This is a genomic window from Streptomyces sp. NPDC060000, from assembly GCF_042737375.1.
In the GTDB taxonomy this organism is placed as follows: domain Bacteria; phylum Actinomycetota; class Actinomycetes; order Streptomycetales; family Streptomycetaceae; genus Streptomyces.
The window spans coordinates 1-56,376 of sequence record NZ_JBHWUU010000048.1; the positions used below are offsets into that span (position 1 = coordinate 1).

Here is a 56,376-nt window from a genome sequence, read left to right on the forward strand (position 1 = left end):
GAGAAGAGCCGGGCGTCCTCGTCGTCGTGGCGCTCAGGCGTGCGGGCCCGCCGCGATGACCTCCGCCGCCGCGCGGCCGCACACCCGGGCCGCACCGTGGGTGGCGATGTGCAGGGCGCCCCGGGGCGGGGCCTGGGGGACGCCCATCTCGACGACGACCGTGTCCGGGCGGGCCGCCAGGAGGGTGTCCAGGGCCGCCGCCATCCAGGGGTGCCGGTGCTCGTCGCGGACCACGGCGACGATCCGCCGCTCCCCCGCCGCGGCCAGTGCCGCGTGCCCCGCGCCGGCGCCCGAGAAGCTGCCCGTCTCCGTCCCCGGCAGCAGCCGGACCAGCTCCGCCGCCACGCCCCAGGGGGTCTCGTCACCGACGGCGAAGTTCGCGACCGGAGTGAGCGCCGCGACGTACGGGGGGTCGGTGAGCGGGGTGAAGACGTCCTCGCCGGTGAGGCGCAGCGCCCGGCGGGCGGCGATCAGCCCGATGTCGGCTCGTACGGCACTCCGGCCGGCCTGTCCCGGCCCCTCGCCGCCGCCGGCCGCGGCCGTGCGCCCCGGAGCCGTCCAGCGGGCGAGTTCCCGTACCCGTTCCGCCGCGTCCGCGAGGCGCTGCTCGCGGAGTTCGCCCGTACGGACGGCGGTGATCAGGGCGTCGCGCAGGCGCCGTACCGTCTCGTCGTCGGACAGGCCGCCGCCCACGCAGATGGCGTCGGCTCCGGCCGCGATGGCGAGGACGCTGCCGCGCTCGATGCCGTAGGTCGCGGCGACGGCCTGCATCTCCATGCCGTCGGTGACGATCAGGCCGTCGTAGCCGAGCTCCTCCCGGAGGAGGGCGGTGAGGATGCGGGGGGACAACGTCGCCGGGCGGGTGGGGTCCAGGGCGGGCACCAGGATGTGCGCGCTCATCACCGCGCGGGTGCCGGCGGCGATGGCGGCGCGGAACGGGGCCAGCTCGCGTTCCGTCAGGACCGCCGGGTCGGCGTCGATGCGCGGGAGCGCGTGGTGGGAGTCGACGGCTGTGTCGCCGTGGCCGGGGAAGTGCTTGGTGCAGGCCGCGACACCCGCCGACTGGAGGCCGGTGACATAGGCGGCGGTGTGCCGGGCGACCAGGGCGGGGTCGGCGCCGAAGGAGCGGACCCCGATGACCGGGTTGGCGGGGTTGGAGTTCACGTCGGCGGAGGGCGCCCAGTTGAGGTTGACGCCGCATTCCGCGAGGCGGCGGCCCAGCTCCGCGGCGACCTCCTGGGTGAGCGAGACGTCGTCCACCGCGCCCAGCGCGTGGTTGCCGGGGAAGCTGGAGCCGGTGCGCACCTCCAGGCGCGTGACGTCTCCGCCCTCCTCGTCGATCGCGACCAGGACGTCGTCCCGCTCCGTGCGCAACTGCGCGGTGAGTGCGGCGAGCTGCTCGGGCGAGGCGATGTTGCGGCCGAACAGGCCCACCGACGCCAGGCCCTCGCCCAGGCGGCGCAGCAGCCAGTCGGGGGCGGTGGTGCCGGTGAATCCGGGTTGCAGGACCGTCAGGGCGTCACGGGTGAGAGTGTCGGTGCCGCTGGCGATTGTCGTCATCGGGGGCGTTATCCCTTCACGGCGCCCGCGGTCAGCCCCGCGGCCATCTTGCGCTGGACGAGGAGGAAGAGGGCGACGATCGGCAGGGCCATCATCGTGGCGCCGGCCATCATCGGGGCGTACTCGGTGCCGTGCTTGGTGGAGAAGTTGCTGAGCCACACGGTCGCCGTCTGGTTCTTCTGGCTGAGCAGCATCAGGGCGTACAGGTACTCGTTCCAGGCCTGGATGAAGCCGTAGACCGAGGTGGCGACCATGCCGGGGGCCAGCAGCGGGAAGACCACGCGGACGAAGGCCCCGGTGCGGGAGCAGCCGTCGACCATCGCGGCCTCCTCCAGCTCCTTCGGGATGTTGACGATGAAGCCGCGCAGCGTCCACACCGTGAAGGGGAGGATGAAGGTCAGGTACGTGAGAATCAGGCCGGACAGCTTGTCGTACTGACCCAGGTCGTTCAGGAGCAGGAAGACCGGGATGATCATGGCGACGAGCGGGACCATCTGGACGGCCAGGATGCCCACGATCACGATCTTGCGGCCGCGGAAGGCGAACCGGGAGATGGCCAGGGCGGCCAGCATGCCGACGACCACGCCGATCGCGACGACCGCCAGGGAGACGAGCAGGCTGCGGCCCACCGGGCCCCAGAAGTCGGCGATGTGCAGCGCGCGGCTGAAGTTGTCGAGGGTGAGACCGGTCGGCAGCAGGCTCGGGTCCGGGTCGATCGCGTCCTTCGCCGGCTTGAACGCGGTGTTGAGCATCCAGTAGACGGGGAAGCCCATGACGGCGAAGACGAGCAGGCCGACGAGGTTCCAGCCGAGCTTCGGCCTGCGGCGCCCGGAGCGGCTTCCCGTCCGGCCCGCCCCGGAGGCGATGGCGCTCATTCGACCTCTCCGATCTTCAGCATCTGGCGCATGTAGACGGCGACCACCCCGAGCAGCAGCAGCACGGTGATGAGGGCGATCGCCGAGCCCTGTCCGTAGTCGTTGACGACGAAGGCGCGGTCGTAGGAGTACGTCGTCAGGATCTGGAACTCGGCTTCCGGGTGTCCGTTGCGCATGACGAAGACCTGGGGGAAGACGCCCATGTCCCAGATGACCGACAGGGTCGTGAGCATCACGATGATCGGCTTGAGGATGGGCAGGGTGACGTACCGGAAGACGCCCCAGGCGCCCGCGCCGTCGAGGCGGGCGGCCTCCTCCAGTTCGGCCGGGACCTGGGTGAGGCCGGCGCTGAAGGTGATGACCACGAAGGGCACGGCTCCCCAGACGACGAGGAGCATGATGACGGCCAGTCCCTGCGGGCCGCTGGCGAACCAGTTGTGGCCGATCAGCTCGACGCCCGGCAGCCTGCTGAGGACCGCGTTGAGGATGCCGTAGTCGGCGTCGAACAGCCACTTGAAGACGGTGGTCGCGACGATCACCGGCATGCCCCAGCTCGCCACGAGCGCGATGTTGACGAGGGTCTTCACCCAGCCGGAGACCCGCTGGAGGAGCAGCGCGATCAGCATGCCGATGACCATCGTGAAGATCACGCAGCCGGCCGCGAAGACGACCGTGCGGCCGACGACCTGCCAGAACTCGCCGTCGTCCAGGACGCCCGTGAAGTTGTCGAACCCGACGGACTCGGCGGGCTGGAAGCCCCACAGCTGGGACTGACCGAACTTCTGGAAGGAGAGGGTGACCAGCCGGACCAGCGGATAGCCCATGACCAGGGCGAGGACCAGCAGGCAGGGGGCGAGGAGCAGCCAGGGGGTCGCGGCCCCGCCGGAACTCCGGCCGCCGCGTGGTCTCTTCGCGCCGGATTCGCCCGCGGGCGGTGGTGGTGGCGACTGCCGCGCCGGCGGCACTTTTGCGGTGGTCGTATCTGCGGCACTCATCCGCGCGCTCCTCAGCGGTCCCTCGGGTCGTACGAAGGCGAAGCCCCGTACGGGTCGTACGGGAGGCAGGGCCCCGCCCCGATGAAGCCCTCCGGGGTCCGCGGGGCCCTGCCCTCAGGTCACTTGTTGTTGATGACCTTGTCGATCGCGGCGTCCGCGTCCTTCGCGGCGGCCTCGACCGTCTTCTTGCCGGTGCCGATGCTCTGGAGCATGGTCTGGAGCACCTGGGCCTTCTCGACCTGGCCCCAGCCGGGCGCCATCGGGACGAACCAGTTGGACTCGGCGGCGGTGGCCGGCACGGCGGTCGCCGGATCGTTCTTGAGGGTCGCGAGGTCGGTCTTGTTGTTGGGCAGGTTGCCCTTGGCGATCAGGCCCTTCTGGCCGGACGGGCCGGTGAACGCGTTGATCCACTCGGCGGCGAGCGCCTGCGCGTCCGACTTCACCGGGACGGCGAGGTCGGAGCCGCCCAGGAAGACGGGGAGGTTCTTGCCGGACGGGCCGGGCATCACGAAGTTCTCGACGTTGTTCGCGAGCTTGCCGGTCTTGTCGTTCTCCTTCGCCGCGGCGGTCGCGCCCTCCCAGGCGGGGGCGAAGATCATGCCGGACTTGCCCTGGCCGTAGACGATGTAACGGTCGGACTCGTCCTTGGTCTTGTCACCGTGCATGTACTTGTCGACGACGCTCTTGAACTCGTTGAGGCCCTTGAGGGACTCGGGCGAGGAGAGGTCGGCCTTCCACTGGCCGCCGTCCTCCTTGGCGATCGAGCCGCCGGCGTCGTAGACGAAGGACATGGCCGCGTACCAGTCGCGGGTGGGCTGGTACCAGGCGGAGAACTTGTCGCCCTCCTTCTTCTGGACCTTGTCCAGGGCGGCGGTCAGTTCGGCGTACGTCTTCGGCGTGGACTTGACGCCCGCCGACGCGAAGAGGTCCTTGCGCCAGTTGGCGACACGGCCGCCGGCGTAGTACGGGACGCCGTAGGTCTTGCCGTCGTAGGTCACCGAGGCCTTGAGGCCGTCGAGCCAGGCGGAGGAGTTGTCGAACTTGGAGGTGTCGAGGGAGGCGAAGGCGCCCTTCACCATGTAGCCGAGCATCTCGGTGTTGCCCATCTCGACCACGTCGGGGGCCTTGTCGGTGGCGAGGACCGCGTCGAGCTTGGCGTTCTTGTCGGGCCAGCCGTAGTACTCGTGGTTGATCTTGACGCCCGGGTGCGCCTTCTGCACCGCCGCGTCGGCGGCCTTCACCAGCTCCGGCCAGTTGTTCTGCGCGTCGACGGTGAGCCAGACGGTCAGCTCCTTGGCGTCGGTGCCCTTCGAGTCCCCACTCCCGCTGTCGTCCCCGCACGCCGCGATGGAGACCATCATGCCCGCGATACCGATCGCGGCTATCAGCTTGCGCTTCACGCCATCCTCCTCAGGGATGCCACACCCCCCGCCCACGGGCCGGGACCTCGATCTGGACCAATGGTGTAGACCAGTGCGCAGAGCTTGGCTCAGACCAATAAGCCTGTCAAGGGTGGCCGAACCCCCTCCGAACAGCCGTTATGGGACCTACATATGCAGGAACCTTTAAGTAAGAAGCCGTCGAAAACATCGACTCCGGAGGTCGCCTCTCCGGTAGACCATTTGCCCTGGTGGACTAGACCAGCAAAGGTTGCGACGGTATACAGAGGGATCACGGAACGGTGGCGCAGCATCCCCCGTGTCCGTGCCACGATATGAGCCGCGGCCGACGGCGTGTCGGCCATTTCGGCACCCGCAGCCGGGAAGGCAGGCCATGAGCACCGATGTCAGCAGTGCGGAGAACGAGGGTGGGGCGACCGTCCGTACCGCGCGCGTGCCCAAGTACTACCGCCTGAAGAAGCACCTGCTCGACATCACGGAGACACAGTCCCCGGGCACCCCGGTCCCGCCGGAGCGCACCCTGGCGGCCGAGTTCGACACCTCGCGCACCACCGTCCGCCAGGCCCTCCAGGAACTCGTCGTCGAGGGCCGCCTCGAGCGCATCCAGGGCAAGGGCACCTTCGTCGCCAAGCCGAAGGTGTCCCAGGCGCTCCAGCTCACCTCGTACACCGAGGACATGCGCGCCCAGGGACTCGAACCGACCTCGCAGCTCCTGGACATCGGCTACATCACCGCCGACGACCGTCTCGCCGAGCTGCTCGACATAACGGCCGGCGGACGCGTGCTGCGCATCGAGCGCCTGCGCATGGCCAACGGCGAACCGATGGCCATCGAGACGACCCATCTGTCGGCGAAGCGCTTCCCGGCCCTGCGCAGGTCGCTGGCCAAGTACACCTCGCTGTACACCGCCCTCGCCGAGGTCTACGACATCCGGCTCGCCGAGGCCGAGGAGACCATCGAGACCTCCCTGGCCACCCCGCGCGAGGCGGGCCAGCTCGGCACCGACGTGGGCCTGCCGATGCTGATGCTCTCCCGTCACTCGCGGGACCAGGAAGGCCGGCCGGTGGAGTGGGTGCGATCGGTCTACCGGGGCGACAGGTACAAGTTTGTGGCGCGACTGAAGCGGCCCGCGGAGTAGACCGGGTAGAGGCTCTGTGGAGGGTCTTCCGCTGGGCTTATCCGTCCCATACATTGCCTGCGCATTACATCTGTGATCAAGGCGATCAGGTGAGGGGACGGAGCCGCCGATGTCAGAGACCCCGGAAGTGACCAGAGGGCCGGTGGTGACGCCTTTGCGCGTCGCCATCGCCCTCTGTCTGTTCGCGCCCTTCGTGGCGATGCTGTGGGTGGGTTCGTACGCGAAGGTGGATCCCGCGTTCATCGGGATCCCCTTCTTCTACTGGTACCAGATGCTGTGGGTGCCCCTTTCCGCCGCGCTCACCGTGACCGCGTACAAGCTGTGGCAGCGTGACCAGCGCGGCCGCGCCGGCACCTCCCCGGCTTCCTCCGGTTCTTCCCCGAAGGGCGGTGCGTCGGAGTGAAGGACGGCGTGAACGGCGTGGCACTCGCCGTCTTCATCTTCTTCTTCCTGGCCGTCACGGTCATGGGCTTCCTGGCCGCGCGCTGGCGCAGGGCCGAGACCGACAGCCTCGACGAATGGGGCCTCGGCGGCCGGTCGTTCGGCACCTGGGTCACCTGGTTCCTGCTCGGCGGCGACCTGTACACCGCGTACACCTTCGTCGCCGTACCCGCGGCGATCTACGCGGCGGGCGCGGCCGGCTTCTTCGCGGTGCCGTACACGATCCTCGTCTACCCGCTGATCTTCACGTTCCTGCCCCGCCTGTGGTCGGTGTCGCACAAGCACGGCTATGTGACGACCTCGGACTTCGTACGCGGCCGGTTCGGCTCGAAGGGCCTGTCGCTGGCGGTCGCCGTCACCGGCATCCTGGCGACGATGCCGTACATCGCGCTCCAGCTGGTCGGCATCCAGGCCGTGCTGGACGTGATGGGCGTCGGCGGCGGCGAGAACACCAACTGGTTCGTGAAGGACCTGCCGCTGCTGATCGCGTTCGGCGTGCTGGCGGCCTACACCTACTCCTCGGGTCTGCGGGCCCCCGCGCTGATCGCGTTCGTGAAGGACACGCTGATCTACATCGTCATCGCGGTGGCGATCATCTACATCCCGATCAAGCTGGGCGGGTTCGACGACGTCTTCGCCAAGGCGGCTGACGCGTTCAGCCAGACCAACCCGGCGACGGGCAAGCCGCGCGGCGCGCTGGCGCCGGGGGAACCGGGCCAGTGGACGTACGCGACGCTGGCGCTGGGCTCGGCGCTGGCGCTGTTCATGTACCCGCACTCCGTCACGGCGACCCTGTCGTCCCGCAGCCGTGAGGTGATCCGCCGCAACACCACGATCCTGCCGCTGTACTCCCTGATGCTCGGCCTGCTCGCTCTGCTGGGCTTCATGGCGATCGCCGCCGGGGTCAAGGTCACCAACGGACAGCTGGCGATCCCGCAGCTGTTCGAGGACATGTTCCCGTCCTGGTTCGCGGGGGTGGCGTTCGCGGCGATCGGCATCGGCGCGCTCGTGCCCGCGGCCATCATGTCGATCGCGGCCGCAAACCTCTTCACCCGCAACATCTACAAGGACTTCATCAAACCGGACGCGACGCCCGCGCAGGAGATGAAGGTCTCCAAGCTGGTCTCGCTCCTGGTGAAGGTGGGCGCCCTGGTCTTCGTCCTCACCATGGACAAGACGGTCGCCATCAACTTCCAGCTGCTGGGCGGCATCTGGATCCTGCAGACCTTCCCGGCCCTGGTCGGCGGCCTCTTCACCCGCTGGTTCCACCGCTGGGCCCTGCTCGCCGGCTGGGCGGTAGGCATGGTCTACGGCACCTTCGCCGCGTACGGCGTCGCGTCCCCGGCCCAGAAGCACTTCGGCGGCTCGTCGAAGGAGATCCCGGGCATCGGCGAGATCGGCTACATCGGTCTCACGGCGTTCGTGCTCAACGTCGTCGTCGCGGTGGTGCTGACCTTCGTCCTGAAGGCGGCCAAGGCCCCCGACGGCATCGACGAGACCAGGCCGCAGGACTACACGGCGGACGCGGGCGAACCGGGCGTGGCGGTGGAGCTGCCACCGGCGACTGCGGGCACGTCCCACTAGGGCGGAGGGCCACCGGCTAGTCGCGTGTCCGTCGGGCCATCGCGTCCCAGAAACGGTCCAGTTCGCGGACCCGCATGCCGACCCAGTGCGGGGTCTTTCTGCGCAGCCCCCGGGGCAGCCAGCGCCGGATGCTGCCGGGCAGCAGGGCCTGTTGCTGGCGGCAGAACGGCTCGCGGATCTCTCCCCGGGGCACACCGCCCCGGGGAGGGTACGGGCACAGCTGGAACTTGCAGTCGGGCAGACAGGTCGTGCCCGGTGCGGGCGGGGTGGACGTGCCGATGCGCAGGCCTGGCCGCAGCGGCTCCCGGTCCGTACGGATGCACGGCGGCAACGACATTCCGGGCTGCTCCATGCGGGCCAGGCGTTCCTCGACCTCGTCCGGGTGCCCGTCCCGTTCGACGAGGTTCAGCATCACCAGTACGTCGGCGACGAGACGTTGGGCGCGCGGGTCGAGGGTGCTCCAGCCGACCGAGGGAGGAATCCACAGGCTGTGCTTGCGGTATCCCCCGGTGTTGCCCGCGCGGGCGCCGATGTTGTCGGCGACGCCCTTCTCGTCGATCCACAGGAACCGCTCGGGCTGTCCGGTCTCCAGGGCGAGGGCGGCCAGGTCGCCGGCCTCGGCGACGAACGGATGCAGACACCGCCGGGCCGGTTCGCCGGGCCGGCCCGGGTGACCCGGCGCCGAGTTCACCGTGCCCGCCATCGACAGCCAGCGCTCCACCGTCTGTACGGCGGTGGCCCCGCCGAGCAGCTGGAACGGCTGGTGCCCGTCGGGGTGGCCGCCGGCCATGTCCGGGAGCTCCCACAGGCACAGCGCCTGGAGCAGGCTGAGTTGCGCGTACCAGCAGCGTGACTGCTGCAGCACGGTCTCCGCCTGGCGGATCAGATCGTCCCGGCTGCCCAGATAGGTGTGCGGGTGCCGTTGGCGCCGGTTGGCCGCGTACTTGAAGCCCTGGGCCAGCGCGGCCTCCAGGGCGAGCGGCAGATCGGGGGCACCGCCGGTGAACTTCGGGTCGAGGTGGCGCAGCCATTTGGTGAGGCGTTCCCGGGCCTCGTCGCGATGGGCCTCGTCGACGGAGCCCAGGAGCATCGGGAGCATCCAGGCCCGCATCACGAACTCCCGGAAGAGGTGGACCCGTTGCGCCCGGTAGTGTCGGTTCAGCTCCTTGCGCTCCTCCTGCAGCCGCCCGATGCCCTCGTCCGACGCGCCCCCCGGGGACGTACGGGCCGCCCGCGCCCTCCCCATACGCGCGGCCCATGCCTCGTACTCCCGTCTCTTCCAGGCCTTCAGCTTGTCGAGCCGGTCGTTGTACTCCTGCACGGGGTCGCTGTTCAGGCCGACCCGCTCGCGGATCACGGCGAACGCCGCGTTGCCCCCGGCGCCGAACTCCTGGGCGACGATCAGGCGGATGGAGTAGGAGGGTTCCTGGATGGCCAGTTTGAAGAGCTCCCAGTACAGCGGGGTGGTGTCGATCCGGTCGGAGACCATCCGCAGCGCGGCTCCCAGCTGTTTGAGCACTCTGCGCTTGGCGTCCCTCAGGGTGCGCCGGTCCCCCTTGATGCCGGGCCAGTGTGCGCGCACCGCGGTGACGATCTCGCTCAGATGTCTCGGGTCGTCCTCGGCGCTCTCGATCTCCAGGGCGGCCGCATAGAGGTCCAGGGCCTTGGGGTCGTCGGTGCGGCGGCCCGCGGCGGCGCACAGACGGCGCGCGAGCGGGCGGCCCCGCACGGGCGTCTGCCCCACCAGTTCCGAGAGCTCCCTCCGCATCTCGGCCCGCACACCGCGCCCCCGGGCCGGAGGGTTCGCCGTCTGCCCACGGGACAGCAGGACGAGGGCGATGAGCAGTTCACGGCTGGGACCGGGTGGCTGAAGCGCCTGCTCGGCCAGGTCTCCGGCACCCCGCTCCCCCAGGTGGTTCAGCAGGCGGCAGCCGAAGTAGGCCTGGATGATGCTGTGCGGGAAACGAACCCTGTGCTCGAAGCCCTCCACCAGTCTGAGCTTGCTCGCGTGAGCCGCGAAGCGGGCGAGGACGGCATGACACTGGTCCATGTTGCCCTCGCGCAACCGCCTGCGCTCCCCGTCGCCGAGCCGCTCGCACAGCGCGTCCCAGATCTGCTGCCGGTGCCAGTCGGAGGAGGTGTTACGGCTCTTGCCGTACTGGTCGAAGCCGCGGCCGGCCCACAGGTGCTCGGCCCGTGCCCGTGCGCGCCGCACCGGGCCGGGGTGCAGGACGTCCGGGTCGAGCAGCTCCGCGAAGCCGACCTCCAGCTTGTCCTGGAGCAGTCCGATACAGGCCAGGGCCGAGACCACTTCGAGCGTGTCGCGGCGCTCCCGCGGGGCCAGGGCGACGTCCTCGCGCAGCTTTCCCTCGCACAGCGCCTCGGCCCAGGTGTCCAGCAGCCAGAGCCGCAGGGTGGCGCGGTCGGGGCGGCGGATGCCGATGTGCTGCGGATCGTCATCCGGACGGTCGAGTTCCAGCATCTCCCGCCGGTGGAGTTCACGGGCGATCTGCAGGTAGATCGGTGACTCGGTCACCTCCGCCGTCTCCACGATCCAGTCGACCCGGCGCTCGTCGGTCTCCGGTACGTCCGCCTCGACGAAGCGCAGCGCCTCTTCCTCGCTGAGCGGTTCCAGCACCACGATCGCGGCGGAGGTGGTCTCCAGCGGGCTGTGCGGCCGGGAGGCGATGACCAGGGGCAGCTTCTCCTCGTGGGCGCGCTCGATGGCCCGGCGGATGACGTTGTCCCGGTTCTGCTGCCGGCCGTCGTCGAGAAGGGCTTCCTCGAGGCCGTCGGCGAGGACGACCGGCTTGTCGTCGGCGAGGAGTTGCTGCCACACCCGGTCGGTCTTGCTGCGCGCCAGAATGCCCTTGGGTGCCTCCTGGGCGAAGCGCTGCTTGGCCAGACGTTCGAAGTTCAGGTCGGCGCCGTCGGCCGCGTCCCGCAGTCTGACCGGCACCGGTACGGCGTTCTGGCGGGCCAGGAGTTCGGTGAGCCGTACGAGGACGGCGGTCTTCCCCACCCCGACGCCGCCGACGAGCAGATACGGCCGCCGGGTGTCGCGCTCCCGCAGCCGCTCGGCGATGACCTGGGCGATGTCCTCGCGGCCCACGATCTCGCGGGTGTCGTATCCGGCGGTGGGCACCAGCCCGCGCGGATCCCGCAGTGCCTTGGTGAGATAACGCCGTTTGGTCCAGCGGTACCACCAGAACAGGAAGAGCGCGGCGGCGATCGAGGCGGCGAGGACCGGACCGACGAACTTGAGGACGACGTCGAACCCCTGATTGTCCTTCCGCCACTTCTCGAAGCCGGTCGTGTCCCGCGTGATGACGATGAACAGGCCCTCCCCGACCCAGGCGAGCACCGCCAGTACGGCGACCAGCCAGATCACCCGGCTGACGTTGGCGTAGGAGACGCATCGGCGCCACTTCCTGGGGCGGGTGGCGCCGCGGCGCGCCTCCAGACGGATCGTCAGGGAGTGCCAGCGGCCGACGAGCCCGTGTCCGACCCGAGTTCCCGCCCGCCGGAAAGCCAGCGTGGCCATCGGCGCGTCGCGTGGTCGCTCCTTGCCGGGCGGATGGCGGACGACCCTCGTCATGGCGTTCTCCTTCCGGACTCCGGGAGCGGTTCCCGGGACGGAGGACTCGCGGAACAGAGGATTCGCGCGGCGCCGACGGCTACTTCCATGGAATCACTCCCGGCACGCTCCGCAACCCGGGCGTCCGGCACACTCGGGGCCATGGACATCGTCATACGGCAGGTCGCGCCCGCCGAGCACGAGGCCCTCGGCGACATCACCGCCCGCGCCTACCTGTACGACGGCCTCCTCGACTTCGGAGAGAGCGACTCGTATCTGGACGAACTGAGGGACGTCGCGAAGCGGGCGGCCGCCGCCGAGGTTCTGGTGGCCGTGGACGGCGAGCGGCTGCTCGGCGGGGTCACCTTTGTCCCGGGCCCCGGCCCCATGGCCGATCTCGCCCGCCCCGGCGAGACGGAGATCAGGATGCTGGCTGTCGCGCGCCGGGCTCGCGGCCGAGGGGTCGGCGGGGCGCTGGTGCGGGCCTGCGTCGAACGGGCGCGAGCCGTGGAAGGCTGCACGACCGTCGTCCTGTCGACCCAGCGGACCATGAACGCGGCCCACCGCGTCTACGAACGCCTCGGCTTCGTCCGTACACCGGAGCGGGACTGGAGGCCCCTGCCGGACCTGTACGACATCACTCTGCTCACCTACCAGTTGACGCTCTGAAACCACCCCGACACAACATCTGGGGGTGACATGGCGGGCGAGCACAAGATGTATGCTCATGCTCGCTGTCGCCGCAGGGGAATCCGGTGCGAATCCGGAACTGTCCCGCAACGGTGTACTCGCGTGCATCCATACCCTTATGCGCACGCCTGTTCAGTCCGAGGTCCTGCCGACAGCGCGCCCGGCCGTCCGGTCCGGGTGCCCTGACGTCCGGGTCTCGTGGAGTGGGCCGGTGGACGCGACGCCCCCGCGCGCTCGTGTGCTGCCCCCTGCCCTGCGCAAGGCCCACCGCCGAGCGAGGGAGAGCCCCACGTGACCATCGCGCCAGCCGATCCGGTTTCAGTCACCGAGCTGGAGACCGACGGTCCCGGTACCGCGTTGCTGCGGACCCTGACCGAGCTGACCGCCGACCTGCCCGACGCCGACCCCGGCCGGGTAGCCGCCGCCGCCCTGCGCGGCCGGTCTGCACGGGCTGCCTCCGAAATCACCGCGGAGCTGCGCGAGCTGGCCACGGAGGGGGCCGCGGGCCTGATCTCCGAGGACCCCGCCTACTCGAAGCTGGCGGCCAGGCTGCTGACCGTCAGCATCGCCGCGGAGGCCGCCTCCCAGGGCGTCACGTCGTTCACCGGATCGATCGCCGTGGGCCACCGCGAGGGTCTGATCGCCGACCGCACCGCCGAGTTCGTGCGGGTCCACGGGGTCCGCCTCGACGCCCTGATCGACGAGGGGGCCGACGACCGCTTCGGCTACTTCGGGCTCCGCACCCTGCACAGCCGCTACCTCCTGCGGCACCCGATCACCCGCAAGGTCGTCGAGACACCGCAGCACTTCCTGCTGCGCGTCGCCTCCGGCCTCGCCGAGGACGACACCGCCCGTTCCCTGGACGAGGTCGCCGCGCTCTACCGGCTGATGAGCCGTCTGGACTACCTCCCGTCCTCCCCCACGCTCTTCAACTCCGGTACCCGGCACCCCCAGATGTCGTCCTGCTACCTCCTCGACTCCCCGCTGGACGAGCTGGACTCCATCTACGACCGCTACCACCAGGTGGCCCGGCTGTCGAAGCACGCGGGCGGCATCGGCCTGTCGTACTCCCGGATCCGCAGCCGCGGTTCGCTGATCCGCGGCACCAACGGCCACTCCAACGGCATCGTCCCGTTCCTGAAGACGCTGGACGCCTCGGTCGCCGCGGTGAACCAGGGCGGCCGGCGCAAGGGCGCGGCCGCGGTCTACCTGGAGACCTGGCACTCCGACATCGAGGAGTTCCTGGAGCTGCGGGACAACACCGGTGAGGACGCCCGCCGCACGCACAACCTGAACCTCGCGCACTGGATCCCGGACGAGTTCATGCGCCGGGTCAACGCCGACGAGCAGTGGTCGCTGTTCTCCCCGGCCGACGTGCCCGAGCTGGTCGACCTGTGGGGCGACGAGTTCGACGCGGCCTACCGGTCGGCCGAGGCGAAGGGGCTGGCGAAGAAGACCATCCCCGCCCGTGACCTCTACGGCCGCATGATGCGCACCCTCGCGCAGACCGGCAACGGCTGGATGACCTTCAAGGACGCGGCCAACCGCACCGCCAACCAGACGGCCGAGCCGGGTCATGTCGTCCACTCCTCCAACCTCTGCACGGAGATCCTGGAGGTCACGGACGACGGCGAGACGGCCGTGTGCAACCTGGGTTCGGTGAACCTCGGCGCGTTCGTCGACACGACGGCCGGCACGATCGACTGGGAGCGGCTGGACGAGACCGTCCGCACGGCCGTCACCTTCCTCGACCGGGTCGTCGACATCAACTTCTACCCGACCGAGCAGGCGGGCCGTTCCAACGCCCGCTGGCGCCCGGTCGGCCTGGGCGCGATGGGTCTCCAGGACGTCTTCTTCAAGCTGCGGCTGCCCTTCGACTCCCCCGAGGCGAAGGCACTCTCCACCCGTATCGCCGAGCGCGTCATGCTCGCCGCGTACGAGGCCTCCGCCGAGCTGGCCGAGCGCAACGGCCCGCTGCCGGCCTGGGAGAAGACCCGTACGGCCAGGGGTGTGCTGCACCCGGACCACTACGGCGTCGAGTTCACCTGGCCCGAGCGCTGGGCGGCGCTGCGCGAGCGGATCGCGCGGACCGGCATGCGCAACTCCCTGCTGCTCGCCATCGCGCCCACCGCCACCATCGCGTCCATCGCGGGCGTGTACGAGTGCATCGAGCCGCAGGTGTCCAACCTGTTCAAGCGCGAGACGCTGTCCGGCGAGTTCCTCCAGGTCAACTCCTACCTGGTGCAGGACCTGAAGGCGCTCGGCGTCTGGGACGCCCGCACCCGTGAGGCGCTGCGCGACTCCAGCGGCTCGGTGCAGGACTTCGCCTGGATCCCGGCGGAGGTCCGAGCCCTGTACCGCACGGCGTGGGAGATCCCGCAGCGCGGCCTGATCGACATGGCCGCCGCCCGTACCCCGTACCTGGACCAGGCCCAGTCCCTGAACCTGTTCCTGGAGACGCCGACCATCGGCAAGCTCTCCTCGATGTACGCGTACGCCTGGAAGTCGGGTCTGAAGACGACGTACTACCTGCGCTCGCGCCCGGCGACGCGCATCGCCCGCGCCGCCCAGGCCCAGGCACAGCCCGAGAAGACCATCCCCGTGCAGCAGGCGGCCGACCCCGACGCCGTCGCCTGCTCCCTTGAGAACCCCGAGTCCTGCGAGGCCTGCCAGTAATGACCACCGCACCTGAGAAGACCGAGAAGAACCTTCTCGACCCGGGCTTCGAGCTGACCCTCCGCCCGATGCGCTACCCGGACTTCTACGAGCGGTACCGGGACGCCATCAAGAACACCTGGACCGTCGAGGAGGTCGACCTCCACTCGGACGTCGCCGACCTGGCGAAGCTGTCCGAGGGTGAGCAGCACATGATCGGCCGGCTGGTCGCGTTCTTCGCGACGGGCGACTCGATCGTGGCGAACAACCTCGTGCTGACGCTGTACAAGCACATCAACTCCCCCGAGGCGCGTCTCTATCTGTCGAGGCAGCTCTTCGAGGAGGCCGTCCACGTCCAGTTCTATCTGACGCTCCTGGACACCTACCTCCCCGACCCGGAGGACCGCACCGCGGCCTTCGCCGCCGTCGAGAACATCCCGTCGATCCGCGAGAAGGCCGAGTTCTGCTTCAAGTGGATCAACGAGGTCGAGAAGCTGGACCGGCTGGAGACCAAGGCCGACCGCCGCCGCTTCCTGCTCAACCTGATCTGCTTCGCCGCGTGCATCGAGGGCCTGTTCTTCTACGGCGCCTTCGCGTACGTCTACTGGTTCCGCAGCCGGGGCCTGCTGCACGGTCTCGCCACGGGCACCAACTGGGTGTTCCGTGACGAGACGATGCACATGAGCTTCGCCTTCGAGGTCGTCGACACCGTCCGCAAGGAGGAGCCGGACCTCTTCGACGAGCAGCTCCAGGAGCAGGTGACCGCCATGCTGCGGGAGGCCGTCGAGGCCGAGCTCCAGTTCGGGCGCGACCTGTGCGGCGAGGGGCTGCCGGGCATGAACACCGACTCGATGCGGCAGTACCTCGAGTGCGTCGCCGACCAGCGTCTTTCGCGGCTCGGGTTCGCCCCGGTGTACGGCTCGGAGAACCCCTTCTCCTTCATGGAGCTCCAGGGCGTTCAGGAGCTGACCAACTTCTTCGAGCGCCGTCCGTCGGCGTACCAGGTGGCGGTGGAGGGCACCGTCGACCTGGACGAGGACTTCTGAGGCACCGCCTTCGAAGTCTCGCTCGAAGCCTTCAGCTGACGGTCGATCCGGCGCTCGTGGAGCAGTCCCACGAGCGCCGGAGCCGTGAGGAGGAGGAAGAGGGCCAGGACGGTCAGGTATCCGGTGAGTGCGTTCATGGGGGTAAGCCTCGTACGCCTGGGATGCTCCTGACAGTGGCAGAACTGCCGCACACCTTCAAATTACTGCCACTGTCGGGGCACACTGGCGGCATGCTGAACAACGTGGCCGCGATCCTCCTGGACGGTGTGCACCCCTTCGAACTGGGCGTCGTCTGCGAGGTCTTCGGGATCGACCGCAGCGACGAGGGGCTGCCGGTGTACGACTTCGCCGTCGCCTCGGCGGAGGGCCCGACGCTGAGCACCCACGCGGGCTTCACCCTGGGCACGGAGCACGGTCTGGAGCGGCTGGAGAGCGCCGACCTGATCGCCGTACCGGCCGGGGACACCTACGGGAAGCGGGACTTCCCGCCGGAGCTGCTCGACGCGCTGCGCCGGGCCGTGGACCGCGGGACCCGGGTGCTCAGCGTCTGTTCCGGGGTGTTCGTGCTGGCCGCGGCGGGGCTGCTGGACGGGCGGCGCTGCGCGGTGCACTGGCGGCACGCCGAGCAGTTGGCCCGGCAGTACCCGCGCACGACCGTGGAGCCGGACGTGCTCTACGTCGACGAGGACCCGGTGATCACCTCGGCCGGCACGGCCGCGGGTATCGACGCCTGTCTGCACCTGGTCCGCAAGGAGCAGGGGCCCGAGGTCGCCAACCGGATCGCCCGGCGGATGGTGGTGCCGCCGCACCGGGACGGCGGCCAGGCCCAGTACATCGAGCGGCCGCTGCCCCGGTCGCGGTGCGACACCGTCGGCGAAGTGCTCGCGTGGATGGAGCAGCACCTCGACCAGGAGGTCACGGTCGAGCGGCTCGCGGAACGCGCCCACATGTCACCGCGCACCTTCGCCCGCCGGTTCCAGCAGGAGACGGGCACCACCCCGTACCGCTGGCTGCTGCGCCAGCGGGTGCTGCTGGCCCAGCACCTGCTGGAGGCGACGGACGAGACGGTGGACGCGATCGCCTGGCGCGCCGGCTTCGGCACGGCAGGCGCCCTGCGCCACCAATTCGTGCAGGCGCTGGGGACGACCCCCAACGCCTACCGGCGCACGTTCCGCGGCCCGCGGGCCGTCGCCTGAGCCGCGGCTCTCACCCGGGTATCGCCCGCAGCCGCAGCCGGCGCGGCCGGAGTGTGATGCCGATGTGCGTCCGGTTGTCGGAGCCGGGCGCCGGCTCGAAGCGGAACGCGGACGCCACCACCGCGGTGATCAGCGTCAGTGCGGCCATCGAGAAGTGGTCGCTCGGGCACTTCCGGTTGCCGACGCCGAACGGCGTCATGGCGTACTTCGGCACCTCCGGTGAGCGGCCCGGCAGCCAGCGGTCGGGATCGAACTCCGTGTGCCGCTCGTACGACCGCGGATCGCGCTGAACGGCGTACGGGCTGTAGACGATGTCGGAGCCGGCGGGAATGCGGTAGCCGCCGAGCTCGGTCTCGGTCACCGCACGCCGGGTCAATATCCATACGGCGGGATACAGCCGCATGGTCTCGACGACGACATTGGCGGTGTGCTGGAGCTTTCGGACGTCGCCGAATGCGACCGGCCGGTCACCGACGACGTTTTTCACCTCTTCGCGGATCTTGTCCACCTGATCCGGGTGCTCCGTGAGGACGTTGAGCAGCGACATGACCACAGAGCCGGCAGTTTCGCTGCCCGGGGTGAGTATCGCGATGACCTGGTCGTGGATCTCCTGTTCCCCGATCGGGTCCCCATTCTCGTCCTTCGCCTCCAGCAAAGCCGTCAGCAAATCGTCCGGTTTTTGACCGGATGCCCGGCGGTCGGCGACGATCTCGTCCACCAGCCGATGCAGATCGGCCAGCGCCCGGTTGAATTCGCGGTTGGCCGGAATCGGTACCCGATAAAGCGGTCCGAGGGGTATCACCATGCGCTGGTACATACCGGCGAACAGCGTGGCGAGCGCGGAGGTGATGCGCTCGGACCGGGCGTCCATATAGCTGCCGCGCATCAGACAGCGGGCGGAGATGCGCACGGACACCCGGAAGGCCTCCGCGGTGACGTCGAGGACCTCGCCCCTCGCCCAGCGTTCGACGAGCGCGTATGCCTCCTCCTCCATGATCGGCCCGTAGCCGGGGATGGCGTCGAGCCGGAACGCGGGCTGGATCGTGCGCCGCTGGCGGCGGTGCAGCGGGCCGTTGGCCGTGGCCACGCCCTCCTTGCCGAGCAGGCTCTCCAGGGACTCCCACAGGGGCCCGGAGATGATGTAGTCCGGGCTGAGCGCCAGCGCGCCGGTGAGGTCCGGCGAGGTTACGGCGTACACCGTCTTGGGGCCGAGCCTGAGGCGGACGATGTCGCCGTGGTCGCGGAGCCGGGCCAGGAAGGCCAGCGGGTCGCGGGCCAGTTTCCAGCCGTGTCCGAGGAGCGGAACCCTGCCACCGGCCAACGGTGGCTCACGCAGTTCCGGCGTCCCGGGGGTCGCGGGTTTCACCGACTCGACGGTCATTTCTCACCTGCCGCTTCGTTGTTGACGTACGGGGGCGTGGACCGGTCGTCCCAGCTGTCGACCATGTACCGGCCGGACTCGTGGTGGAACCAGTAGACGGAACTGAACCAGTTCCGCATATTGCCGAGGCAGGCTCGTACGGCGGCGCCGAGTCGGTTTCCGCCGACCGTTCCGTCGGTGAGCCGGTCGGCGAGCCGTAAGACGTCCTTCTCGACTGCGAGGAACTCGGATACGCATTCTTCGACGCGTCGCTTGATTTCTTGGACCGCCTCTTCGAGAGTCAGTCCCTCGTGGGTGATGAGACTGATTCCGAGATTGTGCACCTCATCGCCCGCGATTTCCTTGGGGAATGAGCAGAGATCGTTGTACCAGGCGGCGAATTCCTGACTCAGCAGGGCCGCACGCCGATATGCGGGATGATTCCGCACCGAGTCCGGGAGTTCGATTCCCGCACTCGGCTCCAGCAGGTCGGTCCAGATCCAGTGCGCGAAGGTGAGCCGACGCAGCGCCAGGTATTCGTCGACGCCCGGAATACGCCCTTCGATCCGGTTGTGGAATTCCCGGTCGTACGCGTCGATCACGGCGTGGAAGTGCCGGGCGAACCGGGCGTTCCAGGTGCCGGGAAGGAAGGAGTACAGCCGGCCCACACTGTCCGCGAGCGCGGCGACCAGCGGATCCGGGTGGCACAGATGCTTCGCCGGGGAGTCCAGGGCCGCGTGCAAGCGGAACCTGAGCCGCCGCCAGGACGACGGCCGGCCGTGCACGACGTCACGGTCGTGCCGGTCGTCCCAGACGAAGAACCACGCGCTGTAGTCGGCGATGGCCTGCATGACCTCGTCGGGTGCGCCGAGGTAGAAGCCCGCCATCAGGTCGGTGTAGCAAAGTCCGTCGGCATATTCTGCGACCTTGTCCGCCGGCATCAACCGCTTTTCCAGCAGCCAGGAGCGTGTCTTCTCCTGCAACCGAGGCCAATACGGATGCAGTTGCCGGGGAAACGCCGCCTCGATGACCGGAAGAGAGAGCGAGGGAGGAACCGCGGGCGCGGCCACCGTCGCCGTGGTGCTGTATGTGGTGCTGTATGGGAAAGCTGGCACGAACAACCCCTCTCAGCCGCCAGTGGGCACACACCCCTCCCCCCGTGCCGGGCGTGCGCCGTTGCGCATCCCCGCACTTCCCATTCAGCCCTACAACTGACCGTTCTGGGAACGGATTTGCTTCATTCACCACCCCAACATGCCGAGAATCCACCCCCGCGTGACTGGTTACGGATCAGCGGATGCGTAGTAGATGTGCGTAAACGCTCGAACATCCGTCGGACACACGAACGACGCCCGGCGGGGGGATCCCGGCCGGGCGTCGCGGTGGTGCGGGTGAGCTCAGTCGTTGGCGACCACGGGGTAGCGTGGCTCGTTCTCGGCCATCTGCCGCAGGGCGTCCTTGCGTTCGCGCTTGGACAGACGGTCGATGTACAGGTAGCCGTACAGGTGGTCGGTCTCGTGCTGCAAACACCGAGCGAAGTAGCCGGTGCCACGCACCTTGATCGGGTTGCCCCGCTCGTCCTGCCCGGTCACCTCGGCGTAGTCGGGGCGGGCCAGCGGCGCGTAGGCGGTGGGCACCGAGAGGCAGCCCTCGTTGCTGTCGTCCAGCCGGCGCCGGTCGGCGGGCAGTTCGACGAGCCGGGGGTTGCAGACGACACCGGTGTGCCGGGCGCCCTCGTCGTCGGGGCAGTCGTAGACGAAGACCTTCAGGTCGACGCCGATCTGGTTGGCGGCCAGGCCCACGCCCTCGGCCGTGTGCTGCGAGGCGAACATGTCCGCGACCAGCTGCCGCAGCTCCTCGCCGAACTCGGTGACGTCCCTGCACTCCTTGTGCAGCACCGGGTTCCCGACGACGGTGATCGGCCTCGAGGTGCCGGCCTCACGCCAGGCCAGCTCGCGCGCCTCCGCCTCCTCGGTGTCGATGACGAAGCCCTCGTCGTCCACGGGGAGCACGCCCGCGTGCTGCTGATCGGTGTCCTGCTGCGCCATGACCGACGATGCCTTCCTCAGTGGAACAGGGGGTGAAGTTGCTGATACAGGGTACGGGGATCGCACACCCGGGGGCGCGGGGCCGAATCGATGTGCGGCTCGGCGCGATGGGGGTCCCCCCGCTCGGGCGAAGCCGAGAGTGGGAGAGCTACCGGCCACGACGGCGCCGCAGCGACCCAAGGACCTAACAGACCTCTTCCAGGTCCCGCCAGTCACGGGAGTCCGGGCTGTCCGCGACCCACCCGTCCAGCAGCCCTCGGACGAGAGACGCCGGGGCGGCCACGCCACACTCCCGCTCCGGCACCCACAACTGCCCGTCGGTGCGGTGACCGAGCGGACCCGGATGCCCCGGCTCACTGTGGTCGTGCGGGTCGAGGTGCTCGCCGTCACCCTCGTCGGACGGCATCCGCGACTCCGAGCACATCCGGCACAGCAGTCGCACCGACGACGACCAGTCCTCCGCCGCGAAGCCCGCGTCGGCCGCCAGCTGCTCCAGCGCGTCCCGGTCGGACTCGGTGGCCGCCTCCAGCAGGACCACCCAGGTCGGCACGGGCGACGGCGCCCACAACTCGATCTCGTCGAAGACCGGGTAGGAGTGCCCCATCGAGGTGGTCCGCTCGCCGTGCGGCACCCCGTCGTGCAGCACGACCTCGCCCCAGCGCCGCCCGGAGGAGGGCAGCGGGATCGACAGGACCTCGATACGGGCGGGGTCCAGCCGCCGCCCCCACACCACCTCGGCCTCGCCCTCGGGCGACAGCCGTACCGCCGCGCTGCCCAGCTCCATGCCGACGGGCTCGCCCGCGCCCGTGGCCTCGCCCGGCACCCGCAGCCCGTACGCCTGCCAGGCCCGGCGGGCCAGCGGCCAGTCCTGCAGCGCGGTGGCGGCGATGCCGACGTTCCACCAGTCGGGGGCCCCGGCCTCGCGGTCGAGGAGGGCTACGGCGCGCAGTCCCGCGGTACGGGCCTGTTCCCAGTCGTGCCGGAACTTGTGCAGCAGGGCGAGGTTGAACCAGGACTCGGACAGCCAGGGTTCCAGGTCCGCGGCACGCGTCAGCAGCGCGCCGGCGTCCTCGTACCGCCCGTCACCGATCAGCGTGAACGCGCGGTCGGTGGCCTGCCGCCAGGAGGCGGAGGGCCGGTGCCGTCCCTTGCCGAAGATCCTCACGATTCCCGCCTGCCAGTTCCGTTCTGTGGGCTGGCCAGTGCCCCCGGACACTCTCTCCCTCGCATCCAACCACGTGTGGCCGGAGGGCCGCTCATTACCCATGGGTTACCCACCCACAGGCAAGGTCAGACAGCCCACCCGTCGCCCCCCGCCACCCTGCCCGAGGCTCCCCCGGGGCCGAACGCCCGGGGGCACCCCCGGCGCGCCACCCCCATGTTCCACAGCACCCTGGCCAGGGCCTCCACCACCTCGGGCGCGTACTCCCCGCCGGTGCCGAGGCGCAGCTCCTCCAGGGCGGTGAGCGGCCCACCGGGACCCCTGCCCTGGACCTTCTCCTCGTATGCGTTCACCACCCGGACTATCCGGGCGGCCACCGGCTGCTCCGGGTAGGGATCGGCCTGCCGCTCGACGACCGCCGCGACCCGGGCGGCCGCCCCGGTCTGGCGGACGACGGCCCCGCCGAGCAGCGCGATCCGCCGCTGCTGCGCCGCCGGCAGCCCGGCGGTGGCTCCGTCCGGGACCGGGTCGACGAGGCTGAGCTGGCCGATGTCGTGCATGAGGGCCGCGTACTCCAGAACGGTCAGCTCGGGCTCGGGCAGCCCCAGGTCCCGGCCCACGGCCTGGCTGAGGGCGGCGACCCGGCGGGCGTGCCCGGCCGGGGTGTACCCGGCGATCTCGGTGGCGCGGGCCAGCGAGACGATGGTCTGCCGGTAGGTGGCCCGCACCGCCGCGTACCGGCGCAGGGAGAGCTGGGTGAGCAGCAGGGGCACCGAGAACACCGGCAGCGCCCACAGCCCCACGACGGCCACCGCGAGCGCCATCACCGCGCCCGTCGCGCACACCGCCGAGCCGATCCCGGGCACGCCCCGCAACTCGTCCCGAAGCAACGGGGCGAACGGCCAGCCGGTGCGGGAGTGCGCGAGCGCGGCGGCGACCACGGCGTCGCACAGGACGGTCAGGACGAGCAGGGCGAGCAGCAGCAGCGCGTAGGCGGGGCCGCTCCAGCCGTCGAACACCCCGCGGTTGTGCAGGGGCTGGAAGCAGACGGCGGCGAAGCCGACGGCCAGGACCCGCCGGACCAGGTGATCGAGGACGGGGCCCTCCCCGCGGGCCAGGTGCGGCACGCTGCCCAGCAGGGAGGCGGCGACCACGACCGCCACGACCTGAGCGACCCCGTGGTGCGTGGGATGCCCGGCGTGCCCTCCGACCAGCGCGTACGACAGCGACCCCGCGGCACCCAGCGGCGCGGCCTCGCGCAGCGGGGGCCCGCTCTGCGGGCGGGTCAGCTCACCGGCGGCGACGAGGATACCGAAGGCGAGCGCGACGGGGCGTTCCTGGACGCCCGTCATGAACGTGACCAGGAGGGAGACGGTGACGAGCAGGGCGGCGACGGCGTGGAGGGCGCGGTGGGAGCGGCGGGCGGTCATCGGCGTGCCCCGGACCGGTCCTCGGGGGTCTGGGCGGGCGAGGGCACGGCCGGCCGGCTCTCCTCGGCGGTCACCACCGGATGCCAGCCGTCGCGCGCGACGACGTGCGTCAGCGCCGCGACCATCCGGGGGTCGAACTGGGCTCCCGCGCACCGCCGCAGCTCCTCCAGGGCCACGTGCACCGGCCGGGCCCTGCTGTAGGACCGGGTGGACGTCATGGCGTCGAAGGCGTCCGCGACGGCGACCACCCGGGCCGGCTCCGGGATCTGGCTGCCCACAAGACCGTACGGGTAGCCCCGGCCGTCGATGCGCTCGTGGTGGTGCAGGATCGCCGAGCGGGCCTCCCCGAGGAACGAGATCCCGCGGGTGATCTCGTGCCCGTACTCGGGGTGCAGCTCGATCACCCGCCGCTCCTGCGGCGTGAGCGGCCCGTCCTTGCGCAACAGCCGGGTGGGGACGCCGAGTTTGCCGACGTCGTGCAGGATCCCGGCGAAGCGGAGCATCTCGATCCGACCTTCGTCCATCCCCAGTTCGCGCCCGATCAGCACCGAGGCCTGGCCGACGCGTTCACTGTGCCCGCGCGTGTAGCCGTCCTTGATGTCGACGGCCTGCACGAGGGCGCGGATCGTCGCCTGGTGGGCGGCGCGCTCCCGGTGGTACTGCGCGAACACCCACCACGACACGGCCGTCGGGAACAGCACGAGCAGGGCGGCCACGGGCCCGTACGGGCTGCGCCACAGCACGGCCATCATCAGCCCGGCGAGCCCGTGCACGGCCAGCGGCGCCAGGGAGCGCAGGAACAGCCCCCGGCAGACCCGCCGCGGCGGCAGCCCCTCGGCGAGCGCCAGCATCCCGCCGTCCAGCAGGGCGAGCGCGGCGCAGAACACCAGCACGGCCGCGCCCGCCGGCACCAGCGCGTGCGGCACGTCGGAGCCGGCCACGGCGTCCCGCCCGCCGAGCGCCCAGTGCACCCGGGCGGCGGCCCACACGGCGAGCGACGAATGGGCGGCCCGCCAGACCCGGCGCAGCAGAAAGGGGCGCTGCTCGACGTGCGAGAACAGCGCCCCGGGCAGCGGGACGAGAGCGGCCGCGGCCGGCGCGAGCAGGAACGCCCCGGCCAGCAGCACGGGGTGGAGGGTGCCGGCGTACCTGCGCCGGGCGATCTGCTCGCCGCCGGCGTACAGCGCGGCGAGCAGGGCGACGGCCCACCACGGGGTACGGGCGCCGGGGAGCGAAGGGGCCGTGCAGAGCAGTGCGCCGAGGGCGACACAGGCGGCGTACGCGCGCGCCCGCGCCGGGATCCCCTTCATGACGCCTCCCCCAGCCGTGCGTGTCAGGCTCAGGAGCCTAGGACGGCTGGGGGAGGGTCCGCGGGCATCAGCCGCGGATTAGCACATTCGAGTGACGGGAGCTCAGGTCTCCTGCGTCGTCGCCGTCACGTCGTGCTCGGGGACGGTCTGGCCGGAGCGGATCAGGTCGATCCGGCCCATCACCTTCGCGCGTAGATCGGTCGGCACGTCGTCACTGCCGCAGCACCGCTTGACCAGCTTCTTCACGGCCTCCTCCAGCCCGTACTTCTCGAGGCAGGGGGAGCACTCCTCGAAGTGGTGCTGGAACTTGTCCCGGTCCAGAGGAGGCATCTCGCTGTCGAGATACTCGTACAGGTGGTCGAGGACCTCACCGCAGTCCGTCTCGTGCGGATCTCCGCAGCTCATGAGCCCGAACCTTTCGCTTCGTTCGACTCTCCGGCACCGGCCGGGACCAGCCCGCGCTCACGGGCGTAGTCCTCGAGCATGCCGCGCAGTTGACGGCGGCCCCGGTGCAGCCGGGACATCACCGTACCGATGGGTGTCCCCATGATGTCCGCGATCTCCTTGTACGCAAAGCCCTCTACGTCCGCGAGATACACGGCGATCCGGAACTCCTCGGGGATGGCCTGGAGCGCCGCCTTCACGTCCGAGTCGGGCAGGTGGTCCAGCGCCTGCGACTCGGCGGAGCGCAGACCGGTGGACATGTGCGACTCCGCCCGCGCCAGCTGCCAGTCCTCGATCTCCTCGGCCGCGCTGCGCTGGGGTTCACGCTGCTTCTTGCGGTACGAGTTGATGAAGGTGTTGGTGAGGATCCGGTACAGCCAGGCCTTGAGGTTGGTGCCCTCACGGAACTGGTGGAAGGACGCGTACGCCTTCGCGTACGTCTCCTGCACCAGGTCTTCGGCGTCCGCCGGGTTGCGCGTCATACGCAGCGCGGCCGAGTACATCTGGTCGAGGAACTCGAGCGCGTCCCGCTCGAAGCGCGCACTACGCTCCGCGGTGGACTCCGTGCCCGTCTCCCCGCTCACGCCCTGGCCCTCGGGCAGCTCCGCCTGGCCGTTGTCGGCCCCTGCGTCGGTACCGGTGACCGGACCCACCTCCTCAAGATCGCGGGTGGAACCGAAACCGATCCCACTCGAATCGGAGGATAGACGACTACCCGAGCTTGCCGCCGCCCGAATAGGAGCGGTCCTCGCCGCGTGCAGGACCGTCCAGTCCAGATCTGTGCGGCTGCTGCGGCTCGGGCAGATGGTCGAACCCATGCGGCGGACTTCCTCTCCCACTGACGTCGGTGCCGGTTGTTCAGCACTTCTGTCCGCCTCAACAGCGTCCGGCCCCTCCACATTCCCCACCCGTTCACATGAGTGACCCGACCCACCGGACGCATCCGGCGGTGACGACCTCCAGCGTCTCCTCCTGCGTGACCCCGGCGCGCTTGGGCACCGCGAACCCGTGATCGCCGTACGGCACTTCCACGAGTTCGTACCCGCCCCCGGGAAACTCGTCCGGCCTGCCGAACGGGTCGTTGCCGCCCTGGACGACAAGGGTCGGCACCCCCGCGCCGAGCAGCTCACCGGCGCGGGATTTCTCCGGTCTGCCCGGCGGGTGGAGCGGAAAGCTCAGCGCCAGCACGGCGTGCGCCCCGAGCTCGCCGGCGGTACGGCAGGCCACCCGCGCGCCCGCCGACCGTCCTCCCGAGATCACCGGCAGCCCGGGCGCGACGACGGCCGGCCAGATCCCGCGCCAGCCGGCGTCGAGGGTCTTCGGCGCGGGCGCGACCTTCTTGCCGGCCACCCGCCAGGGCTGCTCGACCAGTGCGACGCTCACCCCGTGTCCGGGGAGCACGACGGCGAGTGCCTGGAGATCCCGGGCCTCGACACCGCCCCCGGCGCCATGGCTGACGGCGAGGACGAGCCGCGGCTTCTTCGCGTGGTGCCAGGTGATACGGGCGGTGCCCGCCTCAGTCTCCGCTGTTTCGGTGCTCACGACCGTTCCGGTGCTCACGTCAGAAGAGTGTGCCCTCCTCGGGCCCCTCCAGCTCCTTCAGCAGCTCCGGGCCGTTGTTGCGGACGTTGCTGACGGCCGTGGACACCGGGTAGGCGCGCATCAGTCCGGCCGGCGGCGGTTCGAGGAGGGAGCGCAGGTCGTCGATGTCCGTCCGCGCCGGGTCGAGCCAGGCGTCCCAGCGGTCCGGGGTGAGCATCAGCGGCATCCGCGGATGGATGTCGGCGAGGGCGTGCGGGCCCTCGGCGGGGGCCACGGCGAGCGAGGAGGTCTCCGCCTCGGTGGTGATCACCGAGCAGGTCGCCCACCAGGCCTGCGGATGGTCGTCGGGCAGGGTCCGGTCCCGCCAGAACTCGTAGAGCCCGGCCATCGCGAAGACCGAGCCGTCGGCCGGGAGCACGAAGTAGGGCTGCTTGCGCGGCCGCTTCTTCTTCCCCTCGACCTCCAGATCGCGCTCCTGGACGCCGGTGACCCACTCGAAGTAGCCGTCGGCGGGCAGGACGCAGCGCCGGGTGGCGAAGGCGCGGCGGTACGAGGGCTTCTCGTGGACGGTCTCGGCGCGCGCGTTGATCATCCGCGCCCCGCCCTCGGGGGTCTTCGACCAGGAGGGGACCAGTCCCCACTTCAGCTTCCGCAGCTGCCGAACCGGGCGCTTGTCGTCGGCGTCTCTCAACGGACGGTCGAGGACGGCGTAGACCTCCTTGGTCGGCGCCACGTTGTAATCGGGTTCCAAGGTCTCCTCGGGCGACCACTGCTCGATTTCAAAGACTCCTGCGAGATCCTCGGGCCTGCGACTCGCTGCATACCGTCCGCACATACGTGCCACACTGCCAGACTTCGTGAGCCGAAAGCCGAAAGGGAGCCACCAGAGAACATGGAGAGCACCGCCGCCCTCGCGCTGCCCGACCTGTGGGACCGGCTCGTCGGCACCCAGCCTTATCCCGACCTGTGGGTGGTGATCGCCACGGCGGTCGCGGCCCTCGCGGTCGTCGTGCCGCACACCCTGTGGCGGATATCGCGCAACGCGATCACCATCGCCCACGAGGGCGGTCACGGTCTGGTCGCGCTGCTGACCGGCCGGCAGCTGACCGGGATCCGGCTGCACTCCGACACCAGCGGCCTGACCCTCAGCCGCGGCAAGCCGCACGGCCTCGGCATGATCCTCACCGCCGCCGCCGGCTACACCGCTCCCCCGCTGCTCGGCCTGGGCGGCGCCGCCCTCCTCGGGGCCGGCCGCATCACCCTGCTGCTGTGGGTGGCCACGGCCCTGCTGGTCGTGATGCTGGTGATGATCCGCAACGCGTACGGCGCCCTCACCGTGGTCCTCACCGGCGGCACCTTCCTGCTGGTGTCCTGGCTGGCGGGACCGCAGGTGCAGGCGGCCTTCGCGTACGCGGTGGTGTGGTTCCTGCTGCTGGGCGGTGTACGGCCGGCCTTCGAGCTCCAGGCGAAGCGCTCACGCGGCGGCGCGGGCGACTCGGACGCGGACCAGTTGTCACGCCTGACGCACGTACCGGCGGGCCTGTGGCTGTTCCTCTTCCACGCGGTGAGTCTGTGCGCGCTGCTGGGCGGGGGACGCTGGCTGCTGGACCTGTGACATCCGCGGCTTCGGGCGCGGGGCGCGACCAGCCACGACGCGCTCGCGCCCGGACGACGGCCTCCCAAGTTCATTAGAGTGGGGGTCATGCCGCCGAACCCCGCACACACCGCCCTCTGGCCCGCCCCGCACGCGAGCGAGGCCGTCGCCGCGACGGTCCACGTGCCGGGGTCGAAGTCCGTCACCAACCGCGCCCTCGTCCTCGCCTCCCTCGCCTCCGAGCCGGGCTGGCTGCGCCGCCCCCTCCGCTCCCGCGACACCCTGCTGATGGCGGGCGCCCTGCGCGAGATGGGTGTCGGCATCGAGGAGACCGTGTCGTCCAGCTCCTCCGGCGCGGGGAGCCCCGACGGCACCGGCGAGGCCTGGCGGGTCCTCCCCGCAGGGCTGCGCGGACCGGCCACGGTCGACGTCGGCAACGCCGGCACGGTGATGCGCTTCCTGCCGCCGGTCGCCGCCCTCGCCGACGGCCCCGTCCGCTTCGACGGCGACCCGCGCGCGTACGAGCGTCCCCTGAACGGCGTCATCGACGCGCTGCGCGTGCTCGGCGCCCGGATCGACGACGACGGCCGCGGCGCGCTGCCGCTGACCGTGCACGGCTCGGGCGCGCTGGACGGCGGGGCGGTGGAGATCGACGCCTCGTCCTCGTCCCAGTTCGTGTCGGCCCTGCTCCTCTCCGGCCCCCGCTTCAACCAGGGGGTGGAGGTCCGCCACACCGGCTCCTCGCTGCCCTCCATGCCGCACATCCGGATGACGGTCGACATGCTGCGCGCGGTCGGCGCCCAGGTGGACACCCCGGAGTCGGGCGGCGAGCCGAACGTCTGGCGGGTCACCCCGGGCGCCCTGCTGGGCCGGGACCTGACGATCGAGCCGGACCTGTCCAACGCCCAGCCGTTCCTGGCGGCGGCGCTGGTGACGGGCGGCCGGGTGCTGATCCCGGACTGGCCGGCCCGCACCACCCAGCCGGGTGACCGGCTGCGCGAGATCTTCACCGAGATGGGCGGCTCCTGCGAACTGGCCGACTACGGTCTGGTCTTCACCGGCTCCGGCTCGATCCACGGCATCGACGTCGATCTGGGTGACGTCGGCGAGCTGACCCCGGGCATCGCGGCCGTCGCCGCCCTCGCGGACTCCCCGTCCACCCTGCGGGGCGTGGCCCACCTGCGCCTGCACGAGACGGACCGGCTGGCCGCGCTGACCAAGGAGATCAACGAACTCGGCGGCGATGTGACGGAGACCGCCGACGGTCTGCACATCCGTCCGCGCCGGCTGCACGGCGGGATCTTCCACACCTACGACGACCACCGCATGGCGACGGCCGGCGCGATCATCGGCCTGGCGGTGGAGGGCGTGCAGGTCGAGAATGTGGCGACGACGGCGAAGACGCTGCCGGACTTCCCGGAACTGTGGACCGGGATGCTCGGGGTATAGGGACTTTCGCCATGCGCCGCTACAGCAAGAACACCGACGAGGACGACATCCGCAGCCGCCCGAACCGCAAGGGCAACCGGCCTCGCACGCACATCCGGCCCAAGCACGAGGACGCCGCCGAGGGCATGGTCCTCACCGTGGACCGGGGCCGGCTGACCTGTCTGGTCGACGACCGGATCGTGATGGCGATGAAGGCCCGCGAGCTGGGCCGCAAGGCCGCGATCGTGGGCGACCGGGTCGCGATCGTCGGCGACCTGTCCGGCAAGAAGGACACCCTGGCCCGCATCGTCCGCATCGAGAAGCGCACCTCGGCACTGCGCCGCACCGCGGACGACGACGACCCCTACGAGCGCGTCGTCGTGGCCAACGCCGACCAGCTCGCCGTGGTCACCGCCCTCGCCGACCCCGAGCCCCGCCCGCGGCTGATCGACCGCTGCCTGGTGGCGGCCTTCGACGCCGGCCTCACCCCCCTGCTGGTCATGACGAAGTCGGACCTGGCCTCGCCGGACAAGCTGCTGGAGCTGTACGGCCATCTCGACATCCCGTACGTCGTCACCAGCCGCGACGAGCTGGAGAACGGCGACGCGGCGGACCGGGTGCGCACGTTCCTGGCCGGGCGGATCACGGCGTTCGTCGGTCATTCGGGCGTCGGGAAGACCACCCTGGTCAACGCGCTGGTCCCGGAGGAGCGGCGACGGGTGACCGGCCATGTGAACGCGGTGACCGGCCGCGGCCGCCACACCACGACGTCGGCGCTGGCCCTGCCCCTGGCGGGCACGGACGACTGGGTGATCGACACCCCCGGCGTGCGGTCCTTCGGCCTGCACCATGTCGACCCGTCCCGGGTGGTCCTCGCCTTCCCCGACCTGGTGCCGGGCACGGAGGGCTGCCCGCGCGCGTGCAGTCACGACGAGCCGGACTGCGCGCTGGACACGTGGGTCGCCGACGGCCACGCCGACCCGGCGCGCCTGTACTCCCTGCGCCGGCTGCTGTCCACGCGGGAACGCACGGAAGGCGACTGATCCCCCGGCTCGTTCACCCACCTGTTCGCCGACCGATCACCGACGGATCACCGGCTGATCCACCGGCTGACCACCGCGTTGTTTGCGTCCGCCCGGGCCCGGTAAGTGCATAATCGCACCGAGCCTGACCGGGCCGGGCAAACGGAGGGACAGCACATGGCGTGGCTGCTGGTCGTCGTGGCCGGGTTGCTCGAGACCGGTTTCGCCGTCTGCCTCAAGCTGTCCCACGGCTTCACGAGGCTCTGGCCCACCATCGCCTTCTGCGCCTTCGCCCTGGGGAGCTTCGGTCTGCTGACCCTCTCCCTGAAGAAGCTCGACGTGGGCCCCGCCTACGCCGTGTGGACGGGCATCGGCGCGGCGGGCACCGCGATCTACGGCATGATCTTCCTGGGCGACCTGGTGTCGGTCCTGAAGATCGTCTCGATCAGCCTGGTGATCATGGGAGTGATCGGGCTCCAGCTGTCCGGCTCGGCTCACTGACCCGGCCGTCGGCCGACTGTCGTTGCAGAGCCCCCCGCACCAGTTCCGCCAACCCGTCCTCGCCCGGCGGCGGCGCGGCCACGCAGGACAGCGCGAGCCGGACGGCGAGTTCGCAGGAGCGGGCCAGGTCGGCGGCGTCGGCCCGGACGGCGCCGGGACCGGACAGCACGGCCACCGCCCGGTCACGGACGGCACCCACGAGGTCGCCGGGCGAGGGCAGCGGCCCGTCCGCCCGCCGCTGGGCCGGCACGGCGGAGGAGGACGGCACCGCCGAGAGCGACGGCGAGGGCAGGCGCTCGCTCCAGAAGCCGGTGAGGACGGCCCTGACGAGGACGTTCTCGCGGGCGGCGGAAGCGGTCCACTCGGCGGTGGCGATGAGTCGATCCCGGGCGTCGCCGCGTACGGCCAGCGCCCGCTCGACCCCGGCGAGGTACCCGTCGGCCTCGCGTCGGACGAGCGCCCGGGCCAGGCCCTCCTTGCTGCCGAACTCGTTGTACAGCGTCTGCCGGGACACCCCGGCCGCCGCGGCGACGTCCACCATCCGCACCGCGGCCCACGGCCTTCGTGCGAGCGCCTTGAAGGCGGCGTCCAGCAGGGATTCCCGCGCTGCAGGCATCATCGCCTCCCTGGGCGAGCGGCTCTGCGCCCAGGTTTGACGCGCGCGGGTGCACTGTCAAGGGTCGCGGGGCAACCGACGGTTCGCGGACCGGGTCGGGGGTGGCGGTGGCGACCGACGGCCGTGCCGGGGGTTTCCCGGCGTCCACGGCCTCCACGCCGTCCACCTCGCCGTCCACCTGGGCGGTCCACCTCGCGGTCCACTGTGGCCCCTTCTCACCTTCGGCGGATACGGTTCGTCCCATGCCGGACTACCACGACGACCTCCGACTCGCGCACGTCCTCGCGGACGCCGCCGACGCCGTGACCATGGACCGATTCAAGGCCCTCGACCTCAAGGTCGAGACCAAACCGGACATGACCCCGGTGAGCGAGGCCGACAAGGCCGCCGAGGAGCTCATCCGCGGCCAGCTCCAGCGGGCCCGCCCGCGGGACGCCATCCTCGGCGAGGAGTACGGCATCCAGGGCACCGGCCCCCGCCGCTGGGTGATCGATCCGATCGACGGCACGAAGAACTACGTACGGGGCGTTCCGGTCTGGGCCACCCTCATCTCGCTGACGGAGGCGGGCGAGGGGGGCTACCAGCCCGTGGTCGGCGTCGTCTCCGCACCGGCGCTCGGCCGTCGCTGGTGGGCCGCGAAGGGGCACGGCGCCTTCACCGGCCGCAGCCTGACCTCCGCGAGCCGGCTGCGCGTCTCGCGCGTCTCGGAGCTCTCGGACGCCTCCTTCGCGTACTCCTCGCTGACCGGCTGGGAGGAGCGCGGGCACCTGAACGGCTTCCTCGACCTCACCCGCGAGGTGTGGCGCACGCGCGCGTACGGCGACTTCTGGCCTTACATGATGGTCGCCGAGGGCTCGGTCGACCTCTGTGCCGAACCGGAGCTCTCCCTCTGGGACATGGCCGCCACGGCGATCGTCGTGGCGGAGGCCGGCGGCACGTTCACGGGCCTCGACGGCCGCCCGGGTCCGCACAGCGGCAACGCGGCCGCGTCGAACGGACTGCTGCACGAGGAGCTGCTGGGTTATCTGAACGAGCGGCACTGAGAAGCCGGCCCGAGACTCCCGGAGACTCACAGATGAGCGCGCGCGCCCTCAATTGGCTGCGCGCGCCCTCTTGTTGACCCCTGCTTTACCTGCCACGCTGACAGCACCCCCCACTTGTGAACTTGTGAATCCACGAACAACCGTGGATTCTTAGGAGGTGGCTCCAGCCATGCTCGTCCGCGACGCCATGAGCACGGTGGTCCTCACCATCGGCCCCGCCCACACCCTCCGTCAGGCCGCCGCCCTGATGGCCGCCCGCCGTGTCGGCGCGGCCGTCGTCCTGGATCCCGACGCCGGCGGCATCGGCATCCTCACCGAGCGGGACATCCTCAACTCGGTGGGCCTGGGCCAGGACCCGGACACCGAACGCACCCACGCCCACACCACCAACGACGTCGTCTTCGCCTCTCCGGCCTGGACCCTGGAGGAGGCGGCCCGGGCCATGGCCCACGGCGGCTTCCGGCATCTGATCGTCCTCGACCGCGACGAACCGGCCGGCATCGTCTCGGTCCGCGACATCATCCGCTGCTGGGCGCCGGCCCGACAGCAGGTACCGGCCTGAGCGCACTGCCGGGCCGGGCGCCCCGAGGGGAACCCGGCCCGGCCCGTCCGCCCACGACAAGCGGTCCAGTGCCGCAGGCCGCGCCATACCCGGCCCCACGTGGCCGGCCTGCCACGGTCTCGTCGACTCAATTACTCGACCTGATCCCACAATGGACTCCATCCAAGTCAGTCAGGAATCTAAAGTCACACTCATTCGGGACCTGGTCTCCTTGACTGCTAGGCTGATCGCATGAGCGACCTTCTGGAGCGACTGCGCGGACGCGGATGGCGGATGACCGCGCAACGGCGCGTCGTGGCCGAGGTGCTCGACGGCGAACACGTCCACCTGACCGCCGACGAGGTGCACTCCAGGGCCGTCGTCCGGCTGCCCGAGATCTCCCGGGCGACCGTCTACAACACGCTCGGCGAACTGGTCTCCCTCGGCGAGGTCCTCGAGGTCGCCACCGACCGGCGGGCCAAGCGCTACGACCCGAACGCGCACCGCCCGCACCACCACCTGGTGTGCGCCCGGTGCGGCGCGATCAAGGACGTCCATCCGAGCGGCAACCCGCTGGCCGACCTCCCCGACTCGGAACGCTTCGGCTTCTCGGTCTCGGACGTCGAGGTGACGTACCGCGGGATCTGCCCGAACTGCGCGGCGGCGTAACTCCCGCCCGCACCCCGCCGTTCCACCCCGGCCCCTCCGCGACCGCAACGGGTACCCGGACCTGACGTCCGGTCATATCGTCAGGCGTCGCCTGCACGAGGAAGCCGCCGGCCATGGACCGGTACAGCCGTGACGTCCGTGACTGCGCTTGACGTCAAACGACCGAGGGCCGGAACCCTTTCGGATTCCGGCCCTCGGCCTTTAGTAGCGGGGACAGGATTTGAACCTGCGACCTCTGGGTTATGAGCCCAGCGAGCTACCGAGCTGCTCCACCCCGCGCCGTTGAATGCAACGTTACGTGAAGGCGAAGGGCAAAGGCAAATCCATTACCCGACCCCCGTTAACGCAGGTCAACCCCCTCCACCCAACCCCGCCCGGCCCACTCCACCCCGCCCAGCCCCTCCAGCCCGTCCCGGCCCCTCCAGCCCGTCCCGGCCCCTCCAGCCCGCCCAGCCCCGCCCAGCCCCTCCAGCCCGTCCCGACTCCTCCACCCCGCCCGGCCCCATCCGGCCTCTCCACCCCGCCCGGCCCTTCCAGCCCGTCCGGTCTCCTCCAGCCCGCTCCGGCCCTTCCAGCCCGTCCGGCGTTTGAGGACAAGGCCCGTTCAGGGCCGGCAGGGGGGTCCGGGGGCGCAGCCCCCGGGGACGGGAAGGGAAGGGGCGGCGGGGGCGAGAAACCCACCGCACGCAACACCAAGCGCTGAACGCTGAACGCAAACAGCAGACCCGGTCGCAGCGCAAGCCACAGCCCCGGCCAGGAGGCTCTGCCGTGCGCGGAGGCACCACCACAGCACAAACCACGGCCCCAGCCGGAGCACCACCACCGCACAAGTGCACCGCCCCAACCAGTGCACCACCACAGCGCAAGGCACGGCACAAGGCACGGCGCCAGCCAGAGCACCGCCCCCACCCAACGCACCGTCAGGCAGAAAGCTCTTCCCGCAGCGCGTCCCGCAACCGAGCCGCCCGCTTGGCCACCTCCGCAGGCCCCAGCGACACCGCCCGGTCCGCCCACCGCTGCCCCTCCGCCAGCTCCCCGCGACGCGCGTAGACCAGGGCGAGCCGCAAAGCCGCCCGCCCGTGCCCCGCGTCAGCGGCCCGCGTCCACCACACAGCCGCCTCGGGCTCGCTGCCCTCCCGCGCGAGCAGCAGCCCGAGGTTGAAGGCACCGTTGCGCGACCCGGCCTCCGCGGCCGTCCGGTACCACCGCGCAGCCTCCACCACGTCACCCCGCGCGGCGGCCAGCATCCCGACCCTGACCTGGGCCCGCCGGTGTCCCTGGGTCGCCGCCCGCTCGTACCACTCCTCGCATTCGGTCTTCTCGTGCACGATCTCCCCGAGCTCGTGCGCGGGCTGCTGCGGCCGCCGTGCGTCCAGTACGGCCGCCAGCCGGTACGCCGCTTCCGCGCTCCCCCCGCCGGCGGCGCACCGCAGATGCCGTTCGGCCTCCCGCTCGTCCCCGTCCCGCAGTCGCGCGATGCCGACCTGGAGCGCCGCCTCGGTGTGCCCGGCGGCCGCCGCCCGCTCGTACCAGCGCAGCGCGACGGCCTCCTCGCCCCGCCCCGCGAACAGGATCCCGAGGTTGAACGCGGCGTCGACGCTGCCCGCTTCCGCGGCCTTGGAGAACCAGGGCTCGGCCCCGGCCGTGTCGCCGCCCTGGAGCAGCAGGACGGCGAGCGCGTTGGCCGCCTCCCGGTGCCCGGCGTAGGCGGCGCGCCGGTACCACTGCTCGGCCTGTACGGTGCGGCCCTGCTCGGCGCAGAGCAGGGCGAGGTTGTAGGCGCCGTTGTCGTCACCTGCGTCCATCGCGGCCCGGTACCACCGCTCGGCGGTCTGGGTCTGTCCCCGCTCGGCGTGCAGCGCGCCCAGTGCGTTCGCCGCGTTGCCGTCGCCTTCCTGTGCGGCCCGCAGCCACCAGATGGCCGCGCTCTCGGTGTCGCCGGCGTCGCGCAGCAGGAACCCGAGCGCGCAGGCGGCCCGCGCCTCGCCGTCCTTGGCGGAGGTCAGGTACCAGCGTCCGGCCTCCTTCAGTTGGCCGCGTCCCTCCAGGATCGTCCCGAGGTGCAGGGCGGCCCGGCGGTGTCCGCGCGCGGCGGCCTGGCGGTACCACTGCTCGGCCTCCGCCCGTGCGGTGACACCGCTGTCATGGCCGCACTCGTCCGCGTCGCCGTCCGTGCGGGAGCCCCGGCGCTCCTGGCACTCCGGACCGCGGCGGCACTCCTTGTGGTCGAGGGCGCGGGCCAGCCGGTACGCCGCTTCCCGGTGCCCGCGCTCGGCGGCGGCCCGCATCCACTGCTCGGCCCCGGCGTCTCCGCGGTGCTCGAGCAGGTCGGCGAGGGCGTATGCGCCGAGCGCGTGCCCCTGTTCGGCGGACTGGCGCAGCCAGTACTCGGCGGCCGGCTCGTCGCCGCACTCGCGACGGTGCCGGCCCAGGGCGTGCGCGGCCGCGGCGGAGCCGGCGACGGCGGCGACCCGCCACCATCCGGCCGCCTCGTCGGGGTAACCGCGCTGGTGGAGGAGGACGCCCAGGTTGTTGGCGGCGGCCCGGTCGCCCTCCGCGGTGGCGGCACGCAGATAGGGCTCGGCTCCGTCGAGGTCGCCGCGGCGCAGCAACATGGCCCCGAGGACGCTCACGGCCTCGGCGTCGCCGGCTTCCGCCGCGAGCCGCAGGCCCATCTCCTCGACGGCCTCCCCCGTCTCGACGGCGTCCGCCGTCTCGTCCCGGCTCTCGTCCGGGGTCGCTTCCTCACCGGAAGGCTGCACAAACCGCCCTGTCTCGAACAGAGTTGCCTTGTCCCCCATAACGTCCATCGTCGCACCACCCGCAACCCGGGTACACCTGGTATACCGCGGCCCGTAAGGTCACTTCAGCGTTTTGTCGACATGCCCACAGAGAGACAAGTGAAACACAGATAGCTCAACTCCCCTCAGCGGCGCGGCCGTCAGACCCCCCGGCACATGCGTTCGCACACCACGAAGGCCCGGATCCTGAATAAGGATCCGGGCCTTCGTCTTCAGTAGCGGGGACAGGATTTGAACCTGCGACCTCTGGGTTATGAGCCCAGCGAGCTACCGAGCTGCTCCACCCCGCGTCGTGTTCCACAACCGTACCACGACGCGGAGCGGGCATGATCAGCCGCTGCTGGGACTGGGACTGGGGCTCGGACTGCTACTGGCAGTACCCCCGGAGCCGCCGCTCGGGCTCGCCGAACTGCTCGGACTCGGGCTGCTACTGGCCTTCGCCCCCTTGTCGGCCGTCGCCTGCGCGTCCTCCGCCCGCTTCAGCGCCGCCTCGAGATCCTGCTGCGCCTTGGCGTACGCGTCCCAGTCGGGCTTCTTCAGGGCCTCCTGGCCGGCGTCGAAGGCCTTCTGGGCATCGGCCAACGCCTCCCGGACCGTCGGGTTGGACGACGTCGGCGGCGGGGTCGTGCCGCCGCCCTCGTCCGCCGGCGGCGGGGTCGTGCCCTCCGCGCCGAAGACCTTGTTGAGAGCCTCGTCCAGGGTGTCCTCGAAGGCGGTGTTGCCGCCGTAGGTCACCAACACCTTCTTCAGCAGCGGGTACTTGAGCCCGCCACCGCGCACATAGACAGGCTCCACGTACAGCAGACCACCGTCGAGCGGCACCGTCAGCAGGTTGCCGTACTCGATGTCGGAGTCGCCGCCCTTCAGGAGTCTGATGGACTCGGCGATGTCCTGTTCGGAGTTGAACTGGCTCTGTACCTGTTTGGGTCCGTCGACGGTCGTGCTGGTCGGCAGCTTCAGAACTCTGATCTTGCCGTAGTCGGGGGTGCCCGCCTCGGAGTCGACCGCCATGAACGCGCTGAGGTTGTCCCGGCCGTTGGGCGTGAACGTCGTCGTCAGCGAGAACGCCTGCGCCTTCTGGTCGGGCATCTTCATGCTCAGGTAGTACGGCGGCACCGCGTCGCCCGACTTGTTGGACGGGTCGTCCGGCACCTGCCACACCTCGCTGCCGCTGAGGAACGTCGTGGCGTCCTTCACGTGATAGCGGGTGAGCAGTTCCCGCTGGACCTTGAACAGGTCCTGCGGGTACCGGAGATGAGCCATCAGCGCGTCGGAGATGGACGACTTGGACTTCACCGTGCCGGGGAACGCCTTCATCCAGGTCTTCAGGACCGGGTCCTCGGTATCCCACTGGTAGAGCTTGACCTGGCCGGTGTACGCGTCGACGGTGGCCTTCACCGAGTTGCGGATGTAGTTGACCTGGTTCTGCTGGGCCACCACCGCGCGGTTGTCGTTCGTCGCGGTCAGCGAGTCCGCCGTGGTGTCGCCGAGGGTCGTACGGGAGGCGTACGGGTAGCCGTTCGTCGTCGTGTACGCGTCGACGATCCACTGGATCTTGCCGTCGACCACGGCCGGGTAGGCGTCGCCGTCGATCGTCAGCCACGGGGCGACCGCCTCGACGCGCTCCTTCGGCGTGCGGTTGTACAGGATCCGCGAACCCTCGCCGATGGCGCCGGAGTACAGGATCTGCGGTTCGCCGAACGCCACAGCGTAGGCGGCCCGGTTGACCGGGTTGGAGAGGTTTACCCCGCTCTTGCCGGTGTAGCTGGTGGTCTTCTCACCCGCGTCGTCGGAGTAGTCGATCTCCTTCTGGGGACCGCCGACGATCGAGTACGTGGTCGTCTTCTCGCCGTAGTAGACCCGCTGCTGGTACGTGCCCAGGTCGCCCTCGGAGGGCAGGTTGGACTCGGTGAAGAGCGGTCGGCCCTCGGCGTCGGCGGTGGTGCCCCTGGCGGCGACCACGCCGTAGCCGTGGGTGTAGCGGAAGTGGTTGTTGATCCAGTTCTGCTTGTCGACGCCCGCGAGGTTCAACTCGCGCAGACCGATGACGGTGTCCTGGTCGGACCCCTTCACGTTGTAGCGGTCCACGTCCAGGTTGGTCGGGAACGCGTAGTACTTCCGCATCTGCTGGAGCTGCTGGTACGTCGGGGAGACGATGTTCGGGTCCAGGACGCGGATGCTCGCCGTGGCGTCGACGTCGTCGCGCAGCGTCGTCTTGTCCTTGGTGGTACTCGTGCCCGTGTACTCCGTGACCTGCGCGCCGTCGATGCCGTACGCCTCGCGGGTCGCCTTGAGGTTCTTCTCGACGTACGGGGCTTCCTTGGCCTGCTCGTTCGGCTGGACCTGGAACTTCTGGACGATCGCCGGGTACAGCCCGCCGATGAGGATCGCCGAGAGCACCATGAGGCCGAAGCCGATGACCGGCAGCTGCCAGGTGCGCCGCCACAGGGTGGCGAAGAACAGCAGGGCGCAGATGACGGCGATGCAGAACAGGATCGTCTTGGCCGGCAGGTAGGCGTTGGCGTCGACGTACCTCAGGCCCGTCCAGTTGTCCGTCGCCTTGAAGTCACTGGACTTCACCGCCAGGCCGTAGCGGTCGAGCCAGTAGGCGACCGCCTTCAGCGTGACGAAGATGCCCAGCAGCACCGACAGGTGTCCGGTGGCCGCGGCGGTGGCGCGCGCGCCCGGGCTGGTGACGCGCAGGCCGCCGTACAGGTAGTGGGTGAGCGCGGCGGCGATCAGCGAGAGGATCGTGGCGGCGAAGCCGAAGCCGAGCAGGAACCGGTACCAGGGCAGGTCGAAGGCGAAGAAGGACACGTCGAGGTGGAACTGCGGGTCCTTCTGGTGGAAGGGCACCCCGTTGACCCACATCAGCCAGGTCCGCCACTGGCCCGCCGCGGAGGCGCCCGCGATCAGGCCGACCAGAGCGGTGATGCCAAGCAGCAGCCATGTCTTGTACGGCGCGATGCCCATGCGGTAGCGGTCGAGGCTCTGCTGCTCCACCGACATCGCGCTGAGCGGCGGCCGCATCCGGTGGGCCAGCCAGATGTTGAACCCGACCGCGAGGGCCATCAGCAGGCCGAACACGAAGAACAGCCCGATCTTGGTCCACAGCGTGGTCGTGAAGACCGACGAGTAATTCACCGAGCGGTACCAGAGCCAGTCCGTCCAGAACCCGGCGAACATGGTGAACGCCATGCCGAGTACGGCAAGGACGCCCAGCGTCATGAGCAGGGTCCGGACGCGCCGGGACGGGCGGCCCACTCTGATCCGCGGCCCCGTGGGGCCTCCGCCGCGGTCCGGCATCTGGAAAGCCAAGGTGCGCACCTCGAAAGTCGCAGTTGATCCGTCAGGCCCGCGTGTTCGTGGACCGTTCGTGGCCCCCCGTGATCGTGGGCCCACACCTATGCAACTTACTCACCGTTTACTCGGTTCCCGATTCCACCCCTGAACGAGGCAGGATTGTGACCATGTCCAACACTCCCATGGCGGCGAGCCCGCTCACCCGGGCCGTACTCGAGATCGACGAGTACGCCTCCGGCCTCGGCTGGGACCAGCCCGCCCGCCTTTTCGCCCTCGTAGACACCGCTCGGCTGCGCACTCAGGAACCGTCGCTCGCCGCCCAGCTCGGCCTTCAGGACGCGCCCGAGACCACCGGTCTGACCCCGATCGAGCAGGACGAAGTGCCGACGGACAAGCCGCTCGACGAGTTCCTCGCCACGATCGCCTGGCCCGACGCCGTGGTCGGCTGCGCCCTCACCGTGGAGCGGCTGATGCTGCCCCCGTCCGCCGAGGCCCAGGTTCCCAAGGGCCTGAGCGACGCGAAGCTCACGAAGTGGGTGGCGGACCACCCCGACCGGCACGAGGTCCGGATGACGGTCGGCGTCCTGCGTGACGGCACCCGCGACTCGGCCCTCCGGCTGCGCGAGAAGGACGCCCCGACCGAGGTCCTCACCGGCGCGGGGCTGGTGCCCGGTCTCGCCGAGGCGCTGTCGGCGACGTTCGCGGAGTAGCCCGTCCGGCTACTTCGTGCACTTCGGCAGGTCCGCGGTGTCGCCGCCGCGGATGTCCTTGAGGGCGTCGAGGGCGTCGTCGATGGTGTTCACCTTGACGAGCCTGAGCCCGGAGGGGGTGTCCTTGGCGGCCGCCGCGCAGTTCTCCGCGGGCGTCAGGAAGTACTGGGCGCCCTGACTGCGCGCGCCGACCGTCTTCAGCTCGATGCCGCCGATCGGCCCGACCTTGCCGGCGTCGTCGATGGTCCCGGTGCCGGCGACGAATTCACCGTCGGTCAGGCTGCCCGGCGTGAGCTTGTCGTAGATGCCGAGCGCGAACATCAGTCCGGCGCTCGGCCCGCCCACGTCGGCGAGCTTGATGTCGATGGTGAACGGGAAGGTGTGGTCGGTCCCGGCCGAGATCCCGACGATGGCCCGCTTCTCGCCGCTGTCGTCGGAGGTCGCGGTCGTGATGGTGACGTCCTGGGCCTTGGTCGCCGTCTTGTTCGCCTTCTCGGCGGCCGCCTGCTCCTTCGCCGGGACGATGCGGAAGACGACCTTGTCCCCCGGCTTGTGCTTGGTCACCAGTTTCGCGACATCGCCGGGCACCTTCACCGCGGTGCCGTCCACGGCCTTGATCACGTCACCGGCGTGCAGCCGGCCCTCCGCCGGGGACGCCTTCACCACCGTCGAGACGATCACCCAGGAGGTCACCGGGATGTCCAGCTCCTTCAGGGCGGCGACCTTGGCGCTCTCCTGGGACTGGCTGAACTCCTCGGCGTTCTCCTGGGTGGACTGCTCCTCGGTCTTGCCGTCCGGGTAGAGCGTGTCGTGCGGCACGACCTTGTTGTCGTGCGCGAGCCATCCGTAGACGGCCTCGACGAGGTTCATCCGGTAGTCGGCGCTGGTGACCCGCACGGTGGTCATGTTCAGGTGACCGCTGGTCGCGTAGGTCTTGCGCCCGGAGATCTGGAGCACCGGCTCGCCGCCGTGGTCGCCGAGTGTGTTCACCGTCGGCCCGGGGGACATCTCCGCGTACGGCACGGGGATGAGCACGCCCGCACACAGGAGCGCGATCAGCATCAGGGTGGAGGCGAGCATCGTCGCGGTGCGGCGTGGCATGGCTCGACAGTACGGGACGCTTCTGTCGGCGCACCGTCAGGGCTGCCACCCGGGTCACGTACGCGGGTGGGGCTTCTCCATGGCCGCGCGGAAGCGGGCGTATCCGTCCAGCTCGGGGCCGTCGCTGCGGGCCTTCCGGGTCCGGTTGGCCCAACTGCCCCACAGACCGGCGCCGATCCCGACGACCAGCGGAATCAGCAACCAGGCGAGCGCACCCATGCCGACCTCCCAACCCCGATGAGCCACCGCAACTGACTGATCAGCAGATTAACCATCCGCACGGACAACGCTCACGGCAGGGGTGCGGTTACGCAACCGGAAGGGTGACGGGGCGGGCGGGCCGGAACCGGGAGGGATTCAGCAGGCGCCCACCCACTCGTCGGTGCCGTCCGAGAACTTCTGATGCTTCCAGATCGGCACTTCGTGCTTGAGGTCGTCGATCAGCTTCCGGCAGGCCTCGAAGGCCTCCCCGCGGTGCGGACACGAGACGGCGACCACGACGGCGAGATCACCGATCCCGAGGTCCCCGATCCGGTGCACCGCGGCCAGCGCCCGCACCGGGAACTCGGCGACGACCTTCTCCGCGATCCGCCGCATCTCCGCCTCCGCACTGGGGTGGCAGGAGTACCCGAGCGCGTCGACGTCGGCGCCCCCGTCGTGGTTGCGGACGGTGCCGACGAACAGCGCCGTCCCGCCGGCCGAGTCGTCCCCGACGGCCCTGAAGACCTCGTCCAGGGAGAGCGGGGTGTCACGAACGGCGATCAGCTTGATGGGGTCCTGCGCTGCCTGCTCACCCGGATGGTCGTCGATGGCTGCCATACCCCCATCGTGCCGCACCCCGTGGAGCAGGCGAACCGCACCCCGTGGAGCAGGCGAAACAGCGTGATCACCCGGCACGCACGCGTACCCCTTCGGAGCGACCTCCAAAGTCAGCCCGTCCGGGACGCCCCCGCCGGGGGAGATCGAGGAAAAAGCCGGCCGCCCACCCCTACGCTCAGCGCCGCCGGGCCTTGCGAGCCCGCCGCACGACAGCCGCCGCACCCAGCAGCGCGACCGTCGCACCCGCCGCACCCGCCGCCGTCGCGTCCTTCCGCCCGAGCCGCCGACCGACGACGGTGTGCCGCCCGGACACCTCCTCCAGCAGCTCCGCGAGGACCTCCTCGTTGGTCCACCGCGGCCGCCACCCCGCGTCGTGCAGCCGGCTCCCGCTCACCACCCAGGGGTACATCGTGTAGGCCAGGTCCCCGGCCGGGGACGGCGTCAGCCCGATCCTGTGCAGCCGAGCGGCGGCGCCCAGCGCGACCGCCGACGGCAGCTCCATGCGCCGGATCCCGCTGAGCTCCTCGACCTCCTCCTGCTCCAGCCAGCCGTCGCAGCCGACGGCCAGCTCGCCGTCGACCTTCTCCAGGACGGCGTACTCCAGAGCGCTCACCAGGTCCTCGACGTGGCAGAACTGCCAGGCCGGCCGCGACCCGGCGACGACCAGCAGCCGCGGCGACTCGAAGTACCGCGTCAGCGCGGTGTCGGTGCCGCCGACCAGCATCGCGGGGCGCACGACGGTGACATTGAGCCCCGGGTGCGCCCGGGGCGCGCGCCGGGCGAGCCGTTCGATTTCGAGGAGATCCCCGACTCCGGTCGCCTCCGCGGTCGCCCTGAGCTCGGCGTCCTCCGAGAGCGGCAGCTCGTTGTCCTCGAGCGCTCCGTAGACCATCGCCGAGGTGCACAGCACCACGCGGTGCACCCCGGCCGCCGCGGCGGCCGTCAGCACGGTCTGCGTACCGCGCACGTTGTAGGCCGTCCGGGCGGCGGCTTCACTCCCCAGGTCGAGGTCGAGCGCGAGGTGGACGACGACGTCCACACCGCGCAGCTTGTCGGCGATCGCGGGATCACGGACGTCGAGGATGTGCCACTGCGCCGCGTCGCACTCGCCCCGCCGCTCGTCGACGGCGACGACCTGCCTGACCTCCTCGGACGCGGCGAGACGCTCGGTCAGCAGGGCGCCGATCCCGGTCGCGGCGCCGGTCACGGCGACGACGGGCCCGCGCGCACCGGCCGGGGTTGAGTGGTTTCGCGCTGCGCGAACCTGCGGATCTGGGGAACTCACCAGGTGTCTCCAGCGGTTGTCTTGGCATACGGGCGCGAGTAGAGCGTACGTACCAGGTGGCATCCATCCTGCCGCAGGCCAGGAGTCGGCGAAGCACCGAGGCCCGATCGAGCCGGGGTGTCTACGCTGGGTGGTGTTGCAGGGCAGTCGCCGCCGGCCGATAACCGGTGGCCTTACCAGCCGAGGAACCCCGTGAGTGACACCCCATTCGGATTCGGCCTTCCGCCGGAGGAGCCGGAAGACGGCGACGAGGGCAAGAAGAAGGACTCGCAGAGCGGCGGTGGTCAGGGACCGGCCAACCCGTTCGGTTTCGGCGGCCTGCCAGGCGCCGGAGGCTTCGGCGCCCCGGGCGGCCCGGGCGCCGACAACCCGCTCGCCGCGATGTTCGGTTCGCTGAACCCCAACGACCTGGGCGCCGCGTTCCAGCAGCTGGGCCAGATGCTCTCCTACGAGGGCGGCCCGGTGAACTGGGACATGGCCAAGCAGATCGCCCGCCAGACGGTCGCCCAGGGCACCGCCGAGGGCGTGAAGGACTCCAGTGTCGGTCCCTCCGAGCGCACCGCGGTCCAGGAGGCCGTCCGCCTCGCCGACCTGTGGCTGGACGACGCGACCTCCCTGCCCTCCGGTGCGGGCACGGCGGTGGCGTGGTCGCGCGCGGAGTGGGTCGAGGCGACCCTGCCCGCGTGGAAGGAGCTCGTCGACCCGGTCGCCGAGCGCGTCGGCGCGGCCATGGGCGATGTCCTGCCGGAGGAGATGCAGGCCATGGCCGGCCCGCTGATCGGCATGATGCGCTCGATGGGCGGCGCGATGTTCGGCTCGCAGATCGGCCAGGCCGTGGGCGTGCTCGCGGGCGAGGTGGTCGGCTCGACCGACATCGGTCTGCCGCTCGGTCCGGCCGGGCGCGCCGCGCTGCTGCCGGTGAACATCGAGGCGTTCGGCAAGGACCTGGGGGTGCCGAAGGAGGAGGTGCGGCTCTACCTCGCGCTGCGCGAGGCCGCCCACCAGCGTCTGTTCGCGCATGTGCCGTGGCTGCGCTCGCACCTGTTCGGCGCCGTCGAGGGCTACGCGCGGGGCATCAAGGTCGACACGGCCAAGCTGGAGGACGTGGTCGGTCAGTTCGATCCGCAGAACCCCGAGCAGCTGCAGGACGCGCTGCAGCAGGGCATGTTCCAGCCGGAGGACACGCCGGCGCAGAAGGCCGCCCTGGCCCGTCTGGAGACGGCCCTGGCGCTCGTGGAGGGCTGGGTGGACGCGGTGGTGCACGCGGCCGCGAAGCCGCGCCTGTCGTCCGCGGACGCCCTGCGCGAGACGCTGCGCCGCCGTCGCGCCTCGGGCGGTCCGGCGGAACAGACCTTCGCGACGCTGATCGGCCTGGAGCTGCGTCCGCGCCGCCTGCGGGACGCCTCCCGTCTGTGGGCGTCGCTCACGGACGCGCGTGGCGTCGACGGCCGTGACGGCCTGTGGGCCCACCCGGACATGCTGCCCACGGCGTCCGACCTGGACGACCCGGACGGCTTCGTGCACCGCGAGCAGCTGGACTTCTCCGAGCTCGACAAGATGCTCGGCGAGGCGGCGAGCGGTGCCTCCGGCGAGAAGCCGAACCTGAAGAAGGACGACGACAGCACCGACTCCGAGGACGACGACACCGAGTGAGCCTGTACGACGACGCGGTCCTCGTCCTGAAGGGGTACGAGGGCCAGGAAGAGCTGCGCCAGGCCTATCTGGACCATCTCGCGGCGCACCCGGACGGCATGTGGAAGGCCTGCCGGGACGGGCACGTCACGGCGAGCGCGCTGGTGATCGATCCGGAGCGGGGCCGGGTGCTGCTCACCCTGCACAAGAAGATGCGGATGTGGCTTCAGATGGGAGGCCACTGCGAGCCGGTCGACGGGACGCTGCGGGCCGCCGCACTGCGCGAGGCGACCGAGGAGTCCGGCATCGGGGGGCTGTCGCTGCTCCCCGGCGGCCCGGTGCGTCTGGACCGGCATGACACACCGTGCGCCTGGCACTACGACGTCCAGTACGCGGCGCTCGCGGCGGCCGGGGCCGTGGAGGCCATCAGCGACGAGTCCCTCGACCTGCGCTGGTTCGCCTACGACGAGGTGGGAGACGTGGCCGACGAGTCGGTCGTACGCCTGCTGGAAGCGACCCGCGCGCGGCTGTGAGCCGGAACGGGTAAGGGGCGACGCTCAAAGAGGCCGCCCCTTACGTCTGCTTTCCGGACGATCCGCTTCGGTCAGTTCCGGACCAGCTCCGGGTCAGCTCCAGGCATTGCCCTGGTTCTGTCCCCGCACGCCCTGCTGCCCCATGCCGTACTGGGCGGCCAGACCGGAGCCGATCTGGGTGTGCTGCGGCGGCAGCAGCTCGCTGGGCTGGACGAGCGCGTAGCCGGTGCCCATGAAGCTGAGCTCCCAGCCCTCACCCGTGTTGCCGCGCCGCCGCCACACCCCGGAGGAGTGCGTCTGGGCCTGCATCTGCACCCGCAGCCCGGTGGACCAGGCGACGATGGCGTCGGCGTCGCAGTTGACGTACTTGTCGGGCGTGACCTGCATCATCAGCGGCGCGCCCGAGGTCATCAGGGCGACCTTGCCGCGGCCGGTGATGTTGAGCTGGTACTTCCCGGAGCCGGAGATGCCGTAGAGGCTGTCGACCGCGATGACCTCGTGGTGCAGCGAGGAGTCCATGGCCAGGACGTAGCTGCTGTCGACCGTGAGGCCGTCCTGCTCGACGTCCATCACGTGGACGTGCTGGGCGAGGTTGGCGAGGTAGACCGTGCCCTGCCCGTGGCAGCGCATCAGGTCCAGGCCCTCGCCCGTGTGCGCCCGCGCGCGTCCCTGCTGGTTGTTCTGGTACTCGGCGTCGAACTCCATCAGGCCCTGGTAGGCGACCATCGTGCCCTTGCGGGCGAGGATGTCGTCGTGGCCCTCCAGGGTGACCCGGAGCATCTGCTTGTTCTGCAGACTCCAGCGCTCCTGGGTCTGCGAGTCGTTGTGCGCGAAAAGTGAGCTCTGCATGGCGTTTCTGGCTCCCCCTCAGCCCCGGAACCGGAGGCGGTCGGTGCTGTCCTCACTGGGCTGGACGACGACGATGCCCTGGCCGGAGAAGGCCATCTGGTAGGCCTCGCCGCTGCCCCGGCCGATGAGCGACTGCGCCTTGAAGCTGCGCTTGCCCTTCACCTTGAGGTTCGGCGACCAGGCGACGAGCGCGTCGGGGTCGACGTACGTCTCGTCCTCGCCGCCGCCGCAGTCGACGACGATCGGCTTGCCCCGGGAGGTCAGCGCGACCCAGCCCTGCCCGGAGATCTTGGTGTTCCACAGGCCCTGGCCGGCGAACTTCGCGAGCCCCTTGACGCGCTCGACGCCCCAGGTGAGGTGCGCGTCGAAGGCGAGCAGGTTGGTGGCGTTGACGGAGATGCCGTCGCCGTTGAGGTTGATCACGACGACGTCGGCGCCGTAGTCGGCGAGGTAGAGCAGGCCGTCGCCCGAGCACTTCATCAGGGGGGCGCCCTCGCCGGTCATCCAGTCGCGGGCGATCTGGCGCACTGCGGGCGGGTTGGGCTCGTACTGCACGAAGCCCTCGTAGGCGACCATCGAGCCCACGCGCGCGAGGAGGTCGTTCCCGGTCTGCAGGGCGACCTTCAGCATGTGGTTGCCGTGGTTCTCCATACGGGCGGTGACGGGTGCGGGGGCGTAGCCCGCGAATGGCTGGTTCATGACGGGCTCCCTCAGACCTCGTACGGCTGGACGACGATGAAGTTGCCGGGAGCGCCCCGGAACTGGAGGTTGACGCTCTCCCCGGTGTCGCCGGGGTAGGCGTTGCGGCGCATCCGCACCTGGCTGGAGACGACCACCTGGGAAGCGGCCGACCAGGCGACGACGGCGTTGCAGTCGGCGAACGTGGTGGGGGTGACCGGCAGGACGACGGGAGTGCCGTGCGTCTTCACGACGATCGTGCCGGTGCCCTGGAACTGCATGGTGAACAGCGCACCGCCGGGAATGCCGTGCCCCTCGATGCGGCGGACCTCGTACTGGAGGCTCTCGTCGAAGGCGAGGACGTTCTCCGCGGAGACGCAGATCGCGTCGCCCTGGAGTTCGACCGGGTGCAGGTGGGTGGAGTTCTCGGCGAGGAACACCTGGCCCTGGCCGGTGCAGCGCATCAGCTGCATCTCCTGGCCGGTGGCGTTGCCGACGATCCGGCCGGCGAACCCGGCGCCCTTGTAGCTGAAGTCGACCTTGCCCTGGTAGAGGACCATGCTGCCCTGGCGGGCGAGCACGGGCTGGCCGCCCATCCCGAGGTCGACGCGGATCAGCTTCTTGTTCTGCTGCGTCCAGCGCTGTCCGGTGGGCGTCTCCTTGAACCGCTGGAGCGCCGCGGCCACCCCGGCGCCGCCCTGGGGCGCGCCCTGCGGCACGCCGTACGCCTGCTGGCCCGGCACCTGTCCGAACGGGGGCTGCTGGCCGTAACCGGGCGGCTGGGCCGGCTGGCCGTAGCCCGGCGGCGCCTGCGGGGCGTGGGGCGCCTGGGGCTGCTGACCGTAGCCGGGGGGCATGGGCGCGGCCGGCGCGGGGCCTTGACCGTACGGCTGCTGCTGGGGCGGCTGGCCGTACGGCGCCGGTGCCGGGGCGGGGGGCGGGACCTGGCCGCCGCCGGACGGGGTCAGGGGCGCGACGATGGTCGGCGCGGCGTGCACCGAGGGCGCGGGAGCCGGGGCGGGGGGCGGGGTCGCGCCGGGCGGGGGCGCGAAGCCCTGCGCGGCGGGCTGCGGCTGCGCCGGAGCGGGAGCGGACGGTGCGCCGAACGCGGGCGGGGAGAAGCCGGGAGCGGCTGCGCCGGTCTGCGGCTGCTGCGATGCGGCGGGCGCCTCCTCCTCCGCGACCTCGCCGCCGAAGTTCTTCAGCAACGCGTCCAGACCGCCGTCGAAGCCCTGGCCGACGGCCGCGAACCGCCACACGTCCTTCAGATAGAAGTCACCCAGCATCACGGCCCGCTCGCTGGAGAACTCGGAGCCGTTGAACGCGTAGCGGGCCACTTCCTCGCCGCCCGCGACGATGCGCAGGTAGCCGGGGTTGATCTGCGACATCTGCCCGGCTCCGTCGAGGGTCGCCGTGAAGGACAGCTTCTGGATCTGCGGCGGGATCCGGTCGAGAGTGATGCGGAAGGACTCCGTGTCGCCCGCCTGGGCGCCCAGGAGCTGGATGGACTCCTCGGGGGACTTCGGCTGGTTGAAGAAGACGAAGTACCGGTCGTCCGAGAGCCGCTCGTCGGCGTCGAGGCCGAAGCAGCTGATGTCGAAGGTCGAGCCGGGGGCGGTGATCTGCACGCCTACGTACAGATCGGTGCCCGCGGTGAGGTCACTGATCCTGGCCTTGTGGCCGCGCTGGAATTCCCTGGGCATGCGTAACGACCGTCCCCCATCCCGATTGTGAATGCGTCGCGTCAGGCTAACGGCAAAGTCGGACAACGCACGATGTCGGTACAGACCCGGTACACAACCCGCGTCACGCGCCATGGGGCGGGTTCGCTGCGCGCCCCGCAGGTCACTCCTCGCTTGCGCCGGGCAGGTGGGGCAGCCGTTCGGCCGCGACGACACCCTCGAGGTAGCCGCGGGCGCGCTCGGTGCGCGGGTACGCCTCCAGCAGCCGCCAGAAGTCGGGCCCGTGGCCGGGCACGAGCAGATGCGCGAGCTCGTGGGCGAGGACGTAGTCGATGACGTACTCGGGCATGCCCTTCAGCCGGTGCGACAGGCGGATGCTGCCCTCGGCCGGTGTGCACGAGCCCCAGCGGGTGTTCTGGTTGGTCACCCATCGCACGGAGGTGGGCCGCGCCCGGCCTCCGAAGCACTGGACCGACAGCCGCTCGGCGCGCTCGGCCAGCTCGGCGTCGCCCGGCACCCGCCGGCTCTCCTGGGCGGCGAGCTTGTCGAGCATGACGCTCACCCAGCGTTGTTCCTCGGCCTCGGACATCCGGGCGGGGATGAGCACGATGGTGCGGTCGCCCTCGCGGTACGCGGAGACCGTGCGACGTCGACGGGCGCTTCTGCGGACCTCGATGGCGCTCGCCCGTGAGCCGCTCGGCGGCTGGCTCGTCGTGCTGCGCTGTGGTGTTCCGGCGCGGTGGAGTGGGTCGGCGGACACGCCACGACGTTACCCGCTGCACATGGAAGAAGTCCCGACTCCGGGGCGGTTCGGTTCCGATCAAACCTGCCGTTTTTGCCTCGTACGACGGATTTATACGATGAATACCTCCGCCTGTGGACAACTTTCGGCACGCTCGAGCGGGTCCGGGCATGCTGGCACTCGTCGGCGGAGCGAGGAGACCACCACGCCCCCGCTCCGCCGATGTGACGGGGAGTTTCCAGGCTTACGGGGGCTTTGATGCATCCGACGGTGAAGACCGCGCTGCGGCGCGGCTGGCGTGACCTGAACACCGTGCAGTTCGGAATGACACCGGCGCACGCGCTGACGCTCGGCCCGGTGGACACGGCGACGGGCAGTTTCCTCGACCTGATGGACGGCACCCGCGGGCTCGCGCTCCTGCGCGAGGAGGGGCGCCGCATGGACCTGCCCGACGGCCATGTCGACCGGCTGGTGGAGCGGCTGGCGCGGGCGGGGCTGCTCGACGACGCGCGCGGCGGCGGCCCGGAGGCCGCCGCGCTGCGGGAGAGGAAGGAGGTCATGGACCGGTTGCGCCCCGACCTCGCCGCTCTGTCTCTCCTGACGTCGGAACCCGCCGACGCGATCGAGCACCTGACCGCCCGACGCGGGCTGCGGGTCCAGGTACGCGGCGCCGGCCGGGTCGGCGCGGTGCTGGCCGCGCTGCTGTCGGGTGCGGGGATCGGCGAGGTGGACGTGCGGGACGGCGGCCGGGTGGAGCCGGGGGACGTCGCACCGGGTGGCGTGCCCGCCGAGGCGGTCGGCGAGCGCCGGGACGAGTCCGCACGCCGTGCCGTACGCCGGGCCGCCCCGGGCCCGGCACCGCGAAGCAGCCCGAGGTCACCGGCCGGGGCGGAGACCCCGGGCTTCTCTTTGGTGGTCATCGCCCCACGGGACGACGTGTCCGTGCACGCGCCCGTTCCGACGGTGGCGGAGCCCCTGATCGCCTCCGGCACACCGCACCTCTACGCCGGGGTCGTGGAGGGGACCGGTGTCGTCGGGCCTCTCGTGCTGCCGGGTGAGACGGGCTGCGCCGGATGCCTGCATCAGACGCGCACCGACCGGGACCCGGCCTGGCCGCGGCTGGTCGCCCAGTGGCACTCCGGGAGGAGGCGTGCGGCGAGCGCGTGCGACCTGACGCTGGCCACGACCGTCGCCGGGCTGGCGGCCGCGCACGCGCTCACGTTCCTCGACGGCCGGACCCCCTCGAGCGCGGGCACCCGCTGGGAGGTCTCGGCCCCCGCCCTGCAGTGGCACGCACGGCCGGTGCGGCCCCACTCGGCGTGCCCGTGCGGGGCCGCGGAGAAAGGTAAGCAGGAACACACCTCCGAGGACCGGGGACCACACGCGACAATGGCAGTGCAGCATTCGACGACGTTTCGCCGTACGACGGACACGGCGCGGCTGTCTGGGACTTGGAGGGCGCATGTCTGATCTTCCCCGGAAGGCGGTCACCCGGACCGCCAGGCTCGCCGCGCTCCCGCTCGGCTTCGCCGGGCGGGCGACCTGGGGTCTGGGCAAGCGGATCGTGGGCGAGTCCGCCGAGATCGTCGGCCGCGAGCTCCAGCAGCGCACCGCCGAGCAGCTCTTCAAGGTGCTGGGCGAGCTGAAGGGGGGCGCGATGAAGTTCGGGCAGGCCATGTCGGTCTTCGAGTCCGCCCTCCCCGAGGAGGTCGCCGGTCCCTACCGGGCGGCCCTCACCAAGCTCCAGGACGCGGCGCCGCCGATGCCGACCCGCACCATGCACGCGGTGCTCGCGGAGCGGCTCGGCGAGGACTGGGCCGAGCTGTTCCTGGAGTTCGACGACAAACCGGCCGCGGCGGCCTCGATAGGCCAGGTGCACCGAGCGGTGTGGCACGACGGCCGGGAGGTCGCGGTCAAGGTCCAGTATCCCGGGGCCGGTGAGGCCCTGCTGTCCGACCTGAGCCAACTAAGCCGTTTCGCACGGCTGTTGGGACCCCTCATCCCGGGCATGGACGTGAAGCCTCTGATCTCCGAGCTCAAGGACCGGGTCTCCGAGGAACTCGACTACGGCTTGGAGGCACAGGCCCAGCAGGCCCATGCGGACGAGTTCGCCGGCGATCCCGACGTACTGGTACCGGCGGTGGTCCACCAGTGCGACCAGGTCCTGGTCACCGAGTGGATCGACGGTGTGCCCCTGTCGGAGGTGATCACCGACGGCACCCAGGAGCAGCGTGACCGCGCCGGCCAGCTGCTGTCCCGTTTCCTCTTCTCGGGCCCGGCCCGCACCGGCCTGCTCCACGCCGACCCGCACCCCGGCAACTTCCGCCTCCTGCCCGGCGGGCCGGACGGCGCGGACGACTGGCGTCTGGGCGTCCTGGACTTCGGCACGGTGGACCGGCTTCCGGGTGGCCTGCCGGACACGATCGGCGAGTCCCTGCGCATGACTCTCGACGGCGACGCGGAGGCGGTCTACGAACTCCTCCGCACGGAGGGCTTCGTCAAGGACTCCATCGAGTTGGATCCCGACGCGGTCCTCGACTACCTCCTGCCGATCATCGAGCCGGCCCAGGTGGAGGAGTTCACGTTCAGCCGTGGCTGGATGCGCAGCCAGGCGGCCCGGATCGCCGACCCGCGCTCCCCCGCCCATCAGCTGGGCAAGCAGCTCAACCTGCCCCCGGCCTACCTGCTGATACACCGGGTGACGCTCAGCACCATCGGCGTGCTGTGCCAGCTCGGCGCGACGGTGCGGCTGCGTGAGGAACTGGAGGAGTGGCTGCCCGCTTTCCTGGCGGCGGACGCCCCGGAGACCTTCGACGCGGACGGGTCGGTCGCGGAGGCGTGAGCGCTGAGCTCTGAGCTCTGCGCTCTGCGCGAGGCCCACCGGGGGCGGGCCTCCTCGTCGACTGTGACGCATTTCACCACCCGCGTTTCACCACCACTCCGCGTCCAGTCGTCCTTCGATCGCCCTGAGGTTCTCGCGGGCGCAGACCTCGCAGCAGAAGTGGCGCCGGACGCCGTTCTCCACGGACCAGGTCCAGGTGACGGGCGGCGGCTCCTGGGCCCGGGCGCCGCACCGGGCGCACGCGAGGGTGCGGGGCTCCCCCGGGGAACCGCCCTGGTCGCCGTCCGAGCGGTGGGAGTCACCGTCCGGACCGTCCTGGTCGCCGTGTCCCGGAAGGCCCGTCATCTTCGGGACGACAACGCCGCAGTGGCGGATCGGCCGCCCAACGCACCGCGGGGGCCGGTCCGTTCGGACGGACCGGCCCCCGCGTGGAGAGCTTCGCCCCGGTCGGGAGGCCACCGCTCCAGGTGTGCGTGGTTACTGCATCACCGCCATGGCGAGTGCCCGGCGGGCGCGCAGCGAGGCGCGCTCGGCCCGCCGCTGCATCCGGCGAGCGGTCGCCAGGCGCAGGGCCCGGCGTTCCCGCTCGGCCTGGTGCAGCCGGTCGTGCATATGCGCACGAGCCAGGGCTTCTGGGATGAGTTGCATCTCGCGTGTCCTGTTCTGACGCGAGTCGTACGCGCCGGTGGTGGTGATGTCTTCGGTGGCGGAGCCTGCGGGCTCGCTGGGGAACGGCTTCATCGGGGCCTGCTTCTTGGGGTCTTGCGTGAGGGGGCGGTCGATCGTTCCTGCGGTGTTCATACCGTGACCGGGTTCTTGCGCGGGCGGCCACGCGGCCGCTTCCGGGCGACGACGACGCCCTGGACGAACAGCTCGCCACCCCAGACGCCCCAGGGCTCGCGCCGCTCCTTGGCGCCGGCGAGGCAGGCCTCCATCAGCGGGCAGGTGCGGCAGAGGGACTTGGCGTACTCGACGTCGGCCGGCGACTCGGCGAAGAAGACCTCTGGGTCGTAGGAGCGGCAGGGGACGGGCACGCCGAGGTTCTCGATGGCGTCGTCGAGCGCGGTGAGCGCCGTGAGCGGGGTCAAGGTGGAGTCCTCCGTGAGGCCGGGCGGGGGGATCGTTTCGGAAGGCGGTACTGACGGGGCGTGCGCTTCGAGTTGCACGGTTCGTCTTTCCTCGTCTGTCGGTCCGGTCCTGTGGGACCGGGTGTCGGCTGGGTACCGGGTTCTTTTCTTGTCCCGAGGCCCCTTCGCTCCGCCGTCCCCGTTGGGTTTCGGGGAAAACAGAAGGGCCGCGGATCCCGGGTGGGGTTCCGCGGCCCTGAAGGCGCCGGCCTGATCGACGATCAGGCTGGATCACTCCAGGGTTCTGGCCCACGGAAGGCCCACATCAGGTGGTGCTGCGTCGTCTGCTTCCGGGCTCCGGCACCGGCTGCCGTAAAGGCATAGGCATGCGCCTGCGCCCCTACTGCTTCCAGTGCCTCGGTCGGTCGCTCATTGCGCTCGCGGATGGAAAGACCCGCGGAGGCGACGGAGGAGCACGCCGGCCGGTCGGCACGAATGCCGGACAGACCGGTGCCCAGGGTCGAGGCGTCGAGGTTGCACGTGGAGACGACCGAGGGATCGGTCAGTTTGGCGGCTGAGCTGCTGTTGATGATGATCACTAGAATCGCCTCCTCTCGGCGTCTCGGGGGACCGGGGGTGAATCCGGTCCGGCGGGAATGCAAGTACAGCACGGAATCAGGGCCTTCGAGAAGGCCGCCGTTCCCCGTGCCTAAGAACCTATGGGGATTGCCAGGGCATGCGCAAACTATTTTTCCGACGAGTTCGGATCAGTTTCCGAAGTGCCTGTCCTCAGCCCACCCCGTCGTCCCCTCCCACGTCTTGGCCTGCGCAGATGGCCAGGACATCGGCTCCGTAGCGGTTGAACTTGCGTACTCCGACCCCCGGGATCCGGGCGAGCTCGCCCTCCTCCTCGGGGACGGTCTCGGCGATCGCCATCAGGGTCTTGTCGGTGAAGACGCAGAACGCGGGCTGCCCCGCCAGCCGGGCCTGGACCGCTCGCCAGTCGCGCAGCCGTTCGTAGAGACCCTCGTCCATGTCGGAGGGGCACTCCTCGCAGCGCATCAGCTTCATCTCGCCTGCGTCTGTCAGGGTGCGCCCGCAGACCCGGCAGCGGGCCGGCGTCCGCTGCGTCCGGCGCCGCACGACGGGGGCACCCGCCGCGGCACCGGTGAAACCGCGCTCGATCCCGGCGCTGCCACCGGCGCCTCCGCTGCCTCCGCGACCGGCGGCGGTGCCCGAACCGGGACGCAGGCCGTCGAGGAAGCGGCTGGGACGGCGGCTCGCACGGCCGCCGGGTGAGCGGGAGAGCGCCCAGGAGACGTGCAGACGCTCGCGGGCCCGGGTGACCCCGACGTAGAGGAGGCGGCGCTCCTCCTCGATCTGCTCGTCGGTCCTGGCATAGGTGATCGGCATCATGCCCTCGGCGACACCGACCAGGAAGACGACATCCCACTCCAGGCCCTTGGCCGAGTGCAGGGAGGCCAGGGTGACGCCCTGGACGGTCGGGGCGTGCTGGGCGTTCGCCCGTTCGTCGAGCTCGGCGACCAGGTCGGCGAGTGTGGCACCGGACTGGGCGGCGGAGAAGTCCTGCGCGAGGTTCACCAGCGCGGCCAGGGACTCCCAGCGTTCTCTGACGGCTCCGGAGCCGGCCGGCGGCTGCGGGGTCCAGCCCTCTCCCGAGAGGACGGCACGCACCTGGGAGGGCAGATCGACGGTGTCCTCCAGCAGGGTGTCGTTGCCGCCGAAGCGGGCCGCGCCACGCAGGGCGACGCCCGCCTTGCGCACCTCGGGGCGGTCGAAGAAGCGCTCGGCTCCGCGCAGCTGATAGGGGATGCCGAGGTCGGCGAGGGCCTGTTCGTAGGTCTCCGACTGCGCGTTGGTGCGGAACAGGATGGCGATCTCCGCGGCCGGGACACCGGCGTCGAGGAGCTCGCGGATCCGGCGGGCCGCACCCTCGGACTCGGCGGGCTCGTCGGGGTACTCCGCATAGCCGGGCTCGGGTCCCGGGCCACGCTGGGAGACCAGCTCCAGACGGTGGTCGGCGGCGCGGCCGCTGGCCTGGGAGAGCAGACCGTTGGCGAGGCGGACGACCTGGGGGGTGGAGCGGTAGTCACGGACCAGTTTGACGACGGTGGCACCGGGGTGACGGGTGCGGAAGTCGAGGAGGTGGTCGGGGGTGGCTCCGGTGAAGGAGTAGATCGTCTGGCTGGCGTCCCCGACCACGCACAGGTCGTCCCGCTCGCCGAGCCACAGCTCGAGCAGCCGCTGCTGGAGGGGGCTGACGTCCTGGTACTCGTCGACCACGAAGTGCTGGTACTGGGCGCGGACCTGCTCGGCGATGTCGTGCCGGTCCTGGAGGACGGCGACGGTCAGCAGTAGGACGTCCTCGAAGTCGATGACTCCGCGCTGCCGCTTGAGGTCCTCGTAGGCGGCGTAGAGCTGGGCGATCTCGGCGGGGTCGCGGG

Annotated in this window: 50 protein-coding genes, 2 tRNA genes and 1 riboswitch (1 of these 53 only partly in view); of the genes, 19 read left to right on the forward strand and 33 right to left on the reverse strand. The window is 70.8% G+C overall.

Going from position 1 to position 56,376, the window contains the following annotated elements; all coding sequences use genetic code 11:
- Positions 1-33 precede the first annotated feature (33 nt).
- From ACFWBB_RS24250 to ACFWBB_RS24265, 4 genes are all read right to left on the reverse strand, one after another.
- Complete coding sequence (locus ACFWBB_RS24250) at positions 34-1,560, reverse strand: glycoside hydrolase family 3 protein (protein ID WP_385276185.1); 1,527 nt, start codon at positions 1,558-1,560, stop codon at positions 34-36.
- Between the two features lie 8 nt (positions 1,561-1,568).
- Complete coding sequence (locus ACFWBB_RS24255) at positions 1,569-2,435, reverse strand: carbohydrate ABC transporter permease (RefSeq protein ID WP_385276188.1); 867 nt, start codon at positions 2,433-2,435, stop codon at positions 1,569-1,571.
- Positions 2,432-3,430 (reverse strand): carbohydrate ABC transporter permease, encoded by a 999-nt coding sequence (locus ACFWBB_RS24260; protein ID WP_385276191.1) that lies wholly within the window; start codon positions 3,428-3,430, stop codon positions 2,432-2,434. The genes ACFWBB_RS24255 and ACFWBB_RS24260 overlap by 4 nt, the downstream gene beginning before the upstream one ends.
- Positions 3,431-3,549: 119 nt before the next feature.
- Positions 3,550-4,830 carry an extracellular solute-binding protein gene (locus ACFWBB_RS24265; RefSeq protein ID WP_385276194.1) on the reverse strand — a complete coding sequence of 427 codons (1,281 nt, stop codon included), beginning with the start codon at positions 4,828-4,830 and terminating at the stop codon, positions 3,550-3,552.
- 373 nt (positions 4,831-5,203) lie between these two features.
- On the opposite strand from ACFWBB_RS24265, the gene ACFWBB_RS24270 reads away from it, so the two are divergent.
- From ACFWBB_RS24270 to mctP, 3 genes are all read left to right on the forward strand, one after another.
- Positions 5,204-5,968, forward strand: a complete 765-nt coding sequence (locus ACFWBB_RS24270; protein ID WP_385276197.1) for a GntR family transcriptional regulator — start codon at positions 5,204-5,206, stop codon at positions 5,966-5,968.
- A 109-nt stretch (positions 5,969-6,077) separates the two neighbouring features.
- Positions 6,078-6,371: a DUF3311 domain-containing protein gene (locus tag ACFWBB_RS24275; protein WP_385276200.1), complete on the forward strand. Its 294-nt coding sequence runs from the start codon at positions 6,078-6,080 to the stop codon at positions 6,369-6,371.
- Positions 6,368-7,993, forward strand: coding sequence for a monocarboxylate uptake permease MctP (gene mctP, locus ACFWBB_RS24280; protein ID WP_385276203.1), 1,626 nt, complete (start codon positions 6,368-6,370; stop codon positions 7,991-7,993). The genes ACFWBB_RS24275 and mctP overlap by 4 nt, the downstream gene beginning before the upstream one ends.
- A 16-nt stretch (positions 7,994-8,009) precedes the next feature.
- Here the strand turns inward: mctP and ACFWBB_RS24285 are convergent, their stop codons facing one another.
- A complete protein-coding gene (locus tag ACFWBB_RS24285) occupies positions 8,010-11,591 on the reverse strand; it encodes an NACHT domain-containing protein (RefSeq protein WP_385276206.1) in 3,582 nt (1,193 codons plus the stop codon).
- 141 nt (positions 11,592-11,732) lie between these two features.
- Here ACFWBB_RS24285 and ACFWBB_RS24290 point away from each other — a divergent pair, with 141 nt between their 5' ends.
- The 4 genes from ACFWBB_RS24290 to ACFWBB_RS24305 all read left to right on the forward strand — a co-directional run bounded on the left by ACFWBB_RS24290 (position 11,733) and on the right by ACFWBB_RS24305 (position 17,157).
- Positions 11,733-12,239, forward strand: coding sequence for a GNAT family N-acetyltransferase (locus ACFWBB_RS24290; RefSeq protein ID WP_385276209.1), 507 nt, complete (start codon positions 11,733-11,735; stop codon positions 12,237-12,239).
- Between the two features lie 77 nt (positions 12,240-12,316).
- Positions 12,317-12,406: riboswitch (cobalamin riboswitch) on the forward strand.
- A gap of 145 nt (positions 12,407-12,551) precedes the next feature.
- On the forward strand, positions 12,552-14,936 hold the full coding sequence (locus tag ACFWBB_RS24295; protein ID WP_385276212.1) for a ribonucleoside-diphosphate reductase subunit alpha: 2,385 nt from the start codon (positions 12,552-12,554) through the stop codon (positions 14,934-14,936).
- Complete coding sequence (locus ACFWBB_RS24300) at positions 14,936-15,961, forward strand: ribonucleotide-diphosphate reductase subunit beta (RefSeq protein ID WP_385276215.1); 1,026 nt, start codon at positions 14,936-14,938, stop codon at positions 15,959-15,961. Before ACFWBB_RS24295 ends, ACFWBB_RS24300 begins: the two co-directional genes overlap by 1 nt.
- A 230-nt stretch (positions 15,962-16,191) precedes the next feature.
- Positions 16,192-17,157, forward strand: coding sequence for a GlxA family transcriptional regulator (locus tag ACFWBB_RS24305; protein WP_385276218.1), 966 nt, complete (start codon positions 16,192-16,194; stop codon positions 17,155-17,157).
- A 10-nt stretch (positions 17,158-17,167) separates the two neighbouring features.
- Here ACFWBB_RS24305 and ACFWBB_RS24310 read toward each other — a convergent pair whose 3' ends face one another.
- The 10 genes from ACFWBB_RS24310 to ACFWBB_RS24355 form a co-directional block, all read right to left on the reverse strand.
- Complete coding sequence (locus ACFWBB_RS24310) at positions 17,168-18,538, reverse strand: cytochrome P450 (protein WP_385276221.1); 1,371 nt, start codon at positions 18,536-18,538, stop codon at positions 17,168-17,170.
- Entirely contained in the window at positions 18,535-19,632 is a 1,098-nt protein-coding gene (gene cyc1, locus ACFWBB_RS24315) for an epi-isozizaene synthase (protein WP_385276224.1), read from the reverse strand. Before cyc1 ends, ACFWBB_RS24310 begins: the two co-directional genes overlap by 4 nt.
- 282 nt (positions 19,633-19,914) lie before the next feature.
- A complete protein-coding gene (gene def / locus ACFWBB_RS24320; RefSeq protein WP_385276227.1) occupies positions 19,915-20,565 on the reverse strand; it encodes a peptide deformylase in 651 nt (216 codons plus the stop codon).
- 184 nt (positions 20,566-20,749) lie between these two features.
- Complete coding sequence (locus ACFWBB_RS24325) at positions 20,750-21,730, reverse strand: hypothetical protein (RefSeq protein WP_385276230.1); 981 nt, start codon at positions 21,728-21,730, stop codon at positions 20,750-20,752.
- A 125-nt stretch (positions 21,731-21,855) separates the two neighbouring features.
- A complete protein-coding gene (locus tag ACFWBB_RS24330) occupies positions 21,856-23,157 on the reverse strand; it encodes an HD-GYP domain-containing protein (RefSeq protein ID WP_385276233.1) in 1,302 nt (433 codons plus the stop codon).
- Positions 23,154-24,467, reverse strand: coding sequence for an HD-GYP domain-containing protein (locus ACFWBB_RS24335; protein WP_385276236.1), 1,314 nt, complete (start codon positions 24,465-24,467; stop codon positions 23,154-23,156). Before ACFWBB_RS24335 ends, ACFWBB_RS24330 begins: the two co-directional genes overlap by 4 nt.
- A gap of 102 nt (positions 24,468-24,569) precedes the next feature.
- The gene (rsrA, locus tag ACFWBB_RS24340) at positions 24,570-24,872 is read right to left on the reverse strand and encodes a mycothiol system anti-sigma-R factor (RefSeq protein ID WP_385276239.1); all 303 of its coding nucleotides are present in this window, start codon (positions 24,870-24,872) and stop codon (positions 24,570-24,572) included.
- The gene (locus ACFWBB_RS24345) at positions 24,869-25,729 is read right to left on the reverse strand and encodes a sigma-70 family RNA polymerase sigma factor (protein WP_385276242.1); all 861 of its coding nucleotides are present in this window, start codon (positions 25,727-25,729) and stop codon (positions 24,869-24,871) included. The genes rsrA and ACFWBB_RS24345 overlap by 4 nt, the downstream gene beginning before the upstream one ends.
- Positions 25,730-25,823: 94 nt before the next feature.
- The gene (locus tag ACFWBB_RS24350; protein ID WP_385276245.1) at positions 25,824-26,471 is read right to left on the reverse strand and encodes an alpha/beta family hydrolase; all 648 of its coding nucleotides are present in this window, start codon (positions 26,469-26,471) and stop codon (positions 25,824-25,826) included.
- A gap of 1 nt (position 26,472) precedes the next feature.
- Positions 26,473-27,288 (reverse strand): SOS response-associated peptidase, encoded by an 816-nt coding sequence (locus ACFWBB_RS24355; RefSeq protein WP_385276249.1) that lies wholly within the window; start codon positions 27,286-27,288, stop codon positions 26,473-26,475.
- 57 nt (positions 27,289-27,345) lie between these two features.
- Between ACFWBB_RS24355 and ACFWBB_RS24360 the strand changes: the two genes are divergently transcribed.
- The 4 genes from ACFWBB_RS24360 to ACFWBB_RS24375 all read left to right on the forward strand — a co-directional run bounded on the left by ACFWBB_RS24360 (position 27,346) and on the right by ACFWBB_RS24375 (position 30,998).
- On the forward strand, positions 27,346-28,068 hold the full coding sequence (locus tag ACFWBB_RS24360) for a M50 family metallopeptidase (RefSeq protein ID WP_385276252.1): 723 nt from the start codon (positions 27,346-27,348) through the stop codon (positions 28,066-28,068).
- 87 nt (positions 28,069-28,155) lie between these two features.
- On the forward strand, positions 28,156-29,496 hold the full coding sequence (gene aroA, locus ACFWBB_RS24365) for a 3-phosphoshikimate 1-carboxyvinyltransferase (RefSeq protein WP_385276255.1): 1,341 nt from the start codon (positions 28,156-28,158) through the stop codon (positions 29,494-29,496).
- A gap of 11 nt (positions 29,497-29,507) precedes the next feature.
- The gene (rsgA, locus tag ACFWBB_RS24370) at positions 29,508-30,518 is read left to right on the forward strand and encodes a ribosome small subunit-dependent GTPase A (protein WP_385276258.1); all 1,011 of its coding nucleotides are present in this window, start codon (positions 29,508-29,510) and stop codon (positions 30,516-30,518) included.
- A gap of 156 nt (positions 30,519-30,674) precedes the next feature.
- Positions 30,675-30,998: a DMT family transporter gene (locus tag ACFWBB_RS24375; protein WP_385276261.1), complete on the forward strand. Its 324-nt coding sequence runs from the start codon at positions 30,675-30,677 to the stop codon at positions 30,996-30,998.
- On the opposite strand, the gene ACFWBB_RS24380 is transcribed toward ACFWBB_RS24375, so the two are convergent.
- A complete protein-coding gene (locus tag ACFWBB_RS24380) occupies positions 30,955-31,617 on the reverse strand; it encodes a TetR/AcrR family transcriptional regulator (RefSeq protein ID WP_385276264.1) in 663 nt (220 codons plus the stop codon). The genes ACFWBB_RS24375 and ACFWBB_RS24380 overlap by 44 nt on opposite strands.
- Positions 31,618-31,856: 239 nt before the next feature.
- Here ACFWBB_RS24380 and hisN point away from each other — a divergent pair, with 239 nt between their 5' ends.
- The 3 genes from hisN to ACFWBB_RS24395 all read left to right on the forward strand — a co-directional run bounded on the left by hisN (position 31,857) and on the right by ACFWBB_RS24395 (position 33,867).
- Complete coding sequence (gene hisN / locus ACFWBB_RS24385; RefSeq protein ID WP_385276266.1) at positions 31,857-32,657, forward strand: histidinol-phosphatase; 801 nt, start codon at positions 31,857-31,859, stop codon at positions 32,655-32,657.
- Positions 32,658-32,826: 169 nt separating this feature from the next.
- Positions 32,827-33,219 carry a cyclic nucleotide-binding/CBS domain-containing protein gene (locus tag ACFWBB_RS24390; protein WP_385276268.1) on the forward strand — a complete coding sequence of 131 codons (393 nt, stop codon included), beginning with the start codon at positions 32,827-32,829 and terminating at the stop codon, positions 33,217-33,219.
- Between the two features lie 231 nt (positions 33,220-33,450).
- Positions 33,451-33,867 carry a Fur family transcriptional regulator gene (locus ACFWBB_RS24395; RefSeq protein ID WP_385276270.1) on the forward strand — a complete coding sequence of 139 codons (417 nt, stop codon included), beginning with the start codon at positions 33,451-33,453 and terminating at the stop codon, positions 33,865-33,867.
- Positions 33,868-34,072: 205 nt separating this feature from the next.
- Here ACFWBB_RS24395 and ACFWBB_RS24400 read toward each other — a convergent pair.
- From ACFWBB_RS24400 to ACFWBB_RS24415, 4 genes are all read right to left on the reverse strand, one after another.
- Positions 34,073-34,146: transfer RNA gene (locus ACFWBB_RS24400), tRNA-Met, on the reverse strand.
- A gap of 641 nt (positions 34,147-34,787) precedes the next feature.
- Positions 34,788-36,677: a tetratricopeptide repeat protein gene (locus ACFWBB_RS24405; protein WP_385276273.1), complete on the reverse strand. Its 1,890-nt coding sequence runs from the start codon at positions 36,675-36,677 to the stop codon at positions 34,788-34,790.
- Between the two features lie 207 nt (positions 36,678-36,884).
- A tRNA-Met gene (locus ACFWBB_RS24410) sits at positions 36,885-36,958 on the reverse strand.
- Positions 36,959-36,998: 40 nt separating this feature from the next.
- Positions 36,999-39,974, reverse strand: a complete 2,976-nt coding sequence (locus tag ACFWBB_RS24415; protein ID WP_385276351.1) for a UPF0182 family protein — start codon at positions 39,972-39,974, stop codon at positions 36,999-37,001.
- A gap of 164 nt (positions 39,975-40,138) precedes the next feature.
- Here ACFWBB_RS24415 and ACFWBB_RS24420 point away from each other — a divergent pair, with 164 nt between their 5' ends.
- Positions 40,139-40,681 (forward strand): PPA1309 family protein, encoded by a 543-nt coding sequence (locus tag ACFWBB_RS24420; protein ID WP_385276276.1) that lies wholly within the window; start codon positions 40,139-40,141, stop codon positions 40,679-40,681.
- A gap of 9 nt (positions 40,682-40,690) precedes the next feature.
- Here ACFWBB_RS24420 and ACFWBB_RS24425 read toward each other — a convergent pair whose 3' ends face one another.
- The 4 genes from ACFWBB_RS24425 to ACFWBB_RS24440 all read right to left on the reverse strand — a co-directional run bounded on the left by ACFWBB_RS24425 (position 40,691) and on the right by ACFWBB_RS24440 (position 43,886).
- On the reverse strand, positions 40,691-41,782 hold the full coding sequence (locus tag ACFWBB_RS24425) for a PDZ domain-containing protein (protein ID WP_385276279.1): 1,092 nt from the start codon (positions 41,780-41,782) through the stop codon (positions 40,691-40,693).
- Between the two features lie 54 nt (positions 41,783-41,836).
- Entirely contained in the window at positions 41,837-42,001 is a 165-nt protein-coding gene (locus tag ACFWBB_RS24430; RefSeq protein ID WP_385276282.1) for a hypothetical protein, read from the reverse strand.
- A 138-nt stretch (positions 42,002-42,139) separates the two neighbouring features.
- Complete coding sequence (locus ACFWBB_RS24435) at positions 42,140-42,601, reverse strand: molybdenum cofactor biosynthesis protein MoaE (RefSeq protein WP_385276284.1); 462 nt, start codon at positions 42,599-42,601, stop codon at positions 42,140-42,142.
- A gap of 175 nt (positions 42,602-42,776) precedes the next feature.
- Positions 42,777-43,886, reverse strand: a complete 1,110-nt coding sequence (locus tag ACFWBB_RS24440) for an SDR family oxidoreductase (protein WP_385276287.1) — start codon at positions 43,884-43,886, stop codon at positions 42,777-42,779.
- A gap of 192 nt (positions 43,887-44,078) precedes the next feature.
- Between ACFWBB_RS24440 and ACFWBB_RS24445 the strand changes: the two genes are divergently transcribed.
- Both ACFWBB_RS24445 and ACFWBB_RS24450 read left to right on the forward strand, forming a co-directional pair.
- Entirely contained in the window at positions 44,079-45,539 is a 1,461-nt protein-coding gene (locus tag ACFWBB_RS24445; protein WP_385276290.1) for a zinc-dependent metalloprotease, read from the forward strand.
- Positions 45,536-46,051 (forward strand): NUDIX hydrolase, encoded by a 516-nt coding sequence (locus tag ACFWBB_RS24450; RefSeq protein WP_385276293.1) that lies wholly within the window; start codon positions 45,536-45,538, stop codon positions 46,049-46,051. Before ACFWBB_RS24445 ends, ACFWBB_RS24450 begins: the two co-directional genes overlap by 4 nt.
- 93 nt (positions 46,052-46,144) lie before the next feature.
- Here ACFWBB_RS24450 and ACFWBB_RS24455 read toward each other — a convergent pair whose 3' ends face one another.
- The 4 genes from ACFWBB_RS24455 to ACFWBB_RS24470 all read right to left on the reverse strand — a co-directional run bounded on the left by ACFWBB_RS24455 (position 46,145) and on the right by ACFWBB_RS24470 (position 50,020).
- Positions 46,145-46,900, reverse strand: coding sequence for an AIM24 family protein (locus tag ACFWBB_RS24455; RefSeq protein WP_385276296.1), 756 nt, complete (start codon positions 46,898-46,900; stop codon positions 46,145-46,147).
- A gap of 18 nt (positions 46,901-46,918) precedes the next feature.
- A complete protein-coding gene (locus ACFWBB_RS24460; RefSeq protein WP_385276299.1) occupies positions 46,919-47,599 on the reverse strand; it encodes an AIM24 family protein in 681 nt (226 codons plus the stop codon).
- A gap of 11 nt (positions 47,600-47,610) precedes the next feature.
- Positions 47,611-49,281 carry a TerD family protein gene (locus ACFWBB_RS24465; protein WP_385276302.1) on the reverse strand — a complete coding sequence of 557 codons (1,671 nt, stop codon included), beginning with the start codon at positions 49,279-49,281 and terminating at the stop codon, positions 47,611-47,613.
- Between the two features lie 142 nt (positions 49,282-49,423).
- The gene (locus tag ACFWBB_RS24470) at positions 49,424-50,020 is read right to left on the reverse strand and encodes a M48 family metallopeptidase (RefSeq protein WP_385276305.1); all 597 of its coding nucleotides are present in this window, start codon (positions 50,018-50,020) and stop codon (positions 49,424-49,426) included.
- A 240-nt stretch (positions 50,021-50,260) separates the two neighbouring features.
- Here ACFWBB_RS24470 and ACFWBB_RS24475 point away from each other — a divergent pair, with 240 nt between their 5' ends.
- Together ACFWBB_RS24475 and ACFWBB_RS24480 are read left to right on the forward strand one after the other, a co-directional pair.
- Positions 50,261-51,472, forward strand: coding sequence for a TOMM precursor leader peptide-binding protein (locus ACFWBB_RS24475; RefSeq protein WP_385276308.1), 1,212 nt, complete (start codon positions 50,261-50,263; stop codon positions 51,470-51,472).
- Positions 51,465-52,844, forward strand: a complete 1,380-nt coding sequence (locus tag ACFWBB_RS24480) for an ABC1 kinase family protein (protein WP_385276311.1) — start codon at positions 51,465-51,467, stop codon at positions 52,842-52,844. The genes ACFWBB_RS24475 and ACFWBB_RS24480 overlap by 8 nt, the downstream gene beginning before the upstream one ends.
- 87 nt (positions 52,845-52,931) lie before the next feature.
- On the opposite strand, the gene ACFWBB_RS24485 is transcribed toward ACFWBB_RS24480, so the two are convergent.
- From ACFWBB_RS24485 to ACFWBB_RS24505, 5 genes are all read right to left on the reverse strand, one after another.
- Complete coding sequence (locus ACFWBB_RS24485) at positions 52,932-53,189, reverse strand: hypothetical protein (protein WP_385276314.1); 258 nt, start codon at positions 53,187-53,189, stop codon at positions 52,932-52,934.
- A gap of 132 nt (positions 53,190-53,321) precedes the next feature.
- Positions 53,322-53,645, reverse strand: coding sequence for a hypothetical protein (locus ACFWBB_RS24490; protein WP_385276317.1), 324 nt, complete (start codon positions 53,643-53,645; stop codon positions 53,322-53,324).
- Positions 53,642-54,010 carry a WhiB family transcriptional regulator gene (locus tag ACFWBB_RS24495; RefSeq protein ID WP_356258167.1) on the reverse strand — a complete coding sequence of 123 codons (369 nt, stop codon included), beginning with the start codon at positions 54,008-54,010 and terminating at the stop codon, positions 53,642-53,644. The genes ACFWBB_RS24490 and ACFWBB_RS24495 overlap by 4 nt, the downstream gene beginning before the upstream one ends.
- A 182-nt stretch (positions 54,011-54,192) precedes the next feature.
- Entirely contained in the window at positions 54,193-54,510 is a 318-nt protein-coding gene (locus ACFWBB_RS24500; protein WP_385276320.1) for a hypothetical protein, read from the reverse strand.
- A 190-nt stretch (positions 54,511-54,700) separates the two neighbouring features.
- Positions 54,701-56,376 carry the 3' portion of an ATP-dependent DNA helicase UvrD2 gene (locus ACFWBB_RS24505; RefSeq protein WP_385276323.1) on the reverse strand. It continues 538 nt past the right edge of the window, so only the last 1,676 of its 2,214 coding nucleotides appear in the window; its start codon lies off the right edge, out of view — the gene reads right to left on this strand; its stop codon occupies positions 54,701-54,703.

Coding starts and splice junctions, on each gene's coding strand:
- ACFWBB_RS24480 (WP_385276311.1), top strand. CDS start 51,465: ATGTCTGATCTTCCCCGGAAGGCGGTCACCCGGACCGCCAGGCTCGCC.
- ACFWBB_RS24310 (WP_385276221.1), bottom strand. CDS start 18,538: ATGACCGTCGAGTCGGTGAAACCCGCGACCCCCGGGACGCCGGAACTG.
- ACFWBB_RS24405 (WP_385276273.1), bottom strand. CDS start 36,677: ATGGACGTTATGGGGGACAAGGCAACTCTGTTCGAGACAGGGCGGTTT.
- ACFWBB_RS24255 (WP_385276188.1), bottom strand. CDS start 2,435: ATGAGCGCCATCGCCTCCGGGGCGGGCCGGACGGGAAGCCGCTCCGGG.
- ACFWBB_RS24490 (WP_385276317.1), bottom strand. CDS start 53,645: ATGAACACCGCAGGAACGATCGACCGCCCCCTCACGCAAGACCCCAAG.
- ACFWBB_RS24275 (WP_385276200.1), top strand. CDS start 6,078: ATGTCAGAGACCCCGGAAGTGACCAGAGGGCCGGTGGTGACGCCTTTG.
- ACFWBB_RS24455 (WP_385276296.1), bottom strand. CDS start 46,900: ATGCAGAGCTCACTTTTCGCGCACAACGACTCGCAGACCCAGGAGCGC.
- ACFWBB_RS24380 (WP_385276264.1), bottom strand. CDS start 31,617: ATGATGCCTGCAGCGCGGGAATCCCTGCTGGACGCCGCCTTCAAGGCG.
- ACFWBB_RS24390 (WP_385276268.1), top strand. CDS start 32,827: ATGCTCGTCCGCGACGCCATGAGCACGGTGGTCCTCACCATCGGCCCC.
- ACFWBB_RS24430 (WP_385276282.1), bottom strand. CDS start 42,001: ATGGGTGCGCTCGCCTGGTTGCTGATTCCGCTGGTCGTCGGGATCGGC.
- ACFWBB_RS24270 (WP_385276197.1), top strand. CDS start 5,204: ATGAGCACCGATGTCAGCAGTGCGGAGAACGAGGGTGGGGCGACCGTC.
- ACFWBB_RS24345 (WP_385276242.1), bottom strand. CDS start 25,729: ATGGGTTCGACCATCTGCCCGAGCCGCAGCAGCCGCACAGATCTGGAC.
- ACFWBB_RS24375 (WP_385276261.1), top strand. CDS start 30,675: ATGGCGTGGCTGCTGGTCGTCGTGGCCGGGTTGCTCGAGACCGGTTTC.
- ACFWBB_RS24425 (WP_385276279.1), bottom strand. CDS start 41,782: ATGCCACGCCGCACCGCGACGATGCTCGCCTCCACCCTGATGCTGATC.
- ACFWBB_RS24360 (WP_385276252.1), top strand. CDS start 27,346: ATGGAGAGCACCGCCGCCCTCGCGCTGCCCGACCTGTGGGACCGGCTC.
- ACFWBB_RS24285 (WP_385276206.1), bottom strand. CDS start 11,591: ATGACGAGGGTCGTCCGCCATCCGCCCGGCAAGGAGCGACCACGCGAC.
- aroA (WP_385276255.1), top strand. CDS start 28,156: ATGCCGCCGAACCCCGCACACACCGCCCTCTGGCCCGCCCCGCACGCG.
- ACFWBB_RS24355 (WP_385276249.1), bottom strand. CDS start 27,288: ATGTGCGGACGGTATGCAGCGAGTCGCAGGCCCGAGGATCTCGCAGGA.
- rsgA (WP_385276258.1), top strand. CDS start 29,508: ATGCGCCGCTACAGCAAGAACACCGACGAGGACGACATCCGCAGCCGC.
- ACFWBB_RS24260 (WP_385276191.1), bottom strand. CDS start 3,430: ATGAGTGCCGCAGATACGACCACCGCAAAAGTGCCGCCGGCGCGGCAG.
- ACFWBB_RS24420 (WP_385276276.1), top strand. CDS start 40,139: ATGTCCAACACTCCCATGGCGGCGAGCCCGCTCACCCGGGCCGTACTC.
- ACFWBB_RS24305 (WP_385276218.1), top strand. CDS start 16,192: ATGCTGAACAACGTGGCCGCGATCCTCCTGGACGGTGTGCACCCCTTC.
- ACFWBB_RS24330 (WP_385276233.1), bottom strand. CDS start 23,157: ATGACCGCCCGCCGCTCCCACCGCGCCCTCCACGCCGTCGCCGCCCTG.
- ACFWBB_RS24300 (WP_385276215.1), top strand. CDS start 14,936: ATGACCACCGCACCTGAGAAGACCGAGAAGAACCTTCTCGACCCGGGC.
- ACFWBB_RS24475 (WP_385276308.1), top strand. CDS start 50,261: ATGCATCCGACGGTGAAGACCGCGCTGCGGCGCGGCTGGCGTGACCTG.
- ACFWBB_RS24485 (WP_385276314.1), bottom strand. CDS start 53,189: ATGACGGGCCTTCCGGGACACGGCGACCAGGACGGTCCGGACGGTGAC.
- ACFWBB_RS24435 (WP_385276284.1), bottom strand. CDS start 42,601: ATGGCAGCCATCGACGACCATCCGGGTGAGCAGGCAGCGCAGGACCCC.
- rsrA (WP_385276239.1), bottom strand. CDS start 24,872: ATGAGCTGCGGAGATCCGCACGAGACGGACTGCGGTGAGGTCCTCGAC.
- ACFWBB_RS24250 (WP_385276185.1), bottom strand. CDS start 1,560: ATGACGACAATCGCCAGCGGCACCGACACTCTCACCCGTGACGCCCTG.
- ACFWBB_RS24415 (WP_385276351.1), bottom strand. CDS start 39,974: ATGCCGGACCGCGGCGGAGGCCCCACGGGGCCGCGGATCAGAGTGGGC.
- ACFWBB_RS24290 (WP_385276209.1), top strand. CDS start 11,733: ATGGACATCGTCATACGGCAGGTCGCGCCCGCCGAGCACGAGGCCCTC.
- hisN (WP_385276266.1), top strand. CDS start 31,857: ATGCCGGACTACCACGACGACCTCCGACTCGCGCACGTCCTCGCGGAC.
- ACFWBB_RS24395 (WP_385276270.1), top strand. CDS start 33,451: ATGAGCGACCTTCTGGAGCGACTGCGCGGACGCGGATGGCGGATGACC.
- def (WP_385276227.1), bottom strand. CDS start 20,565: ATGGCGCAGCAGGACACCGATCAGCAGCACGCGGGCGTGCTCCCCGTG.
- ACFWBB_RS24460 (WP_385276299.1), bottom strand. CDS start 47,599: ATGAACCAGCCATTCGCGGGCTACGCCCCCGCACCCGTCACCGCCCGT.
- ACFWBB_RS24465 (WP_385276302.1), bottom strand. CDS start 49,281: ATGCCCAGGGAATTCCAGCGCGGCCACAAGGCCAGGATCAGTGACCTC.
- ACFWBB_RS24335 (WP_385276236.1), bottom strand. CDS start 24,467: ATGAAGGGGATCCCGGCGCGGGCGCGCGCGTACGCCGCCTGTGTCGCC.